This window comes from Vibrio sp. 14G-20 (assembly GCF_026241515.1).
Lineage (GTDB): Bacteria > Pseudomonadota > Gammaproteobacteria > Enterobacterales > Vibrionaceae > Vibrio.
Genome location: NZ_JAPHPW010000023.1, coordinates 1 through 57,671, shown reverse-complemented (window position 1 = coordinate 57,671; position 57,671 = coordinate 1). Strand labels below are relative to the sequence as shown.

The following is a 57,671-nucleotide window of genomic DNA, read 5'->3' as shown; positions in this document are numbered from 1 at the left end:
CCTTTCGAAATCCCAGCAGATATCGCAGCTGAGTGGAATGCGAAAGAAGCAGGCGCAGCGAAAGAAGCAGCGTGGAATGCTAAGTTTGACGCATACGCAGCGGCTTACCCAGAGCTAGCAGCAGAATTCAAACGTCGTACTAACGGCGAACTTCCAGCTGAGTGGGAAGAGAAAGCAAATGCAATCATTGCTGATCTTCAAGCTAACCCTGCAAACATCGCTTCACGTAAAGCATCCCAAAACGCACTAGAAGCGTTCGGTGCTATGCTACCAGAATTCATGGGCGGCTCTGCTGACCTTGCGCCTTCTAACCTTACTATGTGGTCTGGTTCTAAGTCTCTTGAAGCAAATGACTTCTCAGGTAACTACATCCACTACGGTGTACGTGAATTCGGTATGACGGCTATCATGAACGGTATCGCTCTGCACGGTGGTTTCGTACCCTACGGCGCAACGTTCCTAATGTTCATGGAATACGCGCGTAACGCAATGCGTATGGCTGCTCTGATGAAAGTTCAGAACATCCAAGTTTACACGCACGATTCTATCGGTCTTGGCGAAGATGGTCCTACTCACCAACCGGTTGAGCAAATCGCTTCTCTACGTCTGACTCCAAACATGAGCACATGGCGTCCATGTGACCAAGTTGAATCTGCAGTGGCTTGGAAACTGGCTATTGAGCGTAAAGATGGTCCTTCATCTCTAATCTTCTCTCGTCAAAACCTTGCACAACAAGATCGTAACGCAGAGCAAGTAGCTAATATCGCTAAGGGTGGTTACATCCTGAAAGATTGTGCTGGTAAGCCAGAGCTAATCATCATTGCTACAGGTTCTGAAGTTGAGCTTGCTGTTGAAGCAGCAGCACAACTAACAGCTGAAGGTAAAGCAGTACGCGTAGTCTCTATGCCTGCAACTGACGCATTCGATAAGCAAGACGCTGAATACCGCGAATCTGTACTTCCATCTGACGTAACTGCACGTATCGCTGTAGAAGCTGGCATCGCTGACTTCTGGTACAAGTACGTTGGTTTCGGTGGCAAGATCATCGGTATGACAACGTTCGGCGAATCTGCACCAGCGGGTGAGCTATTCAAGATGTTCGGTTTCACTACTGAAAATGTAGTAAACACAGCGAAAGAGCTTCTTGCTTAATCATTGACTGATGGCCTTGTGCTAACAGTTAAATGAAGGAAAAAACCGAGCGCTGAGCTCGGTTTTTTGTATCTGGGATTTGTTTTCTCCTAGACTCATCTTTATAAGTAGCAGATCAACCTGTCCTAAGTAGACTGAGGTATTCAAGTAATGCCTTTTGGGTAGGATTCAGTTATCATCTGTTGCACGAAATTTTGGTTAGATGTACGGAACTATGCTAAAAGTCGCGATAAATGGATTTGGACGAATAGGGCGTAATGTATTGCGCGCTGTCTATGAAAGTGGCAAAAGCCAACAAATCAAAGTGGTAGCTGTCAATGAGCTTGCTCAGCCTGACGCTATGGCTCACTTATTACAATACGACACCAGTCACGGTCGCTTTGGTAAGAAGATCTCCAACGATCAAGAGCACATCTATATCCACCATGGTATTGGTGCAGAAGATAAAGGCGAGTTTGATACTATTCGTATCTTACATCTTGCTGATATTGAACTGCTGCCTTGGCGTGACCTTGAGGTGGATATTGTTCTCGATTGTACTGGCGTCTACGGTTGTAGAGATGATGGCCTAGCGCACATCGCTGCAGGGGCTAAAAAAGTTCTATTTTCACATCCTGGTGCGAATGACCTTGATAACACCATTATCTACGGTGTGAATCACGACACTATCACAGCTGACCATCGAATTGTTTCCAACGGTTCATGCACGACTAACTGTATTGTCCCTATCATCAAGGTACTTGATGACGCTTTTGGTATTGAGTCTGGGACCATCACGACTATTCACTCTTCAATGAATGATCAACAAGTGATCGATGCATATCATAGCGACCTTCGCCGTACTCGAGCTGCAAGCCAATCCATCATTCCTGTTGATACCAAATTGCACAAAGGTATTGAAAGGATCTTCCCGAAATTTTCTAACAAGTTCGAAGCGATATCTGTGCGTGTGCCTACGGTAAACGTAACTGCGATGGATTTAAGTGTCACAATTAATACAAATGTGAAAGTTAATGACGTAAATCAAACCATTGTTAATGCGTCCCAGTGTACATTACACAATATAGTTGACTATACTGAAGCGCCGCTCGTTTCCATCGACTTTAATCACGATCCCCATAGCGCAATTGTTGATGGTTCACAAACGCGAGTGAGCAACGGCCACCTAGTGAAAATGCTGGTGTGGTGTGACAATGAATGGGGCTTTGCGAACCGAATGCTGGATACGGTTCTTGCAATGCAAGCTTCTGAAGGCAAGAAGTAAGACCTAGAAGCAAATGTGCGGATTATTTATTTTTTAGCTTGAAATAAATACAAAGTATCCACATATTATGAGTAGTTAAAGAATTACCAGTTGAATAATTTATAGGCTTAGCAGGGTTGCTGAGTTTCCAAAACTTTATATTTATTTAAATTTGAGAGGACAAAACATGTCTGTGATCAAGATGACTGACCTGGAACTTGCAGGTAAACGCGTATTTATTCGTGCTGACCTAAACGTACCAGTAAAAGACGGTAAAGTAACTTCAGATGCACGTATCCTTGCATCTCTACCAACTATCAAACTTTGCCTAGAAGCTGGCGCAAAAGTTATGGTTACTTCTCACCTTGGTCGTCCTACTGAAGGCGAATACAACGAAGAGTTCTCTCTAGCACCTGTAGTTAACTACCTAAACGACGCACTAGACTGCGAAGTTAAGCTAGCGAAAGATTACGTTAACGGCCTAGAGCTAAACGCTGGTGAACTAGTTGTTCTTGAAAACGTTCGCTTTAACAAAGGCGAGAAGAAAAACGAAGAAGCACTTTCTAAGCAGTACGCTGCACTATGTGACATCTTTGTAATGGATGCATTCGGTACAGCTCACCGTGCACAAGCTTCTACTCACGGTGTTGGTACTTATGCACCTGTAGCATGTGCTGGTCCTCTTCTAGCTGCTGAACTTGAAGCTCTTGGCAAAGCAATGGACAACCCGGCTCGTCCACTAGTTGCTATCGTTGGTGGTTCTAAAGTTTCTACTAAACTAACGGTTCTAGAGTCTCTTTCTAAAATTGCTGACCAACTTGTTGTTGGTGGTGGTATCGCGAACACGTTCATCGCTGCTGAAGGCCACAACGTAGGTAAGTCTCTATACGAAGCAGACCTAGTTGAGACAGCTAAGAAGCTAATGAAAGAGTGTGCTATTCCAGTAGCAACTGACGTTGCATGTGCTAAAGCTTTCGATGAAAACGCTGAAGCTGAAATCAAGCACGTTTCTGAAGTTCAAGACGACGACATGATTTTCGACCTTGGTCCAGATTCAACGGCTGCTCTTGCTGAAATCATCGGCAATGCAAAAACTATCCTTTGGAACGGCCCTGTAGGCGTATTCGAATTTAAGAACTTCGAAGCGGGTACTGCTGGTATCTCTAAAGCAATCGCTGAATCTGCAGGTTTCTCTGTAGCCGGTGGTGGTGACACGCTAGCAGCTATCGACAAGTTCGGTATCAAAGCTGACGTTTCTTACATCTCTACTGGTGGTGGCGCTTTCCTTGAGTTCGTTGAAGGTAAAGTACTTCCTGCAGTAGCAATGCTTGAAGAGCGTGCTAAAGCATAATTGATTCAGAAAGGCGAGATGTGAATCTCGCCTTTTAACGTTTGCGGCATATCACACTTTTTTGCTAGAATGGCACAAGTTGTGAGCAAACGATTGCAAGTTTTTGAACTTAAGTTTTTTAATCTTAAAACGATAGAATAAATAGGACTATTTCCATGTCTAAGATCTTCGATTTTGTAAAACCTGGTGTGATTTCTGGCGATGACGTACAGAAAGTATTTGAAGTAGCAAAAGAAAACAAATTTGCTCTTCCTGCTGTAAACGTTGTTGGTACTGACTCTGTAAACGCAGTACTAGAAGCAGCTGCTAAAGTTAAAGCTCCAGTAGTTGTTCAGTTCTCTAACGGTGGCGCTGCATTCTTCGCAGGTAAAGGCGTTAAACTTGAAGGTCAAGGCGCACAAGTTCTTGGCGCTGTAGCTGGTGCAAAATATGTACACGCTGTAGCTGAAGCTTACGGTGTTCCAGTTATCCTGCACACTGACCACGCTGCTAAGAAACTTCTTCCATGGATCGACGGTCTACTAGACGCTGGTGAAGAGTTCTTCGCACAAACTGGTAAGCCTCTATTCTCTTCTCACATGCTAGACCTTTCTGAAGAGTCTCTAGAAGAGAACATCGAAACATGTGCTAAGTACCTAGAGCGCATGGCTAAAATGAACATGACAATCGAGATCGAACTTGGTTGTACTGGTGGCGAAGAAGACGGCGTTGATAACTCTGATATGGACGCATCTGAGCTTTACACTTCTCCAGAAGACGTAGCATACGCATACGAGAAACTAATGGCTGTTAGCCCACGTTTCACTATCGCTGCTTCTTTCGGTAACGTACACGGTGTTTACCAAGCTGGTAACGTTGTACTTACTCCAACTATCCTACGTGACTCTCAAGCATACTGTGCAGAGAAGTTCGGTATTGCACCTAACGCTCTAAACTTCGTATTCCACGGTGGTTCTGGTTCTTCTGAAGCAGAAATCCAAGAGTCTATCGGCTACGGTGTTATCAAAATGAACATCGATACTGATACACAGTGGGCAACTTGGGATGGCATCCGTCAGTACTCTGCTGACAACTTCGACTTCCTACAAGGTCAAATCGGCAACCCAACTGGTGAAGCTGCTCCAAACAAGAAGTACTACGATCCACGCGTATGGCTACGTGCTGGTCAAGCTTCAATGGTTGCTCGTCTAGAGAAAGCATTTGCTGACCTTAACGCTGTAGACGTACTATAATTCTTTGAATTAAGTACTCTTTAAGTTTTAAAAACCCGCTCATTGAGCGGGTTTTTTTATGTCTGATAAAAACTTGTATTAAATATGTGAAAAACCTAGCGTGCGGTGAATAAATCTCGTAGTCTTTTAGTTATCGGTATTTGTGTTTATTGGTAAGTTTTATTAATTCAAAAGCTTACATAAATATGACTTTGCAATCTGTCAAAGATAGGATATCGTGCCGAAAAACTGAATTTGGTTCAGTTTATAAAAAGGACTTGGCTTTAATTTACTTTTAACACAATGACTTAACGGTAATTAAACTGTTTATTATATTGCAGAGTAAATTAGGCTTAAGGCAGTTTAGCCCATAGCATATTATATAGAGGATGCACATTATGGCTGATAGTTCGACAGTAATTGAAACTCCGCTTGTGGACGGTTTGTCTCACGCAGAGCAGTGGTTAACAAATAATTCAGATTTATTTATCCAATATGGCGTAAATATCATTTCAGCACTGATAATTTTATTTATTGGTAACCTTATTGTTAAAGCTGTAGCGAATAGCGTGTCTAAGGTTCTTCAGAAGAAGAAAATGGACCGAGCGGTTGTGGAATTTATTCACGGTTTAGTTCGTTACCTATTGTTTGTTATTGTTTTAATTGCTGCACTTGGTCGTTTAGGTGTTCAAACAGCATCTGTAGTTGCTGTTATTGGTGCGGCTGGTTTAGCGGTAGGCCTAGCGCTACAAGGCTCACTATCTAACTTTGCTGCTGGTGTACTTATCGTTGCATTCCGTCCATTCAAGTCTGGTGACTATGTGGAAATTGGTGGTGTAGCAGGTTCAGTTGATTCTATTCAAATCTTCCAAACGGTTCTAACAACGCCAGACAACAAAATGGTTGTAGTACCTAACGGTAGCGTTATCGGTAGTCCAATCACAAACTACTCTCGTCATGATACGCGCCGTATTGATCTAATGATTGGTGTTTCTTACAACGCTGATCTTCAAAAGACAAAAGCGCTACTGACTAAGATCTGTGAATCTGATGAGCGTGTACTGAAAGAGCCTGGTGTTCAAGTTGGTGTTCACACGCTAGCTGACTCTTCAGTTAATTTTGTCGTTCGTCCATGGGTTAGCACTGCTGACTACTGGAATGTTTATTTCGACCTTATGCAAGCTATCAAAGAAGGCTTGGATAATGAAGGTATCGAAATTCCATTCCCGCAAATGGATGTACACATGAATAAAGTAGAAGCTTAATCTCTAGTTAGTTTTTATAACTATAAGCTTTTATAAGGAAAGGCGGATAACTTTGGTTATCCGCCTTTTTTGTTGGTTTTCTAAGAAAAACAGATTTACCAGTATTGCTCAATCAGCCCATTGGTAAGTACTGCAGCTATGACGAACATCATGGTTGCTACTGCGATATCGATGCCTTTCTTAACCTTAGGTTTAGATAGCGTCGGGCCTAGCTTTGCCGCGCCCAATGACAGAGAGTAAAACCAAACGAACGAAGCCAAGATGGTTCCCATAGCAAAAGCAATTCTGTCATTACCTTCAAACTGCCCTCCAATCGAACCAAGAATCACCACCGTATCCAAATAGAGGTGTGGGTTTAATACTGTTACCGCCAAGGCGCCCAAAATAACGGTGCGCTTACCGCGAGCCAGTATCTCTCCTTTTGACTCCTCGCTTGAGGGCGCTTTAAAGGCACTACGCAGTGATAACAAACCATACACGGCTAGAAAAGCTATACCGCCTAACGTCACTGAGGTGAGTAGCAATTCATTTTGCGACAGAATCGCACCGCCACCAAAAATACCCAATGAGATAAACAGAGTATCGAGTAGGCTACAGATTGTCGCAGTGGTTAAATGGTGGTTGCGTTTTATCCCTTGATTTAGGACGTACGCATTCTGAGCGCCAATAGGGATAATCATGCTTGCCCCTAGACCAAAACCTTGTAATAAAACCCAAAAATTCATTTTAACCTCCACTTATTTAACGATATTTACGTGCTATATGGCGAAGATACTCCGACCCTGTAAATAAGTATAATTAATGATTTTAATCTATTATTAGAGTTGCTAATGTAATGTCGAGTTAGCTTAAAAAGGAAACAAATTGATGCGTGGATTGGATTATAAGTGGATAGAAGCACTGGATGCTGTGGTGAAACAACGTAGCTTTGAAAGGGCTGCAGAGCAGTTATATATCTCTCAGTCTGCGGTATCTCAACGCATCAAACAGTTAGAAAAGTGGTTAGCTCAGCCTGCCTTGGTGAGAGAAAACCCGCCTAGGCCGACTCCTGCAGGTAAAAAGCTATTGGGTTTGTATCGCCGTGTTCGTTTGTTAGAACATGAGCTAGTGCCAGAGTTGATGAACGAAGATAGCGCCCAACCTTTATCAATCTCTATCGCTACCAATGCTGATAGCTTAGCGACATGGCTGTTGCCTGCATTATCGGATGTGATGAAGTCTCGCCAAGTGGAACTGAACCTCGCGATTCATGGTGAGGCGAGAACCATTGATAAGATTAAAAGCGGTGAGGTTGCCGGCGCGATCAGTTTAGAATCTCAAGCTATTCCCGGTTGCAGTGCTGACTATCTTGGCAGGATGGATTACGTGTGTGTGGCGAGCCCTGATTTTCATCAGCGTTATTTTTCTGAGGGCGTAAACTACGCCACGTTAAGCAAGGCACCGGCGGTTTCTTATGACCAATACGATGATCTGCATAAGAAATTTCTGCACGATCACTTTAACGTACCAAGGGACAGCGTAATCAATCACACAGTCGGCAGCTCGGAAGCATTTGTGCGTTTGGCGCTGTCAGGTGTCGCCTATTGCTTGATCCCTCGATTGCAGATCATTGATGAGCTAGAGTCCGGTGCATTGATTGATATTACGCCCGGTTTTTTGTTGTCTTATCGTATCTATTGGCACCACTGGCAGCTTGAAAGTGGGGTACTCAAAGAGATATCTCAAGCGATTTTAGGTTTTGCTCACAACCACTTACCTCAGTAAATTGTTGGTTTTTTCAGCGTCAAAGTTCTGTTAGAAGTTCGGCATCAGGATTGGCTAAACGGCAAATTGCTCTATGATGAAAGTACATTTGTTTAGCACAGGTCTACCTAATGAAGTTTGCACCAAAGATGTTAGCAACGTCTCTTACTCTTACTGCAGCGTTGAGTGCTGTGAGTTTCCCATCATTGGCTGACTCTCCATCCTTCCCGCATATTTCAACGACGGGCTACGGTGAAGTGATCGCAACACCAGATATGGCGACATTCTCTGTTAGAGTCGTGGAATCGACGATGACTGCTGAACAAGCTAAAAATACCGTTGATAAAGTGGTGACTGGCTTCCTTAATAAACTGCATCAAGCCGGTGTAGAAGAAGCGAGCGTACACAGCTCTAACCTGTACCTATCTCCTCAATATCACTATCCAAAAGATGGCAAACCAGAATTGGTCGGCTACCGCGCTTCACGTAATGTGACCGTTCAAGTGAATGAGCTAGCTAATCTTAATGAGTACATGGATATTGCGATTGGAGAGGGCATTAATCAGATCGATAACATTCAGCTTCAAGTTCGTGATCAAGCCAAGTATCAAGAACAAGCGCGCTTAGAAGCCATCAAGGATGCGCGATCGAAAGCGAAATCATTGGCGAGTGGTTTTGAGCGTGAGCTAGGTGATGTTTGGCGTGTTGATTACAACGCACAATCTTCTCAGCCTGTGCTAATGCGTTCAATGGCGATGGATGCGAGAACAGAGTCGAACTCTTATGAAGACTCAACGATCACCATTCGCGATCGCGTTAATGTGATCTACCAGATCGAAGAGTAATGACAGCGCTATAGAGGCTTTTGGATCATGATGATCTAATTACCTACGATAGGCCAAATACTAAAAAGGCTCCCATAATGAGAGCCTTTTTGTTTTTACTAATATCGAGTTCGATGATTAGTGAAGTAGACGAGCACGGATTGTGCCTTCGATCTCTTTCAGTTTAAGCAGTGCTTCTTCTGAACGATCCGCTTCTACATCGATAACTACATAACCCATATCAGCCGCAGTCTGTAGGTACTGACCCGCGATGTTGATGCCTTCTTCAGCGAAGATGGTGTTGATCTGAGTTAGGATACCTGGGCGGTTTTCGTGAATGTGCAGCAAACGAGACGTGCCCGTGTGCAACGGTAGTGATACCTCTGGGAAGTTAACACTTGATAGCGTAGAACCGTTATCTGAGTATTTCGCTAGCTTGCCAGCCACTTCAACACCAATGTTCTCTTGCGCTTCCTGAGTTGAACCACCTACGTGAGGCGTAAGAATTACGTTGTCGAACTGCATTAATGGCGACTCAAATGGGTCAGCATTGGTTTTTGGTTCAGTTGGAAAAACGTCGATCGCTGCACCTGCAAGGTGACCAGAATCTAGAGCGCCACACAGAGCTGGAATGTCTACCACTGTGCCACGCGCTGCGTTGATAAAGATAGAACCAGGCTTCATGCGCTCGAACTCTTCTTTACCCATCATGTTCTTAGTTTCGTTGGTTTCAGGGACGTGTAAAGAGATCACATCACACTTATTCAACAGTTCAGTCATGGTATGAACTTGTGTCGCGTTACCCAAAGACAGCTTGTTTTCGATGTCGTAAAAGTAAACGCGCATACCAAGGTTTTCCGCAATAATACCCAGTTGAGTACCAATGTGACCGTAACCAATAATACCTAAACGTTTACCACGAGCTTCGTAAGAGTTGTCTGCACTCTTTTTCCAAATGCCACGGTGCGCAAGAGCGTTCTTTTCTGGAATGCCACGAAGTAGCAATAGAACCTGACCAAGAACTAGCTCAGCAACACTTCGAGTGTTGGAGAAGGGTGCGTTGAATACAGGGATGCCGCGTTTTGCTGCTGCTTGAAGGTTAACTTGGTTAGTACCAATACAGAAACAACCAATCGCAACCAGCTTTTCAGCCGCATCAATCACTTCTTGGGAGATGTTTGTGCGAGAACGGATACCAATGAAGTGAGCATCTTTAACTGCTTCAAGAAGTTCATCTTCCGGTAGCGAGCCTTTGTGGTACTCAATATTTGTGTAACCAGCAGCTTGCAGTACTTCTACAGAAGAAGGGTGAAGACCTTCTAGAAGTAGAATTTTTATTTTTTCTTTTTCCAGTGAAACTTTGGCCATTGTTCTCGTCCTTAAAATGGAAAGGTTGGGCAAATGCGGCGCACGTGCTACAAAATGGCTGAAAGGGGAACAAATTCACCACTTTGTTAGGAGACAAACGTTTTCCCTGTGCGTCTTCTGAACAATAAAGTAACAAAAAAAAAATGTTTTGGGTAAGAAAATTACGGAATAAGACATAATTTTACAGGTATAAAGCAAAAAAAACGGCGCCCTTGGGCACCGTATGTAATGAAGTAACAGAAAAACTTAATCTTCTATTATTTATTCTTGGATTTTTGCACCTTCTGGCGTGCCAGTGATAACCACATCAGCACCACGGTGAGCGAACAGACCAACCGTCACCACACCAGCAATACCATTGATGATATCTTCTAGTTGTTTTGGATTTTCGATCGCCATGCCGTACACGTCTAGGATCATGTTGCCGTTATCGGTTGTGCAACCTTCGCGGTAAACTGGGTCACCACCAAGTTTTACTAGTTCACGTGCAACGTATGAACGCGCCATTGGAATCACTTCAACAGGCAGTGGGAATTTACCCAACACATCGACTGCTTTAGTGCCGTCAACAATACACACAAACTTATCAGAGATAGCCGCTACGATTTTTTCACGAGTCAGAGCAGCACCGCCGCCTTTGATCATATCGCGTGAAGCGTTAATCTCGTCTGCGCCATCAACATAGATGTCTAGTTTGAATACGTCATTGCACTCAAATACTTTGATTTCTAGTGCTTCTAGTTTTTCAGTAGAGGCTACAGAGCTTGAAACCGCACCTTTGATTTTGTCTTTCATTGTGCCAAGTGCGTCGATGAAGTGATTTACTGTAGAGCCAGTACCTACACCTACAATGCTGCCTTCTTCAACATATTGAAGTGCTGCCCAGCCAGCTGCTTTTTTCATTTCATCTTGAGTCATGCCATTCTCCTGAATAAGGTCTTGCGCTTTGAATTAATCGTTCGCGTAATGATGAAGTTAACGTTTAGATATTGGATTAACGTTTCTATATCGAGGTTAACGTTTGCGGCGCGATTATAGCGCTTTAATGGTCACTTTCCCATTGCCAAGTTTTACTCGGAGTCACGATTTTAGGTAAGGGAATGTCCCATTCTTCAATCGGTAAGGTATCGACATGTTGGCAATCGTGGGCCAAACCAATTGGGGTTGCGCCTTCGCCGGTCTCGAACCATTTTGCTAGGGTGCGATCGTAATATCCGCCGCCCATACCTAGGCGATGACCATAAGAGTCAAAGCCGACAAGAGGCGTCAGGATGAGGTCGAGTTGCTGACAAGGTTTCACCAACATTTGATTAAGCTGGGGTTCTACAATGCCGTACTTATTTAAAACCGTGGGTGTGGTTGGAGAGTAGTGTAGAAACAGCAGGTGTCCGGCAGAGAAGGGGTGCAATACTGGTAAATAAGTTTGCTTACCTTGCGACCATAGCCATTCAATTAAAGGCTGGGTATCGAGCTCGCCATCAATCGAAATATAAAGGGCAATATGCTGAGCAGACTGAATCTCATCAAGCTGCATGCACTGCTTAACTAGGTCTAAACCGGATTGAGTTTGTTGTTCGCCAGATAAGGCATTGCGTTTGATACGGATCTGTTTGCGAAATTCGCTGCGTGTGAGCGTCTTCATAAGAAGGGATACCCCAAAGTGCCGTTGAGAATAGATGGCCCTTGAACCAGCGAGTTCAAGGCGGATCAGCAATGATTACCGTAGGCTTCTCGGCGGACCGAGCATGCTCAATAGCATTCAAGTACTAACCCTTAGGGATTGCTTATCGGCTCGGGGACGTGAATCCTCTGACAAACACTCCAGGGTAAATTTTGTGTACGCTATTGCTGTCCGTGCTTAACTTTACTGAGGACATCTGAAAGTGATGTCGTGAGCTGTTCCATTCGCTCGGTCAGTGCGTTTTGTTCATCATTTGCTTCAAACTTTTTGGTTTGTAATTCGTAGCAAATATTCAGAGCTGCGATAGTCAGCAGCTTCACTTCATTGGTTACCTTAGTACGTTCAGCCATCTCTTTCAATCGATTATCAAGATCGGCCGCCGCTGCAATCAATGACTCTTCTTGCCCTGGTGGACAATTCACTCGAGTCAGTTTTCCTAATATTTCAACGTCTACCGCTTGATTACTCATGATGTATGAACTCTTTAACGCGCTATTTTAAGGCTGTTGCCCTTCGCCATTTTTTGAGAAAGAAAAAGTGCAAGTACCGATGAGGAAGCAATCTCCTCTGAGGGAGAAACTATAGGTAAACCGCTATTAAGATTCAAGCTTTTCAGAGTGACTGTTTGTAAATGAGAGCTTGAGCACACAGTAATTCAGCAAATTGAACAATTGGTAGTCAGTCATCCTTCAATTGCTAGGGATCGATGCTTACCAGAATTGGGGTGAAGTGGTACGATTATACTATCGATATAAAGAATAACTGAGCGAGCTATCTGATGAGCGAAACTACTTTACCTGACTACCTAACGGTTGCGACTGAACTTCAATCGGCAAGTCTAGCCGTAACCCCTGCTGAGATGCATGGTTTATTAACGGGTATGTTAAGCGGAGGCTTAAACCTTGCAGATAAAAGCTGGCAACCACTTATCTTCGATTACACCAATGAAGGTATGGGCTGGCCAGATCGCGCGCTAACGCTAGCGGAAGCAACACTGAAAGTCACAACCAGTGAAATCACAGGCTCAGGCATGGAACTGTCTATGCTACTGCCAGACGAAGATGCAAGCGCGAGCGTGTTTGATCTTGCTGATGGTGTGTCTGATTGGATTAACCATTTCATCTCTGGTTTAGGTCTTGTTGGCGCTCAATTGAACAAAGCGTCTGAAGGCACGAAAGAAGCACTGGCTGATCTTGAAGAGATGGCGAAGCTAGGCATTGACGAAGAAGATGATCTGGAAGAGCAAGCACAACTTCTAGAACACGTTATTGAGCACGTAAAAGCGTGTGCATTAACGATTCATGCTGAATTCGGTGCACGCCCATCTGAAGATGCGGCGCCAACCATTCACTAATCGTTTGTCGGTTTGAGGTTATGATGGCTCAATATGATGTTGTAATTGCTGGTGGCGCAATGGCAGGGGCAACCTTAGCCCTTGCTCTGAATCACCTAAGCCAAGGTTCGTTGTCGATTGCGGTCGTTGAGCCTTATCAGGTTGATCATCAAGCTCATCCAGGGTTTGATTCTCGTTCGATTGCTTTGTCCTATGGCACGGTGCAGATCCTGGATTCTTTGCAGTTGTGGCAATCTATCGCTCCAGTAGCGACCCCGATTAAAGATATCCATGTTTCGGATAGAGGACATGCCGGAATGACAGACATCTACAGTGAAGAGCTTGTTGTAGATACGCTTGGCTACGTGGTCGAGTTAGCCGATGTGGGGCGAATCTATCAACAGAAACTTGAATCAGAAGCGGCAATTACCATGCTTTGCCCTGAGTCTGTCAGTAAAGTTGAACGTGAAGAAGCGTTGACGACGATTGAACTGACAAGTGGGCAAACCATAACGACTAAGTTATTGGTTGCAGCTGATGGCGCTATCTCAACCTGCTGCCAACAACTCAATATCTCATTGAGTGAACATGACTTTGAACAGGTTGCTGTGATTGCCAATATCGTAGCGAGCGAACCTCATCAAGGTCGAGCGTTTGAGCGTTTTACTCATCATGGGCCAGTTGCTCTATTACCAATGAGTGATAACCGTTTGTCTCTGGTTTGGTGTTTGCCGCCGGAGCAAGCCGATAAAGTTATGGCTTTGAACGACGACGAATTCCTTGAACAGCTGCAGAGCGATTTTGGTTGGCGATTAGGTCGACTAGAAAAGGTTGGTAAGCGTGCTAGCTACTCACTGATTCTTCGTCATCGTAAACAAAATATTTCTCATCGATTCGCGATTGTAGGCAATGCCGCTCAAACACTTCATCCAATTGCGGGGCAAGGTTTTAACCTCGGTATTCGTGATGTGGCGTCTTTAGCGGAAGAATTGTGTACTCAGTTGGACGATGTCGGTCGTTACACTGGTCTTGTTAACTTTAGAAAACGTAGAGAACAAGACAGAGGCGCGACGATTACGCTGACATCAAGCCTCGTTCATCTGTTCTCAAACGATTTCTTAACCGCTCGTATCGGGCGTAACCTTGGGTTAGCTGTTATGGATAACCTTCCACCACTTAAAGGTCCACTTTTGCGTCATACGCTTGGCCTAGTAGAAAGATAAGGTAGATAAATAATGATGCAAAGTGTTGATATCGCGATTGTTGGTGGTGGCATGGTTGGCCTAGCGCTCGCGGCTGCCCTGAAAGACAGTGACTTAAGAATTGCTGTCATTGAAGGCAGAGCTCCCAGCGAAGGGCTTAGTGAATTGCCTGACGTACGTGTGTCCGCGTTGAGTCGTTCTAGTGAAGTGATTCTTCGTAACCTAGGTGCATGGCAAGGTATCGAACAAAGACGAGCTGCACCGTATCAAGCGATGGAAGTGTGGGAGCAAGACAGCTTTGCTCGTATTGAGTTTGACTCGACACGCTTGGCTCAGCCTAACCTTGGTCATATCGTTGAAAACCGTGTGATTCAATTAGCGCTGCTTGATCAGGTTAAGAAGCAAGACAATGTCAGCCTGTACATGCCCGCAACGTGCAAAACGATGGCGATTGGTGAAAGTGAAGCCTGGTTAACATTGGACAATGGTCAAGCACTGACAGCTAAGTTAGTTGTTGGAGCAGACGGCGCAAACTCTTGGGTTCGTAAACAGCAAGATATCCCATTAACACATTGGGATTACGGACACAGTGCGATTGTCGCGAACATCAAAACCACAGAGCCGCACCACAGCGTTGCTCGTCAAATATTCACACCTCAAGGTCCGTTAGCATTCTTACCAATGCAACCAAGCAACATGAGCTCGATTGTTTGGTCTACGGAACCAAACCGTGCCGAGAAGCTGGTATCCATGTCGGATGCTGATTTTAATAAGCAGCTAACGGCAGAGTTCGACTCGAAGCTTGGATTATGCGAAGTGGTTGGTGACCGTTTTGCCTTCCCACTGCGCATGCGTTATGCGCGTGACTTTGCGGTAGAGCGTGTGACTTTGGTTGGTGATGCTGCTCATACCATTCACCCATTAGCAGGGCAGGGCGTGAACCTTGGCCTATTAGATGCAGCAAGCTTAGCGCAAGAGCTGTTAAAGCTATGGTCTGCAGGTGAGGACATTGGTACCAAGCGTAACCTACGCGGTTATGAGCGCTGGAGAAAAGCAGAAGCGGCGAAGATGATTGCTTCAATGCAAGGCTTTAAAGATCTGTTTGAAGGCGATAACCCGGCTAAGAAGCTGATTCGTGGTATCGGTGTGAAGCTAGCGGGCCAATTACCGGGTGCGAAAGATGAAATCATGAAGCGCGCACTTGGCCTTGCGGGCAATCTTCCTGACTTAGCTAAGCGTCCTGTGGCTCATCGATAGTGACATAGTGTTCTGGTGATTTATCGAATCATCATTGATACGAAAATTGGTACGAAAAAAGGGCTGGCATTATGCCAACCCTTTTTGTTTTTAATTCTGTAGATAATCAGGTCATGCGTACGCACAGCGCAGTTTCATGATTTCACTATTTATTTCTTTTACTGTTTGAAAATGACGCTTTTCTGCTCGGTCTGGCAGCACTAGCTTACCGTTATCAAACTCAAATTTTCCTACGCCGTAAATGTAGATTCGTCCTTTGAAAAGTCGACTTACATGTTTAGCTATCATACTCGGTGTATAGCGCTTAAACAGTCTCATTCTTAATTATCCTTATATTTACCTAGCCTGCATATTATAGAAAAACTCCGAGATAATAATTGTGATAAGCATGGAGTAATATGCAGTAGAGTTGACGTTAATTAGATATTTGTGCTGTTCTAAGCACTTTCTTCAGTAAATATCTATTTTTACGTGAGCTCCTCCCCAAAATAATACTGAGTAGTGAACTGCCGTGAACTTTCCTGTTCGGTATTAAGCAGTGATAATGTTACAAGTATAAGAATAGGCGGGATTTTTTTGTTTGTGTAATCAAATTGTAAATTTCGGACAAAAAAAAGCCCGTCTAAAACGGGCGAATAGTCACAGATGCATTACACAAAAGTGGATACTGATGTTACTCAGTGGATTCACTTGTACTGATTTGCTTAGTAGCTAGTCAGTAAATTTACAATAACGCAGATTTAACCTTGTGACTACTTATGCTTTAATTTTGATTAACTATTTAATGGTGATGTGTTCTTCTTATGACGAACCTCACACTAAAAATGTACTCAATGAAATATTTAAATGAAGTTTGCGAAGCATGATGCGTTCGAACGATCATCGACTGATGTCAGCGACGGTCGGTGCACATAGCGCCATAAGATCATCGAGATTTAGTGCGACGCCAGCCATTCGATCGCCAGAGCTGATCGTCACGAAGACGTTGTTCTGCAGAGAAGGATCAAAAATGATCGGCATGTGTCTCTTCAGAGCAAGCGGCCCAACACATCCAGCCTTAAAGCCAGTGATGGCTTCAACATCTTTCAGTGATACGCAGGTCATTCGACGGCAATTCAGTACCGAGCGTACTTTCTTAGGGTCGACAGAGCGATCACCAGCAATACAGGCTAACGCATACTGGTTTCCCACATCCTTGAGCAGGATGCACTTGACCATTTGAGAGGCGTCGATGCCTCGTTCTTGTGCCGTTTCTTCAATGCTGGTGGTTGGTTTGCTTTGCATCAACAGGCGGTAGTCCACCTGTTGTTGATCCAACCACTGTGTAATCAGTGTTTCCACGTGGCTACTCTTCGTCAAGGCTGTAAGGCAGTGGTAGAATGTTCCATATTTGGTCAGGTTGTGCTGTCAATCGAAGCTGAACATCGTCATTAAGGTTGTTTGGTAACACCATCAAACCAATCGCCTGATTATCAGCAAATTGATAGACGTTTAATAGTCGGCCTGCACCGCGCCAGTTCTCACCTACGCTACGCTCTAGTTCAATCGTATTCTCAAGAGATAATGCATCTGAAGTCGTTCCAGAAACAATACGCATCTCACGCTTGTTCATACCACGGTATTTAGCACGAGCAACCGTTTCTTGACCTGTGTAACAACCTTTTGAAAAGCTGATACCGCCAATTGCTTGCAGGTTAAGTGCTTGAGGAATGTGTTCGTTTTGCTCGGCTTTTGATAGGTTCGGCTGAGCATCAAGAATTTCATGATACTGCCACAGCGCTTCTGATACTTTCTCTGCAGCGCTGTTTGATACCAAGGCTTCAGCGGCTTCTTCTGTAACAAGTAGAGCCCAACGGTTGTCAGAGACTTGAACCGCGGTGCCACCAGAGATAACACGCACTTTACCTTGGCTTTCTGAAATCGAGTCAATGTATTGAGCAGCTGACGCGCCCATCACACCGATAACAACATCTGTCGTTTGCTCGATATCAACCTTAGAGAATACGGCGTATTTCTTGATTTCAACTAACTCGACTTCAATTGCCGATTTAGGCTGAATGAGTGCGTAGCCACCGTTGTGGTGGAACAAGCGAAAGATACTCCATACCTTTCCTTTCGCATCACAATGCGCACCTAATGTAGATTCATCATTAGGAAGAGTGACGACATCGCACGTAACTTGACCTTGTAGGTACGACTTTTTGTCATCACCTATCATGGTAATTGCGCTCCAACCTGACACGTGTGTCATCATCAGTTCTGGAAGCGATTTATTTTGCGTATGAGCGAGCGGCTGAAATGTGTTTTTCCAATCCATTTTATCTTTCCTAAGAATTTTATTTGGCTCTATGTTAATCCGGTTCTGTTTCTTTGTCAGCCTAGGTTTTTTTGTGAGCTTAGATAGGGACTGTGACTCACATAGTAGTTGCAGAGCGTATGACTTGTTACACTCCGAGAAAGAAAAATTATAGGTGAGGATAGCCAATGTACACTGCAGAGCAGAAAGCACGAATTAAATGGGGTTGCCGTCGCGGCATGTTAGAACTGGATGTAGTCATCATGCCATTTTTTGAAGAGTGTTTTGATTCATTGCAAGAGCAGGAACAGCGCGAGTTTGTTTCTCTATTAGAGTGTGATGACCCAGATTTGTTTACTTGGGTAATGGGACACGGGCGCAGTGAAAACCTAGGTCATGCATCAATGGTTGATAAAATTGTCGCGCATAACCTCAGCAAGGTTCGTTAGGCTTCAGCTTAACCCTTCATATTCCGCATTATTTGCAAAAGGCACTATTTTTGGGTGCCTTTTGTTTTTCATCGTCCTGTCTTCTATTCCACTTACCGCCAGCCTTTACTGCTTAGCTTTGATGATCCGTTTGTTCAGAAACAACCATATGATGTTAAACAGTGCTCATGGACGTTTTGATTACAAAGAGGATGGTGATATTCGACTCAATGACCGAACTTACCGACTCAAGTCCGTTGATCGGATCTGGGCGCAGTTCTTCGTTAAATTGCAGTTTGAATGTGGATATTCGGTACTGCTTTGGCGGGACAGCTGTTGCGAACGTGAATATCGTCACTTTCTGGCGAACTTACAACGAGCACGCTAGATAAGCGAAAGTATTCGATGAAAGAAAGTACTAGATAAAAGAAAAGGGAGCTCTCGGCTCCCTTCATTTAATTACTTTTCTCTGGCGACTAATTCGTTAATCACGTTTAACCAAAAATTAAGACTGGTTTTTCTCGGGTGTCAGAATCGTTGGGCCACTGTCTTCAGCGAGCTCAGGGTAATCCAACGTGTAGTGAAGGCCGCGGCTCTCTTTGCGTTGCATTGCACAACGGACCATTAGCTCTGCTACCTGTAGCAAGTTACGCAGTTCTAATAGGTTATTCGAAACCTTGAAGTAGCTGTAGTACTCATGAGTTTCTTGTTGCAGCATCTGAATACGACGCAATGCACGCTCTAGTCGTTTATCCGTTCGAACAATACCCATGTAATCCCACATGAACAGGCGAAGTTCGTGCCAGTTGTGTTGAATGATAACTTCTTCATCACTGTTGGTGACTTGGCTTTCATCCCATGCTGGCAGTTCTGCACACAGTTGAGATTGGTCGATGTTCTCAACGATATCTTTTGCTGCTGCCCATGCGTAAACCACACACTCAAGCAACGAGTTAGAAGCCATACGGTTTGCACCGTGTAAGCCGGTGTAGCTCACTTCGCCAATCGCATACAAGTTAGTCAGGTCGGTTTGGCCCTGTTTATTCACCATGACACCACCACACGTGTAGTGAGCGGCTGGCACGATAGGGATCGGCTCTTTGGTCATATCGATGCCCAAGTCCATCAAGCGAGTATGGATCATTGGGAAGTGAGCTGTGATGAACTCTTCAGGTTTGTGGCTGATATCAACATACATGCAGTCGGCACCCAAGCGCTTCATTTCGAAGTCAATCGCACGAGCAACCACATCACGAGGCGCCAGTTCACCGCGATCATCGAAGTCCTTCATAAAGCGAGAACCGTCTGGACGACGCAGGTAGGCACCTTCACCACGCAGTGCTTCCGTTAGTAGGAAGTTACGCGCTTCTGGGTGGAACAAGCAAGTTGGGTGGAACTGGTTGAACTCAAGGTTGGCTACACGGCAACCCGCACGCCAAGCGATAGCAATACCATCACCTGAAGAAACATCTGGGTTTGAGGTGTACTGGTAAACCTTTGAAGCGCCGCCAGTTGCTAGTACAACAAATTTAGCGCGCACGGTTTCAACGTGTTCTTGGTTACGGTTCCAAATGTAGGCACCAATAACCTTGTCTTTTGAACCACCAACCTTATCTTCAGTGATCAAATCCAGCGCATTGTGGCGCTCGAAGATCTCGATATTTGGGTGGTTGTTGACGTTATCTTGTAGTGAGGTTTGCATCGCCATGCCAGTTGCATCGGCAGCGTGCAGAATCCTGCGGTGACTGTGGCCACCCTCACGAGTGAGGTGATATTTTGGTTGGCCTTCTGTGCTGTTCTCATCTTTATCAAATGGAACACCACCATCAATCAGCCATTGCACACACTCTTTAGCATTTTCAGCAATGAATTGAACTGTATCTTCTTCGCATAACCCAGCCCCAGCTATTTGAGTATCCTCTACATGAGACTCAATACTGTCCGACTCATCGAACACCGCGGCGATACCACCTTGTGCGTAATACGTCGATCCTTCGCTGCGTGGTCCTTTGCTTAATACAATTACTTTTGCATGTTCTGCTACGCGTAAGGCTAATGACAAGCCTGCCGCACCACTTCCTACCACTAATACATCACACTGATGTTCACGGTTTGCGTTCATAAAACTTATTAAATCCCGGGCTATAGTCGAGTTGTCCACTCTCAATTGACTTTGTCTTGTTTTAGGAGTTTGGCTAAGACTGTTATAATCTCTCCAGAGTCATCCTTAAACGCTATGCAAAATCAATATATAGACAGCTATCTAGAAATATTTAATTGCTCAATACCATTGCTTTTGCTCAAGTTTCCCCAAATTGATAGGGATAGCTATTTTTATTACATCACATTGTGAAACAATAATGGCAAATAATTTTAAGAAAGTTGGAACTTTCGGTATTTGGCTTAGTCACAATAGTGCTCTTGTAGACGGTGGTGTCAATACTACATTTCGCATAATTAGTACCCATATCTGTGAAGGTGAGGGTTATAACAATAGGAGTACCCGCTCGAATGAACGAGCAGCTAACCGATCAAGTGTTGATTGAGCGAGTTCAGAGTGGAGATAAGCAGGCATTTAACTTACTAGTGGTTAAGTATCAAAACAAAGTTTGTAATCTTATCTCTCGATACGTGAATAATTCCGGTGATGTACCTGATGTAGCACAAGAAGCTTTTATTAAAGCTTACCGCGCGATACCTAACTTTCGTGGCGAGAGTGCCTTCTATACATGGTTGTACCGAATTGCCGTGAACACCGCTAAAAATCATATCGTTGCCCAAAGCCGTAGGCCGCCAGCAACAGATGTAGATGCAGAAGATGCAGAATATTACGAAACAGGCAGCGCGTTAAAAGAAATATCGAACCCTGAGAACTTAACGCTGTCAAAAGAATTGAAACAAGTCGTTTTTGGAGCGATTGAAGCGCTACCAGAAGACTTAAAAACTGCAATGACGTTGCGAGAGCTCGAAGGTTTGAGCTACGAAGAGATTGCAGAAGTAATGGATTGCCCTGTAGGAACCGTACGTTCGCGTATTTTCCGAGCTCGTGAAGCGGTGGAAAAGAAAATTAAACCTCTTTTACAACGCTAGAACTTGTAATAATTATGGTGAAAATAATGGCTGATAAAGAAAAGCTTTCGGCACTCATGGATGGTGAAACGATCGATAAAGCTCTCATTGTAGATCTTGAATCCGATCAAGAAAGCATGGATACCTGGCAGAGTTACCATTTAATTGGTGATGTTATGCGTGGGGATGCGCCAGAAACTCCAGAGTGGAACATTGCTAATAGTGTAGCGGCAGCGCTTGAGAACGAGCCTGCACATGGTTCAATGTCGAACCTGCACCAAGTGAATGTTGAACCTACTGTTGCTCCAATTGAAGAGCAGCCAAAACCTCAGCAAGCGAAGCGTCAGCTTCCGGCGTGGTTACAACAGTTTGGACAAGTTGCCGTGGCAGCGTGTGTTTCATTAGCCGTTGTATTAGGTGTTCAACAATATGGTGGCAGCGACCCTGCAGCACCAGAGCAGTTGCCTGTACTCCAGACGATTCCATTTGCCGGTTCTGCAGAACCTGTAAGCTTAACGCGTGACTCTGTTGAGAAGCCAGCATCTGAAGCTAACTTGCAAGAGCAGCGCAAACGCGTTCATGCAATGCTAGAAGATTATGAGCTGCAGCTAAGATTAAACAGTGATGCATCGCCAATGCAAGATACACATCTAGAATCGGACATTGAATGAAGAAAATCCTGGTCAGTGCACTGACACTGTTCAGCTTGATGTCTCCAACAGCCTTTGCAGGGGAAACCACTGCAAAGGTCTTGTTGCATCAAATGAACGAGGCCAGTCAGCATCTAAATTACGAACTCTCCTACATTTTGATAAAGAAGAGCAGTATCGAACCTCTTGTTTATCGCCATGCGGTTAAAGACGACCAACAGCTTGCACACCTTGTTTACCTAAGTGGCCCTGTTCGTGAAGTCATTCGACGTGGCAACGAAGTTAGCTACATCGAACCGGGTACAGAGCCATTTACGATTCAGTCAGGCAGCATGGTTGCACCTGTTATTCCGATGATTAATCGAGATATTGAGTCCCTAAATCAGTACTACGACTTTGTGAAAGTTGGGCGCTCTCGTGAAGCGGGCAGCACCACTCAAGTGCTACGTGTCGTGCCGAAAGATGGCCTTCGCTATTCTTACGTGGTTTGGGTAGACGAAAAAACGAGTCTTCCTTTGCGTGCCGACCTTTTGGACCGTGATGGTGAAGTGCTTGAACAGTACCGCACCATCTCTTACGTGGTGAACGATAAGATTGCTGAGGCGATGGGTGGCTTGAACCAAGCTCAATTGCCGAAAGTTTTATCATTACCGGAAGGCTTAGTGAGTGAAACCAACTGGCAAGCCTCTTGGATTCCTGAAGGGTTTAAGTCAAAAGAGCTTAGCCGCTATCAAATGGCTGCGACCGATAAAATGGTTGAAAGTCAGCTTTTCAGTGATGGACTGTTTAGCTTTTCGGTTTATATCGCTGAAAAAGACGAACATTCATTGAAAGGGCAGCTAGTGCGTCAAGGGCGTAGAACCTTGCACAGCTTAGTGATTGGCAACAAAGAGATCTCTGTGGTTGGTGACATTCCGCCAGAAACTGCGAAACGTATTGCTCAGTCAGTTACATTCAATAAATCGGTACAAGCGCAATGATGACCGCGCTGGCGACCGTTAGCTCGGTTGAACAAAAAGGTAAGCAATACTTTGTTCAACTGAGCTGTGAACAGCAAACCAGTTGTAGCAGTTGCTCTTCTCAAAAAAGCTGCGGCACGGGCATTGTGACTAAGGCTGTTGGTAATAAATCTTTGTTTTGGCAGCTTAAAACCAAAAGCTTAGTCAAAGCAGGACAAATCGTAGAAATTGGCTTTCCAGAAAAAAGCCTACTTCAATCGGCAGCCATTGTTTATCTCATCCCACTTTTCATGTTGATGATTGGTGCTGGTTTTGGACAACTCTTGTTACAACCCTTACTCCAAGGGGGCGAGGGCATTGTTATCTTAAGTGCAGCGCTGTTTACTGCTGGTGGGATTGCCTTAGCGAAGCGGTTAGCCAAACCCATGGAAGACAAATCCAAGCAAGAAGTCGTCTTGATTCGAATCCTAGGTGAGTCTCTCGTCTAATTTATGATGCTTCTTGCCCTTAAATTGGGTAGAATCTGCCAACTTGATTGAAATGCCGCCACCAATGCTGACTGTAGATTGGACGCGTCGCGGCTTTCTTATTATCCCTATTCAAAGAGTTTAGTCACACCAAGCCTATGAAGCACATTCGTAATTTTTCGATTATCGCCCACATCGACCACGGTAAGTCGACCCTTTCTGACCGCTTAATCCAAGTTTGTGGAGGATTAAGTGAACGTGAGATGGCAGCTCAAGTCCTCGATTCTATGGATATAGAACGCGAGCGTGGTATTACAATTAAAGCGCAGAGTGTGACTTTAGATTACAAAGCTAAAGATGGTGAAACTTACCAACTTAACTTTATCGACACTCCTGGACACGTAGACTTCTCTTACGAAGTATCTCGTTCTCTAGCGGCTTGTGAAGGCGCACTACTTGTAGTGGATGCTGGCCAAGGTGTTGAAGCACAAACTCTAGCAAACTGTTACACAGCAATCGAAATGGAACTGGAAGTAGTGCCAATCTTGAACAAGATTGACTTACCTGCAGCTGAACCAGAACGTGTTGCTGAAGAAATCGAAGAGATCGTTGGCATTGATGCGATGGAAGCGACTCGCTGTTCTGCGAAAACAGGTATCGGTGTTGACGACGTTCTTGAAAACATCGTAACTGCTATCCCACCACCAGAAGGTGATCCAGAAGCGCCGCTACAAGCACTGATCATCGACTCTTGGTTCGATAACTACTTAGGCGTTGTTTCTTTGGTTCGTATCAAGAACGGTAAGCTGAAGAAGAACGACAAGATCAAAGTAATGTCGACAGACCAAGTATGGGGTGTTGACCGTCTAGGTATCTTCACGCCTAAGCAAATCGACACGGCAGAGCTAAATACTGGCGAAGTTGGTTGGGTTGTTTGTGGTATTAAAGACATCCTAGGTGCACCAGTTGGTGATACGTTGACGCTTGCAAAAGGCGGCAGCACTGAACGTCTACCTGGTTTCCAAAAAGTGAAGCCTCAGGTATACGCAGGTCTATTCCCTGTATCATCTGATGACTACGAAAACTTCCGTGACGCGTTAGGCAAACTAAGCCTGAACGATGCATCACTGTTCTTTGAACCAGAAAGTTCAGCAGCACTTGGTTTTGGTTTCCGTTGTGGCTTCTTAGGAATGCTTCACATGGAGATCATCCAAGAGCGTCTAGAGCGTGAATACGACCTAGACCTGATCACGACTGCACCAACAGTAGTGTATGAAGTTGTAAAAACAGATAAAACAGTTCTGTACGTTGATAGCCCAGCTAAACTGCCAGCGGTTAATGACCTAGAAGAAATTCGTGAACCAATTGCACGCTGTAATATTTTAGTACCTTCGGACTACCTAGGTAACGTAATTACACTGTGTGTTGAGAAGCGTGGCGTACAAGTAGACATGGTTTACCACGGTAACCAAGTTGCTGTAACGTACGACCTTCCTATGGCCGAAGTAGTTCTAGATTTCTTCGACCGTCTGAAGTCAACGTCTCGCGGTTACGCATCATTGGATTACAACTTCCAGCGCTACGAGCCATCAAACATGGTACGTGTAGACGTATTATTGAATGGCGAAACGGTTGATGCACTAGCGATCATTACGCACAAAGATATTGCTCAGTCTCGTGGTCGTCTACTGGTAGAGAAGATGAAAGAATTCATCCCTCGTCAGATGTTCGATATCGCGATTCAAGCAGCGATTGGTAACCACATCATTGCTCGTTCTACAGTGAAACAACTGCGTAAGAACGTAATCGCAAAATGTTACGGTGGTGATATCAGTCGTAAGAAGAAACTTCTTAAGAAACAAAAAGAAGGTAAGAAGCGTATGAAGCAGATCGGTAACGTTGAACTGCCTCAAGAAGCTTTCCTTGCAATCCTTCACGTTGGAAAAGATTAACTTTATCCAACGATAAACGAATAATTGAAAGTGGAAGAGTAGCTCGCTATTCTTTCACTTTCGTTATTTTTAAAGAAATGAAATTTAAGGGATATCAATGGCTAATACATTTTCGCTTATCTTAGTGATCGTAACTCTAGTGACCGGCATTGTATGGGCGTTGGAAAAGTTTGTGTGGGCGAAGAAGCGCCAGCAAAAACTTGCTGACGTTGAAGCACAATCGAATGGCCTAGACGCTGAAACTAGCGCAAAAGTTATGGCTCAGCCTTGGTGGGTTGAGAACAGTGTGTCCATTTTCCCGGTAATTGCATTTGTTTTGATCTTGCGTTCATTTATCTATGAACCGTTTCAAATCCCATCTGGCTCGATGATGCCAACACTATTGGTTGGTGATTTCATCTTGGTAGAAAAGTACGCTTATGGTCTAAAAGACCCGGTATGGCGCACTCAATTGGTAGAAACAGGTAAGCCAGAACGCGGTGATTCAATCGTATTTAAGTACCCACCTCAGCCTAATATCGACTACATCAAGCGTGTTGTAGGTATGCCAGGCGACACCATTCGCTACAGCTCTCGTAAAGAGATCTGTATTCAGGCGAAGGGTACAAGTAGCTGTGAACCAGTGAAACTAAGTAATGTTGAAGAGAGCCAATTTATTCAAGATGGTGTGCCTCTGATTCAGCTGAACGAACAGCTTGGAGACGCAGAGCACCAGATTTTAGTTAACCCATTACGCCGTGATCGTGTGCAAGCGTATCAGCCTCGCAATGGTGTTAACGAATGGGTCGTTCCAGAAGGCCAGTACTTTGTGATGGGTGATAACCGTGATAACAGTGCCGATAGCCGTTACTGGGGCTTTGTCCCTGAAGCAAACCTTGTTGGTAAGGCCGTTGCTATTTGGATCAGCTTCGAATTCGAACGTGGTTCAGACAGTATACTTCCAACATGGATTCCTACTGGTGTGCGTTTTAATCGCATCGGTGGGATTCATTAATCGATCACATAACACATCGAGAGAGCATGAATTCTCCAATTGATAAACTAGAGAGAAAGATTGGCTATCAGTTTAATGATGCCGATCTTATCCACTTGGCGCTGACTCACCGCAGCGCCGCAGGTAAACATAACGAACGTCTTGAGTTTCTGGGCGATTCAATTTTAAGTTTTGTTATCGCTGATGATCTTTACCACCGTTTTCCTAAGGTAAACGAAGGTGATATGAGCCGCATGCGCGCAACATTAGTACGTGGTCATACATTGGCAGAACTAGGTCGTGAATTCGAGCTAGGAGATTACTTAAAATTAGGTCCAGGTGAGTTGAAGAGTGGCGGTTTCCGTCGTGATTCTATTCTAGCGGATGCAGTAGAAGCGATTATCGGTGCTGTCTATTTAGATAGTGATACCGAGGTTGTTCGCCGCATTATTTTAAGCTGGTACCAATCTCGCCTAGATGCTATTCAGCCTGGAGTATCTCAAAAAGATCCGAAAACTCGCCTTCAAGAGTTTTTGCAAGGTCGAAGAAATCCTCTACCTGTCTACACAGTGACTAATATTAAAGGTGAAGCACACAACCAAGAGTTTACGGTTGAGTGTGAAGTGGCAGGTGTGGATAAACCTGTTATCGGTAAAGGCACTAGCCGCCGCAAGGCAGAACAAGCGGCTGCTGAAACAGCATTAGAGCAACTAAGCAATGTCTGATAACAACCAAGATTTCGATATCGATGCATTCTTTTCATCTGATAGCAAAAAAACGGGCTTACCGGAAAACCAACACTGTGGCTTCATCGCTATTGTCGGTCGACCAAACGTAGGTAAATCGACGCTTCTGAACCATATTTTGGGTCAGAAAATCTCGATCACATCACGTAAACCTCAAACGACACGCCACCGCATTATGGGCGTAGAAACTGAAGGTGATTACCAAGCGATCTACGTTGATACTCCTGGACTTCATATTGAAGAAAAGCGTGCAATTAACCGCTTGATGAACCGTGCTGCAAACAGCTCACTGAGCGATGTAAACCTAGTATTCTTTCTTGTTGACGGTACTCACTGGACTGACGACGATGAGATGGTTCTGAACAAGCTGAGAAAAACAGATTTCCCAGTAGTCCTTTGTATTAACAAGGTAGACAACGTTCAAGACCGTACCGACGTGATGCAACACATGATGGAAGTGTCTAAGAAGATGGACTTCCTTGATGTTGTGCCTATCTCAGCGAAACAAGGTAAGAATATCGATGTACTGCGTAAGCACGTTCGTAATTCTTTACCAAAAGCAACGCACCACTTCCCTGAAGAGTACGTAACGGATCGTTCACAGCGCTTTATGGCCTCTGAAATCATCCGTGAAAAACTGATGCGATTCACAGGCGAAGAGCTACCTTACTCAGTAACGGTTGAAATCGAGCGTTTTGATTACAACCCTGATAACGATGGTTTCCACATCAATGCTTTGATTCTTGTTGAACGTACTGGTCAGAAGAAGATGGTGATTGGTAAAGCGGGTGAGAAGATCAAAACGATTGGTCGTGAAGCTCGTATCGATATGGAAGAGCTATTCGGCCGTAAGGTTTACCTAGAGACTTGGGTCAAGGTTAAATCTGGTTGGGCTGATGATGAGCGTGCACTTCGCTCGTTAGGCTACATCGACGATCTATAATATATTGAACGTCACTTTCTGAGATTAAGAAAGTTGAACTGAAGATAAATCCAAGAGAGAGTGCGAACTCTCTCTTTTTGTATCTGTAATAAGGGTAAGTGATTGAGCGAAGGGTTACAGCGATGCTTTGTGTTGCACCGTCGACCATACAGTGAGTCGAGCCTGATTTTGGACGTCTTCAGCGAAGAGTTCGGTCGGGTGACATTGATGTCTAAAGGCGCTCGCAGCAAGCGTTCTAATTTGAAAGGTGCATTACAACCTTTTACGCCGCTACTGCTTAAATGGTCTGGTAATGGTTCGATGAAAACCTTACGCCAAGCTGAGGCTATTAGCTTGGGGCTTCCTCTCGCCGGTATCAATCTGTATTCAGGCATGTATGTGAACGAGTTAATTGGTCGAGTACTGATGGCGGAAGTACCGATGCCTGCACTTTTTCACGACTATCTTCATGCTTTAACAGAGCTGGCTCATAATGAAAACCCTGAGCCAGCACTGCGTCGCTTTGAGCTGGCTCTATTATCCGCTATGGGTTATGGCGTCGACTTTTTACACTGCGCGGGCACTGGCGAAGCGATTGATCCGAGCATGACTTATCGCTATCGAGAGCAGAAAGGTTTCATTGCTTCGGTGCGTCGAGACAACCTGACTTTTATGGGCGATGAACTTATCGCAATCAGTGAACGTAGGTTTATCACTAAAGAGCAGTTAAAAGCGGCAAAACGCTTTACACGCATAGCCTTAAAGCCGTATCTTGGCGGCAAACCATTAAAAAGTAGAGAGCTATTTATGCCAACAATAGCCCTCTCTAGAGCACGGAGTATTGGAAAATGAGCTCAATCCTTTTAGGCGTTAATATCGACCATATTGCAACACTACGTAATGCACGTGGTACTAAATACCCAGATCCAGTACACGCAGCTGAAATTGCTGAACGTGCGGGTGCGGACGGCATTACAGTTCACCTGCGTGAAGACCGTCGTCATATCGTTGACCGCGATGTACGTATTCTGGCTGAGACACTTCAAACTCGTATGAATTTGGAAATGGCAGTAACGGACGAGATGGTTCAAATTGCCCTCGATACTAATCCTGAGTTTGTTTGTCTGGTTCCAGAGAAGCGTGAAGAGCTGACCACTGAAGGTGGCTTAGACGTGGTTGGTCAACTTGAAAAGATCAAAGCGGCGACGGAAAAACTGTCGGCTGCAGGTATTAAGGTCTCTTTATTTATCGATGCAGATCGTGAGCAAATCGACGCAGCAAAAGCGTGTGGCGCACCGTTCATTGAACTGCACACGGGTCACTATGCTGATGCTAAGACTGAAGAAGATCAACAAGACGAGCTGAAGAAGATCGCAGCGGGCGCGAGCTATGCAGATGATCTTGGTATCACTGTCAATGCGGGTCATGGCCTGACGTACCACAACGTTGCTCCAATTGCGGCACTTCCAGAGATCTACGAGCTGAACATCGGTCACTCGATCATGGGTCGCGCAGTGTTTGATGGCTTAAACAAAGCCGTTGCAGACATGAAAGCAATCATGGAAACAGCACGTAACAACTCTTAAGTTTTGTAAGTAGTAAGCGATGCGCAGTTAATCATTAGATAGAAGTTAAGTTGTAGAGGAAACATGGCAGTTGTTGGATTAGGTACAGATATCGCAGAAATAGAACGCGTTGAAAAAGCATTGTCACGAAGTGGTGACGCTTTTGCTCAGCGTATTTTGACGGATTCTGAATTTGAAGTATTCCAGCAACTTAAGCAAAAAGGACGTTACCTTGCAAAACGCTTTGCCGCTAAAGAAGCGGCATCTAAGGCGTTAGGCACCGGTATCGCGCTGGGTGTGACCTTCCACGACTTTGAGATTTCAAACGATGAACATGGCAAGCCAGTTTTGAGCCTGCATAAAAAAGCGCGTGAAATCGCAGAGGCAAATGGCACAACATCGATTCATCTGACTATCTCGGATGAGCGCCACTACGCCGTGGCAACTGTGTTACTCGAATCGTAAACAGATTATCGCTACTTTATATCTAGTGCTCTATGCTCTAGACAGAAAAAGCAGAGCTCATGAGCTCTGCTTTTTTATTGGCGGGTAAACCGTCTAACGAATATTGGTGAGTAACAAGTACTCGCTAGGTCTTCGCGGGTTTCAAATAATGAATCGCGGTTGCTTGAACCTTATCTAATTCATCTTGAAGCTCGAAAAGCTCTGGTTCAATGTCTTCAACAGAAGTACCAGAACGCAGCTCTTTCTCTATCGTCGCACATACCGATTTTAGCCTTGGTACGCCGCTGTACGAGCTGCTGCCATGCATCTTGTGTATGATGTGTATGAGCTCTTCAACTGGGTAGTCACTGTCTTCTATCGCTTTGTCTGCTGCCTCATAAACCTCTGGAATAAAGTCTACGAGCATTTTCAGCATATCGCGTGCGAGGTCTTCTTTATTGGCAGCTTGTTTCAGCGCAGCTTGCCAATCAATGATGATGTTTTTGTGCACGCTGGCTTCAGTTTCTGATATTGGACCGTTGTCGACTTCAGCTGAGACAGCAGGGTGGTCAGGATCTATTTTTTCGATGTGCTCAACCTCAGAGGTTGGACTCCAGTGAATAAGAACCTGTTGTAAAACATGCTCCTCAATAGGCTTCGTTAGATAGTCATCCATACCCGCTTCAAGCAGTCGATCACGTTCGCCAATCATTGCATGCGCGGTAACGGCAATCACAGGCGTATTCGCATTGTTCGCCAGCTTCTTGATGTTCTGACAAGCGGTCACACCATCCATTTGTGGCATTTGAATATCCATAAATACGATATCAAATGGTGTCTCTGTTGCTTTGTCTATCGCCTGCTGCCCACTGGTACAACTGATGACAGTTTCTACACGTTCTTTGAGCAGTGCGGTGATCAATTTAAGGTTGGCTGGGTTGTCGTCGACCGCCAATACCGTAAGTGGAAGCTTCTCTTCTGAGTGTGTTTCAATCGCTGGTGCAATCAAGGTTGGTGCTTGATTTGATACTAGAGTTTGCAGTAATTTCTTACGAGAAAGCGGCTTAGTGATGCACTGAACATCGACCTCTTTCATCAGTTGTTCACCCAGCGCTAGCTCGGTACTTGGGGTACCAATAATCACGTTTTGAGCAATCTTCTTCGCACCGATAGCCCAACCACTCACGGTATCAAATTGATACTCTTGGTTCGCGGCTAGGTTAAGCAGAACGTAGTCATACGAGGTCGTCTCGTCTGGCATAACCGAACGATACGTTACCACTAAGCCTTCTTGGGTTAGGATTTGCTGAGTAATCGATGCCGCTTGCATGTTTGGCTCGATAAGCAGCAGTTGTTTACCTTGCAGGCATTGAGTCTCAATCAACTCAGTCATTGGCATATCAGTCGTTGATAGTCTCAAAGTGAACCAGAAGGTTGAACCTTGGTGTAGACGACTGGTTAGGCTGATCTCTCCGCCCATTTGGCTGACCAGTTTTTGGGTGATAACCAGCCCTAAGCCTGTACCGCCATAACGACGAGAGATACTTGCATCGGCTTGGCTGAAGGCTTGGAACAGCTGAGCTTGTTGACGCTCTGAGATACCAATACCCGTATCGCGAACCATGAACTGCAGTTCGATGTTATCTTCGCTTTGTGAACGAAGCTCAACGCTGATATCAATGTTACCGCGCTCGGTAAACTTGATTGAGTTACCCACTAGGTTAGTCAGGATCTGTTGAATACGCAGTGGATCGCCCACTACGCCTGGCGGTACTTTAGGGTCGATCTTCAGTGTCAGCTCTAGGCCCTTCTCATGAGCGTTGGTTGCCTGAAGGTTTACTACCTCTTCAAGGCTGGCTTGGAATTCAAATGGAATGTTCTCTAGGGCTAATTTACCGGCTTCAAGTTTCGAGAAGTCCAAGATATCGTTGATGATGCTAAGCAGGTTGTTTGCCGAGCGTTCAATGGTTTGCAGGTAATCGGTTTGACTGTTCGATAGGTGAGTCTTGAGCATCTGACGAGTAAAGCCAATCACACCGTTCAGCGGTGTTCTTAGTTCGTGAGACATATTCGCTAAGAACTCAGACTTAACACGAGCCGCTTCTTGCGCGCGTTTCTTCGCGATGTCTAACTCAACGTTTTGAATCTCTAGCTGCTCAAGGGTTTCACGCAAATCGGATGTGGCTTGGTCGATACTGTGCTGCATCTCGACGTGATATTCTGACAGCGATACCGCCATCGCGTTGATACCGTTTTTTAGCGAATCTAGCTCACCATGCATCTTGCCTTCGATACGTACATCTAGGTGACCTCGACGAATTCGGTCGACCATATTTTTCATGTGTGTGATCGGTTGGGTTACGTCGTGCATCAAGCGGAACGCAAACACGCCCGATAAACCAAGCCCCAGAATTAATACCAAGAAAGCAGAGAACACTTCTTGATATTGCTGTAATCGAAGTGAAGATAGATCTAACTCTATCGCAATATAGCCGATCGCTTGGTTAGCTTGAGACTGACCGTTGGCCGAGTTGATGTACTGGCCTTCGGCGATGATAGGCGTCCGCAGAATCAGCGTGTTATCGAGCAGATTCGATGAGCTTAAATGCGGGGTGGGTTTGTCTTTAGGATAGGTCAGGCTTTCAAAATCAGGGTGGAAGTTCGAGGTTACAAACAACTCATGACGTTCATCAAACACCGCGATACTGCGTACCAGCTTAGAATTTTTTCGATGAGCATAACTAATAAGCTGACGAACAGACTCTCGACTTTCGAGCTTCATGCCTGATTCACTCGCAATCGCAAGTGGCTCAATGATGCTAGTACCAGTATTAACCACTTGACCCTCAAGGTCTTGATAGCGGTTAAATGAGAAAAATGCACTCAATAGCAACCCAATAATCAGGGTTGGAGCTAGAGTTAAGGTAATTACACGGGCTCTTAAGCCATATCTGGTCATGTTCTTTAATTACATCGAGGTCTGGATATGGGAAAATAACGCACACAATGGCGGTTAAGTGAACGGTAAGCTTAATCAAAGCCGTGACGTTCGACAATGATTCCAAGACATAATAGTGAGTCCTGGATACCAATTACTTATTAAAAGATACATTAGGCACAAGCAATGGCACGTTTTTTCCAACCAAAAAAGAAAACTCAACTCGAGACCAAGCATCAATCGGTTTTGGTTGAACGAATGGATCACAATGGCGCTGGCATCGCTTATCAAAAGAATAAACCGGTTTTCATTGATGGCGCATTGCCCGGTGAGCAGGTGGTTATTCAACTTACTGAGAGTAAAAGTAAGTTTTCGCGAGCTAAGCTCATCAAGTTATTGAAGCCGAGCGAGCAGCGTTTAAAGCCGTTTTGTAAGCACTTTAATCAGTGTGGCGGCTGTCACCTTCAACACCTTGGTTACTCTTCTCAGGTTGAGCATAAATCGCAATCTCTGACCCACCTGATGAGCCAATACCAAACGGTTAACACTGAAGTTGCACAGCCTATTGTCGGTGATGAAACCGGTTATCGACGTCGCGCACGTATCAGCCTATTTGTTGATAAAAAGACACAGCAACTTCAGTTCGGTTTCCGTAAGAAACAGAGCAAGCAGATTGAAAACATCACCGACTGTGCCGTGCTTGATCCTCGCCTTAATGTATTGCTGCCAAAACTGAAAAATTTACTGAACACTTTCAACAGCCTTACGTCTTTAGGGCACGTTGAATTGGTGTTGGGCGATACTGGCCCTGTAATGGTGCTACGTCACCTTAAGCCTTTGGTTGAAAAAGATGAACAAGCGCTGATTGCGTTAGCAAAAGAAGAAGGCGTTACGCTGTACTCGATGCCCGAAACTGATAAGTTGGTTCGCTTAGTCGGCGATGCACCTTCTTATAGCGAAACTGGCGTGACGTTACCGTTTGAGCCAAACCACTTTATCCAAGTAAACCAGAAAGTGAATCAGCAGATGGTGACTCAAGCGATTGAGTGGCTAGAACCTCAAGCGAATGAACGAGTGCTAGACCTGTTTTGTGGTCTAGGTAACTTCAGTCTGCCTATCGCGCAACAATCAGCGTTTGTGGTTGGTGTGGAAGGCGTTGATGAAATGGTCCAGCAAGCCACATCTAATGCAGAGTTAAACCAGTTAAGCAATACGGAATTTTACCAAGCTAATCTGGAAGAAGACTTATCTTCACAGCCTTGGGCAAAAGAGAAATTCGATAAAGTATTGCTTGACCCGGCACGTGCGGGAGCGAGTGGGATCGTTGATCAAATTTCAGCGTTAGGAGCGAAGCGTGTGGTTTATGTTTCGTGTAATCCTGCTACTCTAGCTAGAGATTCTGAGAGCTTAGAAAAACAAGGTTATCAATTAGCTAAGCTGGGTATGTTGGACATGTTCCCACACACCAGCCATCTCGAATCGATGGCTCTCTTTATCAAGGCTTAGAGGCCCTTAAACAAGGCTTGAAAATGAATCACAAAGGCGCAGGAAAGCCTGTGCTGATATCAATATGGTCGAACTAACTTGGAATCAGTTAGTCATATTGAATTTGGGTATAAAACATAATAACTAGGAAGGCATGATGGTTGCGGTACGAAGCGCACATTTAAACCCAAGCGAACAGTTTGAGCTAGATAATTGGATTGCGTCACTGAATCAAGACGCAAAAACCTCGAATAAACTGACCAAAGTTTATCGTCACTGTGAAGAGCTATTAAAAGATCACGAGCAAGGCGAGCTCCTGCTTTGGCGTGGTCGCGAGATGATCGAAATCTTGGTCACCTTGTCTATGGATCGTGCAACGTTAGTAGCGGCGCAACTCTTCCCAGTCGTATCAAGCGGTGTTTTTGAGCGCGAAGCGTTTGAAGAAAGTTACGGAAAGGAAACCGTAAAGCTGATTGATGGCGTGGAAGAAATGGCGGCTTTGGGCCAGCTAAATGTGACCCTTGAAGGCAGTGCTGCCTCGGGTCAAGTCGATAATGTCCGACGAATGCTATTGGCAATGGTGGATGATTTCCGCTGCGTAGTCATCAAACTAGCAGAGCGAATTTGTAACCTTATAGAAGTAAAAAAGGCCCCTGATGCTGTGCGCCGTGCGGCAGCAAAAGAGTGTGCCAACATCTACGCGCCTCTAGCAAACCGTCTCGGTATTGGTCAGCTAAAGTGGGAAATTGAAGATTACGCTTTCCGCTACCAACAACCCGATACCTATAAGCAGATTGCTAAACAGCTGTCTGAGCGCCGTATCGTGCGCGAACAATACATCACTGACTTTGTCGACGATCTCACATCAGAAATGAACCGTTCAAGCATCAATGCTGAAGTCAGCGGTCGACCAAAACACATCTACAGTATTTGGCGAAAAATGCAGAAAAAAGGCTTAGAGTTTGATGAGCTTTTTGACGTGCGTGCGGTGCGTATTATCGCAGACCAGCTGCAAGATTGTTATGCCGGCTTAGGTGTGGTTCACACCAAATATAAACACCTACCCAGTGAGTTTGATGACTACGTGGCGAATCCAAAGCCGAATGGTTATCAGTCGATTCATACCGTAGTTCTTGGCCCTGAAGGCAAGACCATTGAAATTCAGATTCGTACTAAGCAGATGCATGAAGATTCTGAATTGGGCGTTGCTGCACACTGGAAATACAAAGAAGGTGCATCTAGCGGCGTACGCAGTGGCTACGATGAGAAAATTACCTGGTTGCGTAAGCTTATCGATTGGCAAGAAGAGATGTCGGACTCTGGCGAAATGCTGGATGAAGTTCGAAGCCAAGTCTTTGATGACCGTGTCTATGCCTTTACACCACGCGGTGATGTGGTCGATTTACCAATGGGTGCAACACCGTTGGATTTTGCTTACCACATCCACTCGATGGTTGGACATCGCTGTATCGGTGCCAAAGTCGCAGGTCGAATCGTTCCGTTTACTCATAAGTTGGCGATGGGCGATCAGGTTGAAATCATCACTCAAAAAGAGCCGAATCCATCACGTGATTGGCTAAATCCGACCACAGGCTTTGTTCATTCAAGCCGAGCTCGAGCAAAAATTAACGCTTGGTTCCGTGCTCAGAGTCGTGAGAAAAACCTCGAAGCGGGGCGAGACATCCTAGAAGTCGAGTTAGGCAGAGTCGGAGCGACGCTCAAAGACGCCGAGCAATACGCGCTGAAACGATTTAACGTCAACACTCCAGATGAATTGTATGCGGGTATTGGTAGCGGCGATTTGCGTATCAACCAAGTCGTTAATCACATCAATGCTTTGGTCAACAAACCAACGGCGGAAGAAGAAGACAAGAAAGCGCTCGAGAAGTTGCTTGAGTCTGACAATAAGCCTGCGCATCAGAGCCGTCCGAAAAAGGATGCTGTCGTTGTTGAAGGTGTCGATAACCTAATGACCCACTTGGCTCGTTGTTGTCAGCCTATCCCTGGCGATGTGATCAAAGGTTACATTACTCAAGGGCGTGGTATCTCAGTACACCGCAGCGATTGCGAACAGTTAAGTGAACTTAACCTACATGCACCCGAACGTATCATAGATACTGTGTGGGGCGATGGTTTTGTAGGCTCGTATATCTTAACGCTGCGTGTAGAGGCGCTAGAACGTACCGGCTTGTTGAAAGACATCACATCCTTGTTCTTGAACGAAAAAGTCAGTGTGACGACAATGAAGAGCCGTATTGACTATAAACGTCAGCTGTCGGTGATGGATTTCGATTTGGAAGTGACCAATATTGAAATCCTGAGTCGAGTGACCAGCCGTGTCGAGCAAATCAAAGATGTTATGAGTGTCAAAAGACTAGGCTAAAATTCTCGTCATACTTGAAGCTGATGGCGTTGTTGCCTGCGCGCACTCGCTCAATCACATAGACAAGCTATGCCCAGGAGTCTCGCTTGCTTGTCGCCTAGCCACAGTTTCAATTATTTAGAGAATTAGACAGTATCAACAAAGGTGAGTAGTTTTGGCTACTCACCTTTTTTAGTTTTAGTTTTAGTGAAGTTTTAAATTTAAAAATCAAAGACAGTGAATAGGAAGAAAACAATGAATCACCCGATTGAACAACTTGAACAGATCATGACTAAGCTGCGCGATCCAGAAGGTGGCTGTCCTTGGGATTTAAAACAAAATTTTGAAACAATTGTCCCGCATACTATCGAAGAGACTTACGAGGTGGTGGACGCGATTCACAACAAAGACTGGCCGAACCTACAAGAAGAGTTGGGCGACCTGTTGTTTCAAGTGATTTTCTATAGTCAATTAGCAAAAGAGCAGGGCTTGTTTGAGTTCTCTGATGTGGTTGATGGCATCAATGAGAAGCTAACACGACGTCACCCACATGTGTTCTCTGATACTGAGTTTGCCAGTGATGAAGAAATCAATGCCAACTGGGAAGCGGAAAAAGCCAAAGAAAAAGCACAAGCAGGCAAAACTCAAGAAAGTATTCTAGACTCAATACCAAACTCTCTACCTGCACTTTCGCGTGCTACAAAGATTCAAAAACAGGTCGCGAAATTTGGCTTTGATTGGGACTCGATTGGCTCAGTCGCTGATAAGGTTTTAGAGGAAGTTGACGAGGTGCTGGAAGAGGCGCTTCAAGTCACACCTAACGAAGATTTGGTTGAAGAAGAGTTAGGTGATTTGCTGTTTGCGACGGTCAATTTGGTGCGACATTTAGGTAAAAATCCAGAAACGGCGCTGAACAAAGCCAATCTGAAGTTTTCACGTCGCTTTAAAGGGGTGGAACAAAAAGTTCGTCAGCAAGATAAAAATTTGACCGATTTTTCACTACAACAGCTTGATTCCATGTGGGATGAAGTCAAGGTGGCGGAGAAAAGATAACCAAAGCTTTTATCATGAATTGATTTGAAGCAAAAAATAAAAAATAGCAGTGTGATAGATTTCACGTTGTGGCGATAAGGGGCTTCTGGTATATTTTCATCCCGTCCAGAAGTAGTCCATTTCCCTCATTCAACCAATTTCAGGTTAAACATGACGACAAATTACATTTTTGTTACTGGCGGGGTTGTATCCTCTCTAGGTAAAGGTATTGCTGCAGCATCTCTTGCGGCTATTTTAGAAGCTCGTGGTCTTAAAGTGACTATGATGAAGCTTGACCCTTACATCAACGTTGATCCAGGCACTATGAGCCCGACTCAGCACGGTGAAGTGTTCGTTACGGAAGATGGCGCTGAAACAGACCTTGACCTTGGTCACTATGAGCGATTCATTCGCACCAAGATGACTAAGCGTAACAATTTCACTGCAGGTCGTGTTTACTCAGACGTACTCGCTAAAGAGCGTCGCGGTGATTACCTAGGTGCAACTATTCAGGTTATCCCACACATCACTAACTCTATTAAAGAGCGTGTGATTTCTGGCGCAGCTGGCCACGATATCGCGCTTGTTGAAGTTGGTGGTACGGTTGGTGATATCGAATCTCTACCATTCATGGAAGCGATTCGTCAGCTAGCAGTAGAACTAGGCCGTGAACGCGCAATGTTCATGCACCTTACTCTAGTGCCATACCTAGCAGCTGCGGGCGAAGTAAAAACTAAGCCAACGCAACACTCTGTAAAAGAGCTACTGTCTATTGGTATTCAGCCAGACATCCTAGTTTGTCGTTCAGACCGCAACATTCCTTCGAACGAGCGTAAGAAAATTGCTCTGTTCTGTAATGTGCAAGAAAATGCAGTTATTTCTATGCGCGATGTTGACTCTATCTACAAGATCCCTCAGCTTATTAAAGCTCAAGGCACTGATGAACTTGTATGTAAGCGTTTCGGCATCACAGCTCCAGAAGCAGATCTGTCTGAATGGGAACAAGTAATTTACGAAGAAGCTAACCCAACGGGTGAAGTGACGATTGGTATGGTTGGTAAGTACATTGAACTACCTGACGCATACAAATCAGTAAATGAAGCGTTAAAACACGCGGGCTTGAAAAACCGCCTAAGCGTTAATATTAAATATGTAGACTCACAAGACGTTGAGTCTCGTGGCGTAGAAATTTTAGAAGGCCTAGATGCAATTCTAGTTCCTGGTGGCTTTGGTGATCGTGGTGTTGAAGGTAAGATTCTTGCTGCTCAATACGCTCGTGAAAACAAAGTACCGTACTTGGGTATCTGTCTAGGTATGCAAGTAGCACTTATCGAGTACGCTCGTAACGTTGCGAAAATGGAAGGGGCACACTCTTCTGAATTCTGTACTGAAACTAAGTACCCAGTTGTTGGTCTTATCACTGAGTGGACTGATGGCGAAGGTAAAGTTGAAGAGCGTACAGAAAAATCTGACCTTGGCGGCACAATGCGTCTTGGTTCACAGCTTTGTCACCTAGCGAAAGGGACTAAAGCTTACGAATTATACGGTAGCGCGACGATCCATGAACGTCACCGTCACCGTTACGAAGTGAACAACAATCTTCGTCCACAAATCGAAAAAGCGGGCCTAAAAGTATCGGGTCTATCTGCGGACAAGAAACTGGTTGAAGTTATTGAGAACCCGAATCACCCATGGTTCGTTGCTGCTCAATTCCACCCAGAGTTCACTTCAACACCTCGCGATGGTCACCCATTGTTTGCAGGTTTCGTTAAAGCGGCTGGCGAGTTCCAGCGCGGCGAGTTAGAGAAGTAAAAAGGAATACAGGTAGCTGCGTAAGTTGTGCTGCTACCTTTAAATTTGACATTTATATATTCAACGAGAAGGAAACATTCAATGTCTAAGATCGTTAAAGTTCTAGGTCGTGAAATCATCGATTCACGTGGTAACCCAACTGTAGAAGCTGAAGTACACCTAGAAGGCGGTTTCGTAGGTATGGCTGCTGCTCCATCTGGCGCATCTACTGGTTCTCGCGAAGCTCTTGAGCTGCGTGACGGCGACAAATCACGTTTCCTAGGTAAAGGTGTTCTTAAAGCTATTGAAGCTGTAAACGGCCCAATCGCTGAAGCTCTAGTTGGTACTGACGCTAAAGCACAAGCTGACGTTGACCAAATCATGCTTGACCTAGACGGTACTGATAACAAGTCTAAGTTCGGCGCGAACGCTATCCTAGCTGTATCTCTAGCTAACGCAAAAGCTGCTGCTGCTGCGAAAGGCATGCCTCTATACGAGCACATCGCTGAGCTAAACGGTACTGCTGGTCAGTTCTCTATGCCTCTACCAATGATGAACATCATCAACGGTGGTGAGCACGCAGATAACAACGTTGACATCCAAGAGTTCATGATCCAACCAGTTGGCGCTAAAACTCTTAAAGAAGGTCTACGTATCGGCGCTGAAGTATTCCACAACCTAGCTAAAGTTCTTAAGTCTAAAGGCTACAGCACTGCAGTTGGTGATGAAGGTGGTTTCGCTCCTAACCTTAAGTCTAACGCTGAAGCTCTAGAAGTTATCGCAGAAGCTGTTGCAGCTGCTGGTTACGAACTAGGTAAAGACGTTACTCTTGCTATGGACTGTGCAGCATCTGAGTTCTTCGACAAAGAAGCTGGCATCTACAACATGAAGGGCGAAGGTAAAACTTTCACTTCTGAAGAGTTCAACCACTACCTAGCTGAGCTAGCGAACAACTTCCCAATCGTTTCTATCGAAGACGGTCTTGACGAGTCAGATTGGGATGGCTTCAAGCACCAAACTGAACTTCTAGGCGACAAGCTTCAAATCGTTGGTGATGATCTGTTCGTTACAAATACTAAGATTCTTGCTGAAGGTATCGAGAAAGGCGTAGCTAACTCTATCCTTATCAAGTTCAACCAAATCGGTTCTCTAACAGAGACTCTAGCTGCTATCAAGATGGCTAAAGACGCTGGCTACACTGCAGTAATCTCTCACCGTTCTGGCGAAACTGAAGATGCAACTATCGCTGATCTAGCGGTAGGTACAGCTGCAGGTCAAATCAAAACTGGTTCTATGAGCCGTTCTGACCGTGTTGCTAAGTACAACCAACTTATCCGTATCGAAGAAGCTCTAGGTTCTAAAGCTCCTTTCAACGGTCTTAAAGAAGTTAAAGGTCAATAATCTCTCTGGTTTTTAAACCAAAGGAATTGTTAATCTAAGCTTTGAATGCCTCGCTTATGCGGGGTATTTTTTTGCCTTTAGAAAAGTGAGATGAAGAACCTCTAGGTTCCAAAGCTCTCTTTTTGATACCCAAACCCCCTCATTCCCTAGACTGACGTAGGAAGGCATAGGGAATCTCCTGTTTACGTTAACCGCCATAGATTCCCAATTCAGTCGTTCCTCCTTCTTGAGGATGACGAGAGCATGTGTCGTGGGTAAGGTGCGTTGTCTTCTTTTGTTTGTATTTTTTATAGAATCGGTCATTCTTCAGACCGACAGAGGAGGGCGTCGGGAATCTCATCACAGGTTTCGAACAACAATAATTCTCCGACTTATTGATTCCCTGACTCCACATATCTCGCACCAATAAGCGCATTATGGTATATATGTGCCTTATTCTAGTTCCTTCTTTTTCAACCGGCGAAAGGTGTTATGCGAATTTTTGCTTTAGTACTGCTCATAGTGTTTGGCTGGCTACAACACACACTGTGGCTCGGTAAAAATGGTATTTCTGATTACTACGGTGTGAACAACGAAATCCAAGTTCAACAGCAAGTAAATGAAAAGCTTCATCTTCGCAATGCTGAGATGTTTGCAGAAATCGACGATCTACGCCAAGGCTTAGACGCGATAGAAGAGCGCGCTCGTCATGAACTTGGGATGGTGAAAGAAGGCGAAACGTTTTATCGTATTATTGGTGAGGAATCTCATTAATGTCGAACCAACTTCAAAGCGTTATTGCAGTGGTCCCCGCTGCGGGCGTCGGCAGCCGAATGAAGGCAGACCGTCCCAAGCAATATCTTCAAATTCACGGTAAAACGATTTTAGAGCACACGGTTGAGAAACTGTTGTCTCATCCGCAGGTGTCTAAAATCGTGGTAGCGGTCAGCGATGATGACCCTTATTACCCTGAATTACCGCTTAACCTTAATCCACAGGTGATCAGAGTGTCCGGCGGAACGGAACGAGCTGACTCGGTACTTTCTGCTCTGGATTATATTACCCAACAGCAACTCAGTGATTGGGTGATGGTGCATGATGCCGCTAGGCCTTGTATCCAATTGAGCGATATCGACAAACTGATCTCTGGGGCCATGACCCATGATGTGGGCGCAATTTTAGCAGCGCCGGTTCGCGATACAATGAAGCGTGGTGCTCAAGGACAAATTGAACACACGGTCGATCGCGTCGATCTTTGGCATGCGCTTACCCCTCAGATGTTTCGATCTAAGCCTTTACGGAAAGTCTTGAGTGAGGCCTTGCAACAAGGCGTTTCGATTACCGATGAGGCCTCTGCGTTTGAGTGGAAAGGTTTATCACCAGCATTGATTGCTGGGCGTTCAGATAATTTTAAGATTACTCAGCCTGAAGATTTGGCTTTGGCTGAGTTCTATTTAAGTCAGAATAAGGAATAATGATGATTCGTATTGGCCATGGCTTTGATGTACACAAATTTGGTGGTGAAGGCCCGGTAATTATTGGTGGCGTTAGCATTCCTTACGAGCAAGGGCTTATCGCACACTCAGACGGTGATGTTGCCCTTCATGCGTTATGTGACGCTTTGCTGGGTGCGATTGCTGCGGGTGATATTGGTCGTCATTTCCCAGATACAGATGATGAGTGGAAAGGCGCAGATAGTCGTGAATTGCTTAAAGATGTGTACCGTCGAGTAAAAGAGCAAGGTTATGTGATTGGTAATGCGGATATTACTATCATGGCGCAAGCGCCTAAAATGGCGCCTCATATAGACTCTATGTGCCACGCTATCGCACAAGATTTAGAAACCAGCATTAGCAATGTGAATGTAAAAGCGACGACAACTGAGCGTTTAGGTTTTACAGGTCGCAAAGAGGGCATCGCATGTGAAGCGGTGGTCCTAATTACTAAAAGTGCGTAAGCACCAACACGAAAAGAACAGCATGTCAGATATTTTATCTTCATTGGCTTATCTAAACGGTAAACCAACTGCGAAAGCAAAACTAAAAGCAAAAGCCGAACACTTTGTCGTTAATGAAGACTTAGGTTTTGAGTTTACTGGTGAAGGCGAGCATTTAATGGTTCGTATTCGTAAAACTGGTGAAAATACGAGCTTCGTAGCAAATGAGCTGGCTAAAGCCTGCGGTGTTAAGTCGAAGGACGTGAGCTGGGCTGGTTTGAAAGACCGTCACGCGGTTACCGAGCAGTGGTTAAGCGTGCACTTACCAAAGGGTGAACCTGACTTTTCTGCTTTTCTCGCGCAATACCCAAGCATTGAGATCTTGGCGACAGCACGCCACAACAAAAAGTTACGTCCAGGCGATTTAATTGGCAACCAATTTGAGCTGACTTTGTCTGAAGTAACAGACAGTGATGATGTGGTAAAGCGTTTAGAAAAAGTCGCTCAAGTAGGCGTGCCAAATTACTTCGGAGCTCAGCGCTTTGGTAATGAAGGTAACAACTTATCTGAAGCTCGTCGTTGGGGTCGTGAAAACGTTCGTACGCGTAATCAGAATAAGCGCAGCTTGTATCTTTCTGCCGCTCGTTCTTGGATCTACAATTTAATTCTTTCTGACCGTATTGAGCAAGATGCGTTTGCGTCGGCACTGATTGGCGATATTGTCGTGAAAGACGGCGCTCAATTAGCGGTAACAGCGGATAACATCGAAGCGGTAAACCAAGACATCGCGAACGGCTCTGCGTTTATTACTGTTGCTTTAGCTGGAGATAATGCGTTACCGACGACGAATGCATCTCAAGCTTTAGAGCAGCAACACCTCGATGCTGAACCGGATCTAATGGCTCTGATCTGTGGCAACCGTATGCGGCATGATCGTCGTGAAGCTTCGTTGAAGCCGATGGGTTTAGCTTGGGAAGTGAACGAAGACAATGTCACGCTTAAGTTCTCTCTCGATACGGGTTGTTTCGCAACCGCTATTGTTCGTGAATTGGTTGAAGAAGTTCACGTAGAGAGAAGCTACGAGTAATAACGATTCTGCTTGGAGCGAAGTCACTTGATATCGGAAATTAAGTGACTTGGCATTGGTACAAAAGAAAGGATACAAGATGAAGATTTTACTCAGCAACGATGATGGTGTGCACGCTCAAGGTATTCATGAGCTAGCCAATGAATTACGTGATCTTGCTGAAATTATCATTGTTGCACCTGACCGTAATCGCTCGGGCGCTTCAAATTCATTAACTTTAGAACAGCCTTTACGTGTTCAAGAAATTGCCGAAAATACCTATTCAGTACAAGGAACACCAACAGACTGTGTGCATTTTGCGTTAAATGAACTGCTAAAGAATGACATGCCTGATCTGGTATTAACGGGAATTAATCACGGTGCTAACCTTGGTGACGATGTGCTTTATTCGGGTACAGTCGCAGCCGCAATGGAAGGGCACTTTTTAGGTGTTCAGTCAGTGGCGTTTTCTCTGGTTGGAAAAAAACATTTTAAGACAGCGGCGACTATAGCTCGTCGTATTGTCGAACAACATTTAGCAAATCCAATCCCAACCAATCGTTTATTAAACATTAATGTTCCTGACTTAGCATTGGAGCAACTGTCTGGTACTCAAGTGACGCGCTTAGGGGCTCGTCATCATGCTGAAGACATGATTAAGCAGAAAGATCCTCGTGGGCATGACATCTATTGGCTTGGTCCTCCGGGAAAAGAACAAGATGCTGGCGAAGGTACGGACTTTTATGCGATAGAGCATGGTTTTGTATCGGTAACACCACTACAGGTTGATTTAACGGCGCATGAGTCGTTGGGTACGATGGCGACATGGTTAGGAGAGAAGTAAGTGAGTAATCCACAAGCAGAGCGCTTAGTTACTTTTCTGATTGAAAATGGCATTCAAGATCAGAAAGTGCTTGATGCGATTTACCAATTGCCAAGAGAGAGTTTTTTGTCACAGGCCATGTATCATCAAGCTTATGATAATAATGCGCTGCCTATCGGACAAGGGCAGACGATCTCTCAGCCGTACATCGTTGCTAAAATGACAGAGTTACTTGAGCTACAACAAGATAGCCGCGTTTTGGAAATTGGCACGGGTTCTGGTTATCAAACTGCTGTATTAGCTCAGTTGGTTGATCATGTGTATTCGGTTGAACGAATAAAGTCTCTACAATGGGATGCTAAACGTAGGTTGAAGCAACTCGATTTCTACAATATTTCAACCAAACATGGTGATGGTTGGCAAGGGTGGTCTTCAAAAGCCCCTTTTGATGCGATTATTGTCACCGCAGCTGCAGAGTCGATTCCTCAAGCGCTTCTGCAACAACTAAAAGATGGCGGCCGTTTACTGATTCCAGTCGGTGATGACGAACAGCAACTATTGAAGATCGTTCGACACGGCGATGAGTTTTTATCGAGTGTTATCGAGATGGTGAGATTTGTACCTCTTGTTCCTGGTGAACTAGCTTAATAACAAGACTAATGGTGTAGGTGGGTAGAGAGTCGATGCGTTCGAAGTTGTTAAAAGTAAGTACTTTGCTGCTTAGCTGTGCCCTTGTTGGGTGTGCAGCGAATTCGCCTGCACCAGTTTCAAGTTTAAATAAAAAATACTCCTCGATTGATCGTGGCAGCTATCGCGGTAGTTACTACGAAGTGAAAAAAGGCGACACCCTTTATTTCATCGCTTATGTGACTAATAAAGACGTGAATGACCTAGTCAGCTACAACAAGTTGTCTGCCCCATATACGATCCACCCAGGGCAGAAGCTTAAGTTGTGGCGTCCTAGCTATAATGCGCCAGCGTATGGTAAATCAACAGTAGCGGCAGCAGCAGTTGCTGCGCCTGTCGCGGCATCCACAACGTCATCTGCAGCAAGTAAACCTAAAACGACACCTGAACCGAGCAAAAACTCTAAACCTGCCCCAGTTCAAACTACCACCAAAGTGGTGAAAAAAGATCCACCAAAGAAGGTTGAACAATCCAAATCAAAGGAGTATGTTGGGTCTAAAGGTAAACAGAATGTTACACCGTCCACCAAACCAACAAGTGATAAAGTATCCAAATGGTTATGGCCAACTAAAGGGAGAGTAATCAAGAATTTCTCTGTAGGCGAACAAGGAAATAAAGGCATAGACATAGCAGGACAGCGAGGTCAGCCAATAGTATCTACTGCAGGGGGAACGGTTGTTTATTCGGGTAATGCATTACGAGGCTACGGCAATCTAGTGATTGTGAAGCATAATGATAATTACTTAAGTGCATACGCGCATAACGACCGACTATTAGTATCTGAAGGGCAAAGTGTGAAACCAGGGCAGAAAATTGCAACAATGGGAAGCTCTGGAGCCAGCAGTGTTATGCTGCACTTTGAGATTCGTTACCAAGGTAAATCAGTTAATCCAAAACGATATTTACCTTAAATACAATATGAATGATTAACGTATTGTATTGAGTGACACAGTCATTTAGCGACATATGAAGTTGTAATGTCATGCTAATTTCGCCAGGGGGAGGCGTTATGAGTATAAGCAATGCAGTAACCAAAGAAGAGTTCGATCTTAACCAAGCAACCACGGAACCGGAAGCTCTTGGAAAAGCAAAACGAACAGTCAAAAAGAAAGCCGAAACGAAAGAAGAGACTGAAGTTACATCTAAAAGTTTAGATGCTACTCAACTCTATCTAGGCGAAATCGGTTTCTCACCACTATTAACCGCTGAAGAAGAAGTGCTTTATGCACGTCGTGCTCTACGCGGTGATGAAGCAGCACGCAAACGCATGATTGAAAGTAACCTGCGTTTGGTGGTGAAAATTTCTCGTCGTTATAGCAACCGTGGCCTTGCACTTCTCGATCTTATTGAAGAAGGCAACCTAGGTTTGATTCGCGCGGTAGAGAAGTTTGACCCAGAGCGTGGCTTCCGCTTCTCAACCTACGCGACATGGTGGATTCGTCAAACCATTGAACGTGCGTTAATGAATCAGACTCGCACTATCCGTTTGCCAATTCATGTTGTGAAAGAGCTGAATATCTACCTACGTACTGCACGAGAGCTATCACAAAAACTTGACCACGAACCAACGGCGGAAGAAATCGCTTCTAAGCTAGATAAACCAGTTGGTGATGTGAGTAAGATGCTTCGTCTAAACGAAAGAGTGAGCTCCGTTGATACGCCGATTGGTGGTGATGGTGAGAAAGCGCTACTGGATATTATTCCGGACATCAACAACTCAGATCCTGAAGTTTCAACTCAAGATAGCGATATCAAGAATTCACTGATTTTCTGGCTTGATGAGCTGAATCCGAAGCAGAAAGAGGTGCTTGCGCGTCGCTTTGGACTACTTGGCTATGAACCGTCAACATTAGAAGAAGTAGGCCGTGAAATCAGCCTGACTCGTGAACGTGTTCGTCAAATCCAAGTTGAAGGTCTTCGTCGTCTACGTGAGATTCTAATCAAGCAAGGCTTGAATATGGAAAATCTGTTCAACGTTGAAAACGACTAATTGAACGGATGATGTTTCTCTAAATAGAAGACAAATAAAAACGCTGACTTTAAGTCAGCGTTTTTTGTTTGTGGCTTTGGTATTCCATGCCGTCTAATCAAAATAATAGTACGGTAATAACAAGCTACTTGGTAAGAGACTAAAGCAGCTTCTTCAAGCGATAAAGTTCTTCTAATGCTTGGCGAGGGGTTAGATCATCAGGATCAACATTCGCTAGTGCTTGCTCCACTTCACTCGGTTCAGGGATCAGGCTAAGTTGGTTCGCGATATCGACACCACTTGGCTTTGATGTCGGAGACTCAATACTTAACGCTTCTAGTTGAGTCAGCTTCGCACGTGCGTTTTTGATCACCGCTTTAGGTACGCCAGCCAATCCAGCAACCGCAAGACCGTAAGATTTACTTGCTGCACCTTCTTGAACTGCGTGCATAAAGGCAATGCTGTCGCCGTGTTCAACCGCGTCCAAGTGCACATTTGCCAATGTTGGCAGTTGGTTCGGCAGTTCAGTTAGCTCAAAGTAGTGCGTTGCAAATAGCGTCATCGCATTGATTTGATTGGCGAGCCATTCAGCACTTGCCCAAGCCAGAGATAGACCATCGTAAGTACTGGTACCGCGACCAATTTCATCCATTAACACAAGGCTATTTGGTGTTGCGTTGTGCAGAATATTCGCGGTTTCGGTCATCTCAACCATGAAGGTTGAACGACCCGAAGCCAAATCATCGGATGCGCCAATACGAGTAAAGATACGGTCGATAGAACCAATCGTCGCGCTTTCTGCTGGAACATAACAACCGATATGAGCCATCAGCGCAATAAGGGCTGTTTGACGCATGTAGGTCGACTTACCACCCATGTTTGGACCTGTGATGATCAGCATCTTACGTTGATCATTGAGGTCGATAGGGTTCGCAATAAACGGTTCGTCCATTACTTGTTCAACAACGGGGTGACGGCCCGCCTGAATTTGAACACCAGCAGACTCTGTCATAGTTGGACGACAGTAATCAAGGGTGTCTGCACGTTCAGCTAAGTTTTGTAGAACATCCAGCTGAGATATTGAAGAAGCGATGTTTTGTAGTCGCTCTAGATAAGGCAGTAACAAATCAAACAACTCATCCCACAACTTTTTCTCGATAGCTAGGGCTTTCGATTTAGAGCTGAGAACTTTGTCTTCGTGCTCTTTTAGCTCAGGAATAATGTAGCGTTCTGCATTTTTCAGCGTTTGACGACGAACATAGTGTGGTGGCACAAGATGGCTTTGTCCGCGGCTTACTTGAATGAAGAAACCGTGTACGTTGTTGTAGCCAACTTTAAGCGTGTCGATGCCATGACGTTCGCGCTCTTCTTGCTCAAGTTTATCAAGAAATTCGGTTGCACCCGCTGCAAGGTCGCGCCATTCGTCTAACTCGGCATTGTAGCCTTCTGCAATCACACCACCATCGCGGATCACCACCGGTGGGTTTTCTTTGATAGCACGCTCAAGCAGTTCTGATACTTCATCCACAGGAGATGCATACTGAGCAAGCTGAGTCAGGTACGGGTGCTTAAGTTGCGTCAGCGTTTCTGCAAGCTCCGGCAAGTATTCCATTGCTTGGCGAAGTCGTGCCATATCGCGAGGACGAGCAGAGCGAAGTGCTAATCGAGCAAGAATACGTTCGATATCACCAATCTGTTTTAAGGTTGGTTGTAGCTCTGTGAATAGAGCTAAATCTTTCATTTCACCAATCGCATCTAGGCGTTGGTCAAGTGCCGAGATATTGCGCATTGGTTGATGTAACCAACGCTTCAGCATACGGCTGCCCATTGCTGTCGCAGTGTGATCAAGCACTTCGGCTAGGGTGTTGTCTGTACCGCCACCAAGATTTTGCGTGATCTCTAGATTGCGTCGAGTCGCAGCATCAAGGATCACTGAGTGATCTTGCTTATCCATTGTAAGTGAACGGATATGTGGAAGAGCGGTACGTTGCGTGTCTTTCACGTATTGGATCAAACAACCAGCCGCACATAAACCTAGTTTTGCGCTTTCAACGCCAAAACCAACTAGGTCACGAGTACCAAATTGTTGGTTGAGTTGTTGCTTCGCTGTATCTAATTCAAATTCCCATACTGGACGACGGCGATTGCCATTACGACTTGCCATCAAATTTACGGGTTCGAAATCTTCAGGGAATAGCAGCTCACGTGGTGACGTTCTTTGTAGCTCCGCCGCCATTGCTTCTTCGTTTTCCGGCTCACATAGCTGGAATCGGCCAGAAGTAATATCAAGCGTCGCGTAGCCAAATTTTCCATTGTGGTGGTAAATGGAGGCAATCAGGTTATCAACGCGCTCAGAAAGCAATGCTTCATCGGTTACGGTGCCGGGTGTCACAATTCTTACGACAGCGCGATCAACCGGGCCCTTTGAAGTTGCTGGATTACCAATCTGCTCACAAATCGCTACGGACTCGCCCAACTGCACTAACTTCGCAAGGTAACCTTCAACCGCATGGTATGGAACACCCGCCATTGGAATCGGCTCACCATTTGATGAACCACGCTTAGTCAGTGAAATATCGAGGAGTTGAGAGGCTTTTTTAGCGTCATCGTAGAAAAGCTCGTAGAAATCGCCCATGCGGTAGAACAGCAGAATTTCTGGATTTTCTGCTTTTAATTTTAGGTACTGCTGCATCATGGGAGTATGTTTTTGATCGGCTTTCACAGTTAACTTCTTTCGTTTATTTCTATTGCGGCTTAGGATACGTGAAAGCGTTTCGTGCGAAAAGCGACACATGCGAAAAGATGCAAATCCAAATGATATACATCTAGATAAGGGAAGCCAAAGATGCAGACGACTCAAGCTCTTAGTGAAAAACTCGGACATTTACTTGCGAAACATAAACATGTCTTAGTGACAGCTGAATCTTGCACTGGCGGTGGCGTTGCTAGCGCGGTAACCGATATTGCGGGCAGCTCTGGGTGGTTTGATCGCGCTTTTGTTACGTACAGCAATGAAGCCAAGCAAGAGATGATCGGTGTACAGCTTAAAACATTAATTGAGTTCGGCGCTGTGAGTGAGCCTGTCGTAATAGAAATGGCGAGCGGGGCATTGCAATATTCAAACGGGACGATCTCTGTATCGATCAGTGGTATTGCTGGGCCAGGTGGCGCGACCGAAGATAAGCCTGTTGGCACAGTGTGCTTCGCGTGGAAAGCTCTAAATGGCTGGGATAAAGTAGAAACGCATGTATTTACAGGCGACAGATCACAAGTACGCCAACAAGCCACGCACCATGCCCTGCAAGTTATTTATGATTACCTATCAATGGAAGGTAAGTAACATTTGTACAAATTATTTTCACACAGGTATGGACACTGTATGAATCAACAGTATAATAAAAGCCAATTAGTCACCCCTATGTGGGTTAGAAATAGATTCTAGATCGCTTGTTGAGACAACCGATTATGTGGAGATAGAAATGGACGAGAATAAACAAAAAGCGTTAGCCGCAGCCCTTGGTCAGATTGAAAAGCAATTTGGTAAAGGTTCGATCATGCGTCTTGGTGATAACCGCACAATGGACGTAGAAACTATTTCTACAGGTTCTCTATCTCTAGATATCGCACTAGGTGCTGGTGGCCTACCGATGGGACGTATCGTAGAAGTTTACGGTCCAGAATCATCAGGTAAAACAACGCTAACGCTTGAGCTTATTGCTGCAGCACAAAAAGTTGGCAAGACGTGTGCTTTCGTTGATGCGGAACACGCACTCGACCCTATCTACGCTCAAAAACTTGGTGTTGATATCGATGCGCTTCTTGTTTCTCAACCAGATACTGGTGAGCAAGCGCTAGAAATCTGTGATGCACTGGCTCGTTCAGGTGCAATCGATGTACTTGTTATTGACTCAGTAGCTGCACTGACACCTAAAGCGGAAATTGAAGGCGAAATGGGCGATAGCCACATGGGTCTTCAAGCTCGTATGCTTTCTCAGGCAATGCGTAAGCTAACAGGTAACCTTAAGCAGTCTAATTGTATGGCTATCTTCATTAACCAAATTCGTATGAAGATTGGTGTGATGTTCGGTAATCCAGAAACAACAACTGGTGGTAATGCGCTTAAGTTCTACGCATCTGTTCGTCTTGATATTCGCCGTACTGGTGCGATTAAAGATGGTGATGAAGTTGTTGGTAACGAAACTCGTATCAAGGTCGTTAAGAACAAGATTGCTGCACCATTCAAACAAGCTGAGACTCAAATCCTTTACGGTAAAGGCTTCAACCGCGAAGGTGAGCTTATCGACTTAGGTGTTAAGAATAAGCTAGTAGAAAAAGCAGGCGCTTGGTACAGCTACAAAGGCGATAAGATCGGCCAAGGTAAAGCTAACGCTGGTAAATACCTACGTGAAAACCCAGAAGTTGCTCTAGAGATCGATACTAAACTTCGTGAGCTGCTACTGACTCCTGCTGTTCTTGAAGAGAAAGACGTAGAGAAAGAAGAAGAAAACGAAGAGCTATAAGCTAACGTTTTATAGAGTGGATGTTTGAAAGAAGTATCCGCTTTGAAAGAACTTAAAGCCTCGCATATTTTATGTGGGGCTTTTTTTATTGGAGCAGCTCCGTCGAGCATGTCTTTGGTCAACTCTCTTTCGTTGACTGAGTTTCTTCGATACTAGGTCGTCAATTTAGTTCTGCTTTTCCACGGCTAGATATAGTGGAATATTCTTCATTTTATCGAATTCCCACTAAAACCCTGCCCAAGGGTGTCTTTTCTACAAGAAAACTAGTCGAAGCCTTAACCATGATCTACAATACGGCAAAATTCTAACTCGACTATTTTCAGGAAGAGCTGCATGTACATGAGCACTGATGAGGTTCGCAACGCGTTCCTTAAGTTCTTTGAGAGCAAAGAACACCAAATCGTAGACAGTTCATCGTTAGTTCCACATAACGATCCAACCCTGCTATTCACTAACGCAGGTATGAACCAATTCAAAGATTGCTTCTTAGGCGCCGAAAAGCGTGCCTACACTCGAGCAACTACGGCTCAGCGTTGTGTACGTGCGGGTGGTAAACACAATGACCTTGAAAACGTAGGTTTCACGGCTCGTCACCACACGTTCTTCGAAATGCTAGGCAACTTCAGCTTTGGCGACTACTTCAAAGAAGAAGCGATTGGTTTTGCTTGGGAATTCCTGACTGAGACTCTTCAACTGCCAAAAGATCGTCTGCTGGTAACGGTATACGAGACAGATGATGAAGCATTCGATATCTGGAACAAGAAAGTAGGTGTTCCTGCTGACCGTATCGTTCGCATTGGCGACAAAGAAGGCGGTAAACAGTTCGAGTCTGACAACTTCTGGACGATGGGTGACACAGGTCCTTGTGGTCCATGTACTGAAATCTTCTACGATCACGGTGAGCACATCTGGGGTGGCCGTCCTGGTACACCTGAAGAAGATGGTGACCGTTTCATCGAGATCTGGAACAACGTATTCATGCAGTTCAACCGTCACGCTGACGGTACAATGGAACCGCTACCTAAGCCTGCTGTAGATACAGGTATGGGTATTGAGCGTATTTCTGCAATCATGCAGGGCGTTCACTCTAACTACGAAATTGATGTATTCCAAAAGCTAATCAAAGCGACAGCGGAAGTTGTGGGTCATGACGATCTATCTAACCAATCGCTACGCGTTATTGCTGACCACATCCGTTCTTGTTCATTCCTAATCGCTGACGGTGTTATGCCTTCAAACGAAGGTCGTGGTTACGTTCTACGTCGTATTATTCGTCGTGCAGTTCGTCACGGTAACAAGCTTGGCGCACAAGGCGTGTTCTTCCACAAACTGGTGGGTGTACTGGCTGAAGTGATGGGCTCTGCGGCAGATGAACTTAAGAAACAGCAAGAGCTTGTTGAAAAAGTACTTCGCATTGAAGAAGAGAACTTTGGTCGTACTCTAGAGCGCGGCATGGTTATTCTTAATGACGCACTAGATGCACTTGAAGGCAAAGAGCTTGACGGCGAAACAGTTTTCAAACTTTACGATACATACGGCTTCCCAGCAGACCTTACTAACGATGTAGCTCGTGAACGCGACTTTACTATCGATGAAGAAGGCTTTGAGAAGGCGATGGAAGCACAGCGTAAGCGTGCACGTGAAGCTGGCCAATTCGGCACGGATTACAACGCGACAATCAAAGTAGACACCAACACTGAGTTCTGTGGTTACACAGCAACTGAAGGTGCAGGTGAAATCTCTGCGCTATTTGTTGACGGCGAAGAAGTATCTTCACTATCGGCTGGCGACAAAGCAATCATCATCCTTGAAGAGACACCATTCTACGCTGAGTCAGGCGGTCAATGTGGTGACGCTGGTACGCTAAAAACAGCATCTGGTCTATTCAAAGTACAAGACACTCAGAAGCTAGGTAACGCATTTGCTCACCACGGTGAGCTAGTTGAAGGTGTATTTGCTCAAGGCGATAAAGTAGAAGCAACGGTTGACGCTGAGCGTCGTGCTGCTATCTCACTAAACCACTCTGCAACTCACTTACTTCACTCTGCACTGCGCGAAGTTCTAGGTGAGCACGTTGCACAAAAAGGTTCTTTAGTTAAGCCAGACAACCTACGTTTTGACTTTTCTAACCTTGAAGCGGTAACACCGGCACAGATTAAAGAAGTAGAGCGTTTGGTTAACGTACAAGTTCGTAAGAACCACGTGATTGAAACCAACATCATGGACATCGAGTCAGCGAAAGAAAAAGGTGCAATGGCACTGTTTGGCGAGAAGTACGATGATGAAGTTCGCGTTCTATCTATGGGCGATTTCTCGACTGAACTTTGTGGTGGTATCCACGCAAGCAACACGGGTGATATCGGCCTATTCAAGATCACTTCTGAAGGTGGTATTGCTGCGGGTATTCGTCGTATTGAAGCGGTAACGGGTGAAGCTGCTCTAGATGCAGTAGAAGCTCAGGCTAACGCTTACGTAGAGAAGCTTGCTGAATCAGCTAAGAAAGCGAAATCTCTAGAGAAAGAAATCCAACTACTTAAAGAAAAGATGGCTGCTGCAGAAAGCGCAAACATCATGGGCAAAGTAGAAGACATCTCTGGTACTAAAGTTTTGGTTGCTGCAATTGAAGGTGCAGACAACAAGAACCTACGTACCATGGTAGATAACGCTAAAAACCAAGTAGGTAGCGGCATCATTCTGATCGCAAACATAGCAGACGGTAAAGTTGGCTTGATTGCTGGTGTAACCAAAGACCTTATCGGCAAAGTAAAAGCGGGTGACCTCGTTAAGATGGTTGCTGAGCAAATTGGCGGTAAAGGTGGCGGTCGCCCAGACATGGCTCAAGCGGGTGGTACAGACGTTGAAGCACTACCTGAAGCGCTTAAATCAGTACGTACTTGGCTAGAAGAGCGTCTTTAAGCTTAAGTAATTGATACAAAGATGCCCAATCAACTGATTGGGCATCTTTTATTTTGCCTATTGGAAGAACGTCTGAAAAAGATTTGATTGAGATTAACCAAGAAGTCTAATGGTAACGTTAGACTCCTTGGTTAATTTTTTATTGCTTCGCCATGACGCGGAGTATGTGTTTTTTTGTCATATATAGACATTGGTCTTGGGAAGGTGAGGAAGGGTGAAAATGCCTCTTATCGTACAGAAATTTGGTGGAACGTCGGTGGGTTCAATAGAACGCATCCATCATGTAGCAGAAAAAATCATTGAAGCGAAAAATGAAGGGAACCAGATCCTGGTTGTCGTTTCTGCTATGTCAGGTGAAACAAATCGGTTAGTTAACTTAGCCTCACAAATTGATAGCGTACCAAACGCTAGAGAACTGGATGTGCTGTTAACGGCTGGAGAACAAGTTTCCATGGCTTTGTTAGCGATGACGTTGCACAAGTTGGGTTATGAAGCGACATCGATGACTGGCTATCAAGCCAAGATACACACCGATTCTAATCATAATAATGCGACGATTGAACGTATTGATACCGCTCCTATTAAAGCGTTGTTAGATGATGACCAGATTGTCATTGTTGCAGGTTTTCAAGGCGTTAATGCGAAGGGTGATATCACAACCTTAGGGCGAGGTGGCTCAGACACCACGGCCGTTGCATTAGCAGGCGCGCTTCAAGCCAAAGAGTGTCAGATCTATACCGACGTTGATGGCGTATATTCCTGCGACCCTAGAGTGGTTAAGCAATCTAAAAAATTAGATACTTTAGACTTTCCCTCTATGGAAGAAATGGCTCGCAGAGGCGCGAAAGTTTTGCATCTTCCATGTGTTCAGCATGCGTGGCGACACAATGTACCACTGAGAGTGCTTTCGAGTTTTGAAGAAGGCGAGGGAACTCTCATCGCGGGTAATGATTGTTTGAATGATATTGCTGGTATAGCTATTCAAAGAGATATGGTTCGCATCGAGTGTTTGAATCAAGATTTACCGTCTCTCATGTCGCATTGTCAGTTGTTAGGGATCGAAGTCTGTAGTGTGATCGAGGAAACAGAACGGGCAGCGCTCATTATCAAACCGGACATAAGTGCTAAATTAAAACTAGTTTTTGCTGAAAAAATCCGTAATAGTGAATATGTTAGTTTGTTAACTGTGGTAGGAAGCCGAACGCAAGAAATTGTGGTCAGTTCACATGGATTGTTGTCTGAAGGCGAAATTGATGTACAACATCACTTATTGCAGCAGCAGTCTTTAACTTTGGTGATATCACCAACGCAAGTCGATATAGCTGCTAACATATTACACAATGCATACATCGTAGCGCGTGAAACACAGGGTTATCTTAAAAAAGAAGTGCATTTTGGTTAAATAAACTCAATCGATAGTTTACGAAAATATAACTTTTGTTGGATAATGCTCTCGTAGCTAGATAAATTTAGAGATTACTCAAGGAGCAAAGAATGCTAATTTTGACTCGCCGTGTTGGCGAAACACTGATGATTGGTGATGAAGTAACAGTTACTGTACTAGGTGTTAAAGGTAACCAAGTACGTATTGGTGTTAATGCACCTAAAGAAGTGTCTGTTCACCGTGAAGAGATCTACATGCGCATTCAAGCTGAAAAAGGTAATGGTAACGTTGCATCTGGCAACTACTAATACTTTTGCGTAGAAGAGGGGCTAGCATTGTTGCTAGCCTTTTTTGATCTTGGGGTATACATAATCACAACTTAGCAACTGGTTGATTCACTAGCTGGCTTAGTTCTAGATGCTGAATGGAATGCTTTATATCGAAAAGTCACGCCACTAGAGTTAACTCTTATTGAAGCATCATGATATTTGTTTGCCATAGTTCAAGTTTTACTTACTTACCCTATGGCGAAAGACAGCATCCCGTAGTATGGTGCAAACAGCAGTTGCACTTACTGCGAGATAAATTAGATAATTGTTTTTCGCTGTTTATTATTGCCAATCTTTCACCTTAATTTTTAAGGAAAAAAGCGCTAATTGGATGTTATAAGTTCAATTTGCAAGCGCTTTGATTAAATTGCAAACGGTTGGATGTTTTTGTCCGGTTTTTTTTAATAAAGTGTTTGACATATTTTCGGTAAAACGTAATATGTGCCTCCGCAAGACGGTGAGGTGGCCGAGAGGCCGAAGGCGCTCCCCTGCTAAGGGAGTATGTGGTTTATAGCCGCATCGAGGGTTCGAATCCCTCCCTCACCGCCATTTCTTGCACGTTTGAATTTGCAAGCAAACACAGAAGTAACAATGTGCGCCCTTAGCTCAGCTGGATAGAGTACCTGGCTACGAACCAGGCGGTCGGAGGTTCGAATCCTCCAGGGCGCACCATTCTTTAGATTACTTTGTTAAGAAGTAATGGATAAGAATAATGAATTAGGTGAGGTGGCCGAGTGGCCGAAGGCGCTCCCCTGCTAAGGGAGTATGTGGTTTGTAGCCGCATCGAGGGTTCGAATCCCTCCCTCACCGCCATTCATTACAGGCCTATGGCCTTTTTTTTGTTTCGTAGAAACAAGAATGTGATATATTTCACAACTTCTTCACTTGAAGATACCGTGCGCCCTTAGCTCAGCTGGATAGAGTACCTGGCTACGAACCAGGCGGTCGGAGG

At 44.9% G+C, this 57,671-nt stretch carries 52 protein-coding genes, 3 tRNA genes and 1 other RNA gene (1 of these 56 running past the window's edge); 44 read left to right on the top strand and 12 right to left on the bottom strand.

The genetic code is table 11. From position 1 onward, the window contains the following. From tkt to mscS, 5 genes are all read left to right on the top strand, one after another. Window positions 1-1,152 carry the 3' portion of a transketolase gene (gene tkt, locus OQJ75_RS18115; protein ID WP_265974253.1) on the top strand. It extends 843 nt beyond the left edge of the window, so 1,152 of the gene's 1,995 nt are visible here — the last part of the coding sequence; its start codon lies off the left edge, out of view; it ends in the stop codon at window positions 1,150-1,152. 214 nt (window positions 1,153-1,366) lie between these two features. Next, window positions 1,367-2,416: an erythrose-4-phosphate dehydrogenase gene (gene epd, locus OQJ75_RS18110; protein ID WP_010435688.1), complete on the top strand. Its 1,050-nt coding sequence runs from the start codon at window positions 1,367-1,369 to the stop codon at window positions 2,414-2,416. 166 nt (window positions 2,417-2,582) lie between these two features. After that, window positions 2,583-3,746, top strand: a complete 1,164-nt coding sequence (locus OQJ75_RS18105) for a phosphoglycerate kinase (RefSeq protein WP_010435691.1) — start codon at window positions 2,583-2,585, stop codon at window positions 3,744-3,746. A 155-nt stretch (window positions 3,747-3,901) separates the two neighbouring features. Beyond that, window positions 3,902-4,978, top strand: a complete 1,077-nt coding sequence (fbaA, locus tag OQJ75_RS18100; protein WP_010435694.1) for a class II fructose-bisphosphate aldolase — start codon at window positions 3,902-3,904, stop codon at window positions 4,976-4,978. Between the two features lie 377 nt (window positions 4,979-5,355). Beyond that, entirely contained in the window at window positions 5,356-6,222 is an 867-nt protein-coding gene (gene mscS / locus OQJ75_RS18095; protein WP_248372874.1) for a small-conductance mechanosensitive channel MscS, read from the top strand. A 95-nt stretch (window positions 6,223-6,317) separates the two neighbouring features. Here the strand turns inward: mscS and OQJ75_RS18090 are convergent, their stop codons facing one another. After that, on the bottom strand, window positions 6,318-6,947 hold the full coding sequence (locus OQJ75_RS18090) for a LysE/ArgO family amino acid transporter (protein ID WP_265974249.1): 630 nt from the start codon (window positions 6,945-6,947) through the stop codon (window positions 6,318-6,320). Window positions 6,948-7,089: 142 nt separating this feature from the next. On the opposite strand from OQJ75_RS18090, the gene OQJ75_RS18085 reads away from it, so the two are divergent. Together OQJ75_RS18085 and OQJ75_RS18080 are read left to right on the top strand one after the other, a co-directional pair. Beyond that, window positions 7,090-7,986, top strand: a complete 897-nt coding sequence (locus tag OQJ75_RS18085) for a LysR family transcriptional regulator ArgP (RefSeq protein ID WP_029405713.1) — start codon at window positions 7,090-7,092, stop codon at window positions 7,984-7,986. 110 nt (window positions 7,987-8,096) lie between these two features. After that, a complete protein-coding gene (locus OQJ75_RS18080; protein WP_123301096.1) occupies window positions 8,097-8,810 on the top strand; it encodes an oxidative stress defense protein in 714 nt (237 codons plus the stop codon). 117 nt (window positions 8,811-8,927) lie between these two features. Here the strand turns inward: OQJ75_RS18080 and serA are convergent, their stop codons facing one another. From serA to zapA, 5 genes are all read right to left on the bottom strand, one after another. After that, the gene (gene serA / locus OQJ75_RS18075; protein WP_265974248.1) at window positions 8,928-10,157 is read right to left on the bottom strand and encodes a phosphoglycerate dehydrogenase; all 1,230 of its coding nucleotides are present in this window, start codon (window positions 10,155-10,157) and stop codon (window positions 8,928-8,930) included. A gap of 261 nt (window positions 10,158-10,418) precedes the next feature. Further along, window positions 10,419-11,075, bottom strand: a complete 657-nt coding sequence (rpiA, locus tag OQJ75_RS18070) for a ribose-5-phosphate isomerase RpiA (protein ID WP_265974246.1) — start codon at window positions 11,073-11,075, stop codon at window positions 10,419-10,421. Between the two features lie 124 nt (window positions 11,076-11,199). Beyond that, window positions 11,200-11,799: a 5-formyltetrahydrofolate cyclo-ligase gene (locus tag OQJ75_RS18065; protein ID WP_265974245.1), complete on the bottom strand. Its 600-nt coding sequence runs from the start codon at window positions 11,797-11,799 to the stop codon at window positions 11,200-11,202. A 6-nt stretch (window positions 11,800-11,805) separates the two neighbouring features. Continuing rightward, a non-coding RNA gene (gene ssrS / locus OQJ75_RS18060) (6S RNA) lies at window positions 11,806-11,988 on the bottom strand. An 11-nt stretch (window positions 11,989-11,999) separates the two neighbouring features. Continuing rightward, window positions 12,000-12,308, bottom strand: coding sequence for a cell division protein ZapA (gene zapA, locus OQJ75_RS18055; RefSeq protein WP_004735366.1), 309 nt, complete (start codon window positions 12,306-12,308; stop codon window positions 12,000-12,002). Between the two features lie 308 nt (window positions 12,309-12,616). Here zapA and OQJ75_RS18050 point away from each other — a divergent pair, with 308 nt between their 5' ends. From OQJ75_RS18050 to OQJ75_RS18040, 3 genes are read left to right on the top strand one after another with little or no spacing between them, the layout of a single operon-like run. Beyond that, window positions 12,617-13,192: a YecA family protein gene (locus OQJ75_RS18050; protein WP_019826273.1), complete on the top strand. Its 576-nt coding sequence runs from the start codon at window positions 12,617-12,619 to the stop codon at window positions 13,190-13,192. A gap of 23 nt (window positions 13,193-13,215) precedes the next feature. Next, window positions 13,216-14,394 (top strand): 2-octaprenyl-6-methoxyphenyl hydroxylase, encoded by a 1,179-nt coding sequence (ubiH, locus tag OQJ75_RS18045; protein ID WP_265974276.1) that lies wholly within the window; start codon window positions 13,216-13,218, stop codon window positions 14,392-14,394. 12 nt (window positions 14,395-14,406) lie between these two features. Continuing rightward, complete coding sequence (locus OQJ75_RS18040) at window positions 14,407-15,630, top strand: FAD-dependent 2-octaprenylphenol hydroxylase (protein ID WP_265974244.1); 1,224 nt, start codon at window positions 14,407-14,409, stop codon at window positions 15,628-15,630. A 111-nt stretch (window positions 15,631-15,741) separates the two neighbouring features. On the opposite strand, the gene OQJ75_RS18035 is transcribed toward OQJ75_RS18040, so the two are convergent. The 3 genes from OQJ75_RS18035 to ygfZ form a co-directional block, all read right to left on the bottom strand. After that, on the bottom strand, window positions 15,742-15,948 hold the full coding sequence (locus OQJ75_RS18035) for a DUF1107 domain-containing protein (RefSeq protein WP_009847660.1): 207 nt from the start codon (window positions 15,946-15,948) through the stop codon (window positions 15,742-15,744). Window positions 15,949-16,509: 561 nt separating this feature from the next. Continuing rightward, window positions 16,510-16,971 carry an aminoacyl-tRNA deacylase gene (locus OQJ75_RS18030; protein ID WP_265974243.1) on the bottom strand — a complete coding sequence of 154 codons (462 nt, stop codon included), beginning with the start codon at window positions 16,969-16,971 and terminating at the stop codon, window positions 16,510-16,512. Window positions 16,972-16,975: 4 nt separating this feature from the next. Further along, entirely contained in the window at window positions 16,976-17,947 is a 972-nt protein-coding gene (gene ygfZ / locus OQJ75_RS18025) for a tRNA-modifying protein YgfZ (RefSeq protein WP_265974242.1), read from the bottom strand. Window positions 17,948-18,114: 167 nt separating this feature from the next. Between ygfZ and OQJ75_RS18020 the strand changes: the two genes are divergently transcribed. Together OQJ75_RS18020 and OQJ75_RS18015 are read left to right on the top strand one after the other, a co-directional pair. Then, on the top strand, window positions 18,115-18,375 hold the full coding sequence (locus OQJ75_RS18020; protein WP_004735374.1) for a succinate dehydrogenase assembly factor 2: 261 nt from the start codon (window positions 18,115-18,117) through the stop codon (window positions 18,373-18,375). Next, on the top strand, window positions 18,323-18,742 hold the full coding sequence (locus OQJ75_RS18015) for a protein YgfX (RefSeq protein WP_323054481.1): 420 nt from the start codon (window positions 18,323-18,325) through the stop codon (window positions 18,740-18,742). Before OQJ75_RS18020 ends, OQJ75_RS18015 begins: the two co-directional genes overlap by 53 nt. 117 nt (window positions 18,743-18,859) lie before the next feature. On the opposite strand, the gene nadB is transcribed toward OQJ75_RS18015, so the two are convergent. Then, window positions 18,860-20,476, bottom strand: coding sequence for an L-aspartate oxidase (gene nadB / locus OQJ75_RS18010; RefSeq protein ID WP_265974240.1), 1,617 nt, complete (start codon window positions 20,474-20,476; stop codon window positions 18,860-18,862). A 389-nt stretch (window positions 20,477-20,865) separates the two neighbouring features. Here nadB and rpoE point away from each other — a divergent pair, with 389 nt between their 5' ends. The 11 genes from rpoE to acpS all read left to right on the top strand — a co-directional run bounded on the left by rpoE (window position 20,866) and on the right by acpS (window position 30,122). Next, window positions 20,866-21,444, top strand: a complete 579-nt coding sequence (rpoE, locus tag OQJ75_RS18005) for an RNA polymerase sigma factor RpoE (protein ID WP_008223963.1) — start codon at window positions 20,866-20,868, stop codon at window positions 21,442-21,444. A gap of 26 nt (window positions 21,445-21,470) precedes the next feature. Continuing rightward, window positions 21,471-22,094 carry a sigma-E factor negative regulatory protein gene (locus tag OQJ75_RS18000; protein WP_265974238.1) on the top strand — a complete coding sequence of 208 codons (624 nt, stop codon included), beginning with the start codon at window positions 21,471-21,473 and terminating at the stop codon, window positions 22,092-22,094. Further along, window positions 22,091-23,053, top strand: a complete 963-nt coding sequence (rseB, locus tag OQJ75_RS17995) for a sigma-E factor regulatory protein RseB (protein ID WP_265974237.1) — start codon at window positions 22,091-22,093, stop codon at window positions 23,051-23,053. Before OQJ75_RS18000 ends, rseB begins: the two co-directional genes overlap by 4 nt. Next, on the top strand, window positions 23,050-23,520 hold the full coding sequence (locus OQJ75_RS17990) for a SoxR reducing system RseC family protein (RefSeq protein WP_048605807.1): 471 nt from the start codon (window positions 23,050-23,052) through the stop codon (window positions 23,518-23,520). The genes rseB and OQJ75_RS17990 overlap by 4 nt, the downstream gene beginning before the upstream one ends. Window positions 23,521-23,657: 137 nt before the next feature. Continuing rightward, window positions 23,658-25,451 carry a translation elongation factor 4 gene (gene lepA / locus OQJ75_RS17985; RefSeq protein ID WP_265974236.1) on the top strand — a complete coding sequence of 598 codons (1,794 nt, stop codon included), beginning with the start codon at window positions 23,658-23,660 and terminating at the stop codon, window positions 25,449-25,451. 97 nt (window positions 25,452-25,548) lie between these two features. Then, complete coding sequence (gene lepB / locus OQJ75_RS17980) at window positions 25,549-26,445, top strand: signal peptidase I (RefSeq protein WP_265974234.1); 897 nt, start codon at window positions 25,549-25,551, stop codon at window positions 26,443-26,445. A 26-nt stretch (window positions 26,446-26,471) separates the two neighbouring features. Next, window positions 26,472-27,149: a ribonuclease III gene (gene rnc, locus OQJ75_RS17975; RefSeq protein WP_248372848.1), complete on the top strand. Its 678-nt coding sequence runs from the start codon at window positions 26,472-26,474 to the stop codon at window positions 27,147-27,149. Further along, window positions 27,142-28,113, top strand: coding sequence for a GTPase Era (gene era / locus OQJ75_RS17970; protein WP_004735384.1), 972 nt, complete (start codon window positions 27,142-27,144; stop codon window positions 28,111-28,113). Before rnc ends, era begins: the two co-directional genes overlap by 8 nt. A gap of 102 nt (window positions 28,114-28,215) precedes the next feature. Next, window positions 28,216-28,944, top strand: coding sequence for a DNA repair protein RecO (recO, locus tag OQJ75_RS17965; protein ID WP_265974233.1), 729 nt, complete (start codon window positions 28,216-28,218; stop codon window positions 28,942-28,944). After that, entirely contained in the window at window positions 28,941-29,678 is a 738-nt protein-coding gene (gene pdxJ, locus OQJ75_RS17960; protein ID WP_265974231.1) for a pyridoxine 5'-phosphate synthase, read from the top strand. The genes recO and pdxJ overlap by 4 nt, the downstream gene beginning before the upstream one ends. Before the next feature lie 63 nt (window positions 29,679-29,741). After that, complete coding sequence (gene acpS, locus OQJ75_RS17955; RefSeq protein ID WP_017059039.1) at window positions 29,742-30,122, top strand: holo-ACP synthase; 381 nt, start codon at window positions 29,742-29,744, stop codon at window positions 30,120-30,122. Window positions 30,123-30,246: 124 nt separating this feature from the next. Here the strand turns inward: acpS and barA are convergent, their stop codons facing one another. Further along, window positions 30,247-33,060 carry a two-component sensor histidine kinase BarA gene (gene barA, locus OQJ75_RS17950; protein WP_265974230.1) on the bottom strand — a complete coding sequence of 938 codons (2,814 nt, stop codon included), beginning with the start codon at window positions 33,058-33,060 and terminating at the stop codon, window positions 30,247-30,249. Window positions 33,061-33,225: 165 nt separating this feature from the next. On the opposite strand from barA, the gene rlmD reads away from it, so the two are divergent. The 13 genes from rlmD to rpoS all read left to right on the top strand — a co-directional run bounded on the left by rlmD (window position 33,226) and on the right by rpoS (window position 47,591). After that, on the top strand, window positions 33,226-34,545 hold the full coding sequence (gene rlmD / locus OQJ75_RS17945) for a 23S rRNA (uracil(1939)-C(5))-methyltransferase RlmD (protein WP_265974229.1): 1,320 nt from the start codon (window positions 33,226-33,228) through the stop codon (window positions 34,543-34,545). A gap of 136 nt (window positions 34,546-34,681) precedes the next feature. Further along, the gene (gene relA / locus OQJ75_RS17940; RefSeq protein ID WP_029223233.1) at window positions 34,682-36,907 is read left to right on the top strand and encodes a GTP diphosphokinase; all 2,226 of its coding nucleotides are present in this window, start codon (window positions 34,682-34,684) and stop codon (window positions 36,905-36,907) included. Window positions 36,908-37,141: 234 nt separating this feature from the next. Continuing rightward, window positions 37,142-37,939, top strand: a complete 798-nt coding sequence (gene mazG / locus OQJ75_RS17935; RefSeq protein WP_265974228.1) for a nucleoside triphosphate pyrophosphohydrolase — start codon at window positions 37,142-37,144, stop codon at window positions 37,937-37,939. Window positions 37,940-38,089: 150 nt separating this feature from the next. Continuing rightward, the gene (locus OQJ75_RS17930; protein ID WP_265974227.1) at window positions 38,090-39,730 is read left to right on the top strand and encodes a CTP synthase; all 1,641 of its coding nucleotides are present in this window, start codon (window positions 38,090-38,092) and stop codon (window positions 39,728-39,730) included. Window positions 39,731-39,811: 81 nt separating this feature from the next. Continuing rightward, window positions 39,812-41,110, top strand: coding sequence for a phosphopyruvate hydratase (gene eno / locus OQJ75_RS17925; RefSeq protein ID WP_123311796.1), 1,299 nt, complete (start codon window positions 39,812-39,814; stop codon window positions 41,108-41,110). 471 nt (window positions 41,111-41,581) lie between these two features. Continuing rightward, window positions 41,582-41,863: a cell division protein FtsB gene (gene ftsB / locus OQJ75_RS17920; RefSeq protein ID WP_004735394.1), complete on the top strand. Its 282-nt coding sequence runs from the start codon at window positions 41,582-41,584 to the stop codon at window positions 41,861-41,863. Further along, complete coding sequence (gene ispD / locus OQJ75_RS17915) at window positions 41,863-42,564, top strand: 2-C-methyl-D-erythritol 4-phosphate cytidylyltransferase (RefSeq protein ID WP_017087209.1); 702 nt, start codon at window positions 41,863-41,865, stop codon at window positions 42,562-42,564. The genes ftsB and ispD overlap by 1 nt, the downstream gene beginning before the upstream one ends. Window positions 42,565-42,566: 2 nt before the next feature. After that, the gene (gene ispF, locus OQJ75_RS17910) at window positions 42,567-43,046 is read left to right on the top strand and encodes a 2-C-methyl-D-erythritol 2,4-cyclodiphosphate synthase (RefSeq protein WP_265974226.1); all 480 of its coding nucleotides are present in this window, start codon (window positions 42,567-42,569) and stop codon (window positions 43,044-43,046) included. A gap of 22 nt (window positions 43,047-43,068) precedes the next feature. Then, entirely contained in the window at window positions 43,069-44,112 is a 1,044-nt protein-coding gene (gene truD, locus OQJ75_RS17905) for a tRNA pseudouridine(13) synthase TruD (RefSeq protein ID WP_265974225.1), read from the top strand. A gap of 79 nt (window positions 44,113-44,191) precedes the next feature. Then, complete coding sequence (gene surE, locus OQJ75_RS17900; protein WP_248397792.1) at window positions 44,192-44,935, top strand: 5'/3'-nucleotidase SurE; 744 nt, start codon at window positions 44,192-44,194, stop codon at window positions 44,933-44,935. Then, a complete protein-coding gene (locus OQJ75_RS17895; protein ID WP_065584104.1) occupies window positions 44,936-45,562 on the top strand; it encodes a protein-L-isoaspartate(D-aspartate) O-methyltransferase in 627 nt (208 codons plus the stop codon). 35 nt (window positions 45,563-45,597) lie between these two features. Next, on the top strand, window positions 45,598-46,512 hold the full coding sequence (nlpD, locus tag OQJ75_RS17890) for a murein hydrolase activator NlpD (RefSeq protein WP_248372825.1): 915 nt from the start codon (window positions 45,598-45,600) through the stop codon (window positions 46,510-46,512). Between the two features lie 98 nt (window positions 46,513-46,610). After that, window positions 46,611-47,591, top strand: a complete 981-nt coding sequence (gene rpoS / locus OQJ75_RS17885; protein WP_029223238.1) for an RNA polymerase sigma factor RpoS — start codon at window positions 46,611-46,613, stop codon at window positions 47,589-47,591. Between the two features lie 139 nt (window positions 47,592-47,730). Here the strand turns inward: rpoS and mutS are convergent, their stop codons facing one another. Beyond that, complete coding sequence (mutS, locus tag OQJ75_RS17880) at window positions 47,731-50,292, bottom strand: DNA mismatch repair protein MutS (RefSeq protein WP_265974224.1); 2,562 nt, start codon at window positions 50,290-50,292, stop codon at window positions 47,731-47,733. 123 nt (window positions 50,293-50,415) lie between these two features. Between mutS and OQJ75_RS17875 the strand changes: the two genes are divergently transcribed. The 8 genes from OQJ75_RS17875 (at window position 50,416) to OQJ75_RS17840 (ending at window position 57,532) form a co-directional block, all read left to right on the top strand. Beyond that, window positions 50,416-50,910 carry a CinA family protein gene (locus OQJ75_RS17875; protein WP_265974223.1) on the top strand — a complete coding sequence of 165 codons (495 nt, stop codon included), beginning with the start codon at window positions 50,416-50,418 and terminating at the stop codon, window positions 50,908-50,910. A gap of 139 nt (window positions 50,911-51,049) precedes the next feature. After that, a complete protein-coding gene (gene recA / locus OQJ75_RS17870; RefSeq protein ID WP_017056586.1) occupies window positions 51,050-52,090 on the top strand; it encodes a recombinase RecA in 1,041 nt (346 codons plus the stop codon). Between the two features lie 333 nt (window positions 52,091-52,423). Beyond that, window positions 52,424-55,006, top strand: coding sequence for an alanine--tRNA ligase (gene alaS / locus OQJ75_RS17865; protein ID WP_265974222.1), 2,583 nt, complete (start codon window positions 52,424-52,426; stop codon window positions 55,004-55,006). Between the two features lie 220 nt (window positions 55,007-55,226). Further along, complete coding sequence (locus tag OQJ75_RS17860; RefSeq protein ID WP_265974221.1) at window positions 55,227-56,408, top strand: aspartate kinase; 1,182 nt, start codon at window positions 55,227-55,229, stop codon at window positions 56,406-56,408. A gap of 92 nt (window positions 56,409-56,500) precedes the next feature. Continuing rightward, window positions 56,501-56,698, top strand: a complete 198-nt coding sequence (gene csrA / locus OQJ75_RS17855) for a carbon storage regulator CsrA (protein WP_004415691.1) — start codon at window positions 56,501-56,503, stop codon at window positions 56,696-56,698. A gap of 477 nt (window positions 56,699-57,175) precedes the next feature. Beyond that, a tRNA-Ser gene (locus tag OQJ75_RS17850) sits at window positions 57,176-57,268 on the top strand. Between the two features lie 46 nt (window positions 57,269-57,314). Continuing rightward, window positions 57,315-57,391 (top strand) — tRNA-Arg (locus OQJ75_RS17845). Between the two features lie 48 nt (window positions 57,392-57,439). After that, a tRNA-Ser gene (locus tag OQJ75_RS17840) sits at window positions 57,440-57,532 on the top strand. Window positions 57,533-57,671 lie beyond the last annotated feature (139 nt).

Excerpts from the sequence above, each read along its gene's own strand:
- epd (WP_010435688.1), top strand. The coding sequence starts at position 1,367 with ATGCTAAAAGTCGCGATAAATGGATTTGGACGAATAGGGCGTAATGTA.
- OQJ75_RS18105 (WP_010435691.1), top strand. The coding sequence starts at position 2,583 with ATGTCTGTGATCAAGATGACTGACCTGGAACTTGCAGGTAAACGCGTA.
- fbaA (WP_010435694.1), top strand. The coding sequence starts at position 3,902 with ATGTCTAAGATCTTCGATTTTGTAAAACCTGGTGTGATTTCTGGCGAT.
- mscS (WP_248372874.1), top strand. The coding sequence starts at position 5,356 with ATGGCTGATAGTTCGACAGTAATTGAAACTCCGCTTGTGGACGGTTTG.
- OQJ75_RS18090 (WP_265974249.1), bottom strand. The coding sequence starts at position 6,947 with ATGAATTTTTGGGTTTTATTACAAGGTTTTGGTCTAGGGGCAAGCATG.
- OQJ75_RS18085 (WP_029405713.1), top strand. The coding sequence starts at position 7,090 with ATGCGTGGATTGGATTATAAGTGGATAGAAGCACTGGATGCTGTGGTG.
- OQJ75_RS18080 (WP_123301096.1), top strand. The coding sequence starts at position 8,097 with ATGAAGTTTGCACCAAAGATGTTAGCAACGTCTCTTACTCTTACTGCA.
- serA (WP_265974248.1), bottom strand. The coding sequence starts at position 10,157 with ATGGCCAAAGTTTCACTGGAAAAAGAAAAAATAAAAATTCTACTTCTA.
- rpiA (WP_265974246.1), bottom strand. The coding sequence starts at position 11,075 with ATGACTCAAGATGAAATGAAAAAAGCAGCTGGCTGGGCAGCACTTCAA.
- OQJ75_RS18065 (WP_265974245.1), bottom strand. The coding sequence starts at position 11,799 with ATGAAGACGCTCACACGCAGCGAATTTCGCAAACAGATCCGTATCAAA.
- zapA (WP_004735366.1), bottom strand. The coding sequence starts at position 12,308 with ATGAGTAATCAAGCGGTAGACGTTGAAATATTAGGAAAACTGACTCGA.
- OQJ75_RS18050 (WP_019826273.1), top strand. The coding sequence starts at position 12,617 with ATGAGCGAAACTACTTTACCTGACTACCTAACGGTTGCGACTGAACTT.
- ubiH (WP_265974276.1), top strand. The coding sequence starts at position 13,216 with ATGGCTCAATATGATGTTGTAATTGCTGGTGGCGCAATGGCAGGGGCA.
- OQJ75_RS18040 (WP_265974244.1), top strand. The coding sequence starts at position 14,407 with ATGATGCAAAGTGTTGATATCGCGATTGTTGGTGGTGGCATGGTTGGC.
- OQJ75_RS18035 (WP_009847660.1), bottom strand. The coding sequence starts at position 15,948 with ATGAGACTGTTTAAGCGCTATACACCGAGTATGATAGCTAAACATGTA.
- ygfZ (WP_265974242.1), bottom strand. The coding sequence starts at position 17,947 with ATGGATTGGAAAAACACATTTCAGCCGCTCGCTCATACGCAAAATAAA.
- OQJ75_RS18020 (WP_004735374.1), top strand. The coding sequence starts at position 18,115 with ATGTACACTGCAGAGCAGAAAGCACGAATTAAATGGGGTTGCCGTCGC.
- OQJ75_RS18015 (WP_323054481.1), top strand. The coding sequence starts at position 18,323 with ATGCATCAATGGTTGATAAAATTGTCGCGCATAACCTCAGCAAGGTTC.
- nadB (WP_265974240.1), bottom strand. The coding sequence starts at position 20,476 with ATGAACGCAAACCGTGAACATCAGTGTGATGTATTAGTGGTAGGAAGT.
- rpoE (WP_008223963.1), top strand. The coding sequence starts at position 20,866 with ATGAACGAGCAGCTAACCGATCAAGTGTTGATTGAGCGAGTTCAGAGT.
- OQJ75_RS18000 (WP_265974238.1), top strand. The coding sequence starts at position 21,471 with ATGGCTGATAAAGAAAAGCTTTCGGCACTCATGGATGGTGAAACGATC.
- rseB (WP_265974237.1), top strand. The coding sequence starts at position 22,091 with ATGAAGAAAATCCTGGTCAGTGCACTGACACTGTTCAGCTTGATGTCT.
- OQJ75_RS17990 (WP_048605807.1), top strand. The coding sequence starts at position 23,050 with ATGATGACCGCGCTGGCGACCGTTAGCTCGGTTGAACAAAAAGGTAAG.
- lepA (WP_265974236.1), top strand. The coding sequence starts at position 23,658 with ATGAAGCACATTCGTAATTTTTCGATTATCGCCCACATCGACCACGGT.
- lepB (WP_265974234.1), top strand. The coding sequence starts at position 25,549 with ATGGCTAATACATTTTCGCTTATCTTAGTGATCGTAACTCTAGTGACC.
- rnc (WP_248372848.1), top strand. The coding sequence starts at position 26,472 with ATGAATTCTCCAATTGATAAACTAGAGAGAAAGATTGGCTATCAGTTT.
- era (WP_004735384.1), top strand. The coding sequence starts at position 27,142 with ATGTCTGATAACAACCAAGATTTCGATATCGATGCATTCTTTTCATCT.
- pdxJ (WP_265974231.1), top strand. The coding sequence starts at position 28,941 with ATGAGCTCAATCCTTTTAGGCGTTAATATCGACCATATTGCAACACTA.
- acpS (WP_017059039.1), top strand. The coding sequence starts at position 29,742 with ATGGCAGTTGTTGGATTAGGTACAGATATCGCAGAAATAGAACGCGTT.
- barA (WP_265974230.1), bottom strand. The coding sequence starts at position 33,060 with ATGACCAGATATGGCTTAAGAGCCCGTGTAATTACCTTAACTCTAGCT.
- rlmD (WP_265974229.1), top strand. The coding sequence starts at position 33,226 with ATGGCACGTTTTTTCCAACCAAAAAAGAAAACTCAACTCGAGACCAAG.
- relA (WP_029223233.1), top strand. The coding sequence starts at position 34,682 with ATGGTTGCGGTACGAAGCGCACATTTAAACCCAAGCGAACAGTTTGAG.
- mazG (WP_265974228.1), top strand. The coding sequence starts at position 37,142 with ATGAATCACCCGATTGAACAACTTGAACAGATCATGACTAAGCTGCGC.
- OQJ75_RS17930 (WP_265974227.1), top strand. The coding sequence starts at position 38,090 with ATGACGACAAATTACATTTTTGTTACTGGCGGGGTTGTATCCTCTCTA.
- eno (WP_123311796.1), top strand. The coding sequence starts at position 39,812 with ATGTCTAAGATCGTTAAAGTTCTAGGTCGTGAAATCATCGATTCACGT.
- ftsB (WP_004735394.1), top strand. The coding sequence starts at position 41,582 with ATGCGAATTTTTGCTTTAGTACTGCTCATAGTGTTTGGCTGGCTACAA.
- ispD (WP_017087209.1), top strand. The coding sequence starts at position 41,863 with ATGTCGAACCAACTTCAAAGCGTTATTGCAGTGGTCCCCGCTGCGGGC.
- ispF (WP_265974226.1), top strand. The coding sequence starts at position 42,567 with ATGATTCGTATTGGCCATGGCTTTGATGTACACAAATTTGGTGGTGAA.
- truD (WP_265974225.1), top strand. The coding sequence starts at position 43,069 with ATGTCAGATATTTTATCTTCATTGGCTTATCTAAACGGTAAACCAACT.
- surE (WP_248397792.1), top strand. The coding sequence starts at position 44,192 with ATGAAGATTTTACTCAGCAACGATGATGGTGTGCACGCTCAAGGTATT.
- nlpD (WP_248372825.1), top strand. The coding sequence starts at position 45,598 with ATGCGTTCGAAGTTGTTAAAAGTAAGTACTTTGCTGCTTAGCTGTGCC.
- rpoS (WP_029223238.1), top strand. The coding sequence starts at position 46,611 with ATGAGTATAAGCAATGCAGTAACCAAAGAAGAGTTCGATCTTAACCAA.
- OQJ75_RS17875 (WP_265974223.1), top strand. The coding sequence starts at position 50,416 with ATGCAGACGACTCAAGCTCTTAGTGAAAAACTCGGACATTTACTTGCG.
- recA (WP_017056586.1), top strand. The coding sequence starts at position 51,050 with ATGGACGAGAATAAACAAAAAGCGTTAGCCGCAGCCCTTGGTCAGATT.
- alaS (WP_265974222.1), top strand. The coding sequence starts at position 52,424 with ATGTACATGAGCACTGATGAGGTTCGCAACGCGTTCCTTAAGTTCTTT.
- OQJ75_RS17860 (WP_265974221.1), top strand. The coding sequence starts at position 55,227 with ATGCCTCTTATCGTACAGAAATTTGGTGGAACGTCGGTGGGTTCAATA.
- csrA (WP_004415691.1), top strand. The coding sequence starts at position 56,501 with ATGCTAATTTTGACTCGCCGTGTTGGCGAAACACTGATGATTGGTGAT.